Annotated in this window: 55 protein-coding genes and 1 riboswitch (2 of these 56 running past the window's edge); of the genes, 18 read left to right on the forward strand and 37 right to left on the reverse strand. The window is 70.9% G+C overall.

The features are described from left to right. Together ftsH and rlmE are read right to left on the reverse strand one after the other, a co-directional pair. A protein-coding gene (gene ftsH / locus AC3A57_RS11380) for an ATP-dependent zinc metalloprotease FtsH (RefSeq protein WP_487579031.1) crosses the window boundary here: on the reverse strand, positions 1-1,030 show its 5' portion. The gene continues 866 nt to the left of window position 1, outside the view; 1,030 of the gene's 1,896 nt are visible here — the first part of the coding sequence; its start codon is at positions 1,028-1,030; its stop codon lies off the left edge, out of view. Between the two features lie 113 nt (positions 1,031-1,143). Beyond that, positions 1,144-1,791, reverse strand: a complete 648-nt coding sequence (gene rlmE, locus AC3A57_RS11385) for a 23S rRNA (uridine(2552)-2'-O)-methyltransferase RlmE (protein WP_221671783.1) — start codon at positions 1,789-1,791, stop codon at positions 1,144-1,146. 78 nt (positions 1,792-1,869) lie between these two features. Here rlmE and yhbY point away from each other — a divergent pair, with 78 nt between their 5' ends. The 4 genes from yhbY to AC3A57_RS11405 all read left to right on the forward strand — a co-directional run bounded on the left by yhbY (position 1,870) and on the right by AC3A57_RS11405 (position 4,076). Further along, positions 1,870-2,175 carry a ribosome assembly RNA-binding protein YhbY gene (gene yhbY / locus AC3A57_RS11390; RefSeq protein ID WP_221671782.1) on the forward strand — a complete coding sequence of 102 codons (306 nt, stop codon included), beginning with the start codon at positions 1,870-1,872 and terminating at the stop codon, positions 2,173-2,175. Between the two features lie 127 nt (positions 2,176-2,302). After that, positions 2,303-2,677: an Mth938-like domain-containing protein gene (locus AC3A57_RS11395; RefSeq protein WP_336131374.1), complete on the forward strand. Its 375-nt coding sequence runs from the start codon at positions 2,303-2,305 to the stop codon at positions 2,675-2,677. 118 nt (positions 2,678-2,795) lie between these two features. After that, the gene (locus tag AC3A57_RS11400) at positions 2,796-3,395 is read left to right on the forward strand and encodes a D-Ala-D-Ala carboxypeptidase family metallohydrolase (RefSeq protein WP_487579032.1); all 600 of its coding nucleotides are present in this window, start codon (positions 2,796-2,798) and stop codon (positions 3,393-3,395) included. A 45-nt stretch (positions 3,396-3,440) separates the two neighbouring features. Next, the gene (locus AC3A57_RS11405; protein ID WP_487579033.1) at positions 3,441-4,076 is read left to right on the forward strand and encodes a hypothetical protein; all 636 of its coding nucleotides are present in this window, start codon (positions 3,441-3,443) and stop codon (positions 4,074-4,076) included. Between the two features lie 42 nt (positions 4,077-4,118). Here AC3A57_RS11405 and AC3A57_RS11410 read toward each other — a convergent pair whose 3' ends face one another. The 4 genes from AC3A57_RS11410 to surE form a co-directional block, all read right to left on the reverse strand. Then, complete coding sequence (locus AC3A57_RS11410) at positions 4,119-4,919, reverse strand: peptidoglycan DD-metalloendopeptidase family protein (RefSeq protein ID WP_487579034.1); 801 nt, start codon at positions 4,917-4,919, stop codon at positions 4,119-4,121. 82 nt (positions 4,920-5,001) lie between these two features. Then, on the reverse strand, positions 5,002-5,613 hold the full coding sequence (locus AC3A57_RS11415; protein WP_221673628.1) for a YqaA family protein: 612 nt from the start codon (positions 5,611-5,613) through the stop codon (positions 5,002-5,004). A gap of 25 nt (positions 5,614-5,638) precedes the next feature. Next, on the reverse strand, positions 5,639-6,319 hold the full coding sequence (locus AC3A57_RS11420) for a protein-L-isoaspartate(D-aspartate) O-methyltransferase (RefSeq protein WP_487579035.1): 681 nt from the start codon (positions 6,317-6,319) through the stop codon (positions 5,639-5,641). After that, positions 6,316-7,119 (reverse strand): 5'/3'-nucleotidase SurE, encoded by an 804-nt coding sequence (gene surE / locus AC3A57_RS11425; protein WP_221671775.1) that lies wholly within the window; start codon positions 7,117-7,119, stop codon positions 6,316-6,318. The genes AC3A57_RS11420 and surE overlap by 4 nt, the downstream gene beginning before the upstream one ends. Before the next feature lie 106 nt (positions 7,120-7,225). Between surE and AC3A57_RS11430 the strand changes: the two genes are divergently transcribed. Both AC3A57_RS11430 and AC3A57_RS11435 read left to right on the forward strand, forming a co-directional pair. Next, a complete protein-coding gene (locus tag AC3A57_RS11430) occupies positions 7,226-7,993 on the forward strand; it encodes a helix-turn-helix transcriptional regulator (RefSeq protein ID WP_487579036.1) in 768 nt (255 codons plus the stop codon). Between the two features lie 258 nt (positions 7,994-8,251). Continuing rightward, positions 8,252-8,830 carry a Smr/MutS family protein gene (locus AC3A57_RS11435; RefSeq protein WP_487579037.1) on the forward strand — a complete coding sequence of 193 codons (579 nt, stop codon included), beginning with the start codon at positions 8,252-8,254 and terminating at the stop codon, positions 8,828-8,830. A 50-nt stretch (positions 8,831-8,880) separates the two neighbouring features. Here the strand turns inward: AC3A57_RS11435 and AC3A57_RS11440 are convergent, their stop codons facing one another. The 12 genes from AC3A57_RS11440 to AC3A57_RS11495 form a co-directional block, all read right to left on the reverse strand. Then, positions 8,881-9,114: a hypothetical protein gene (locus tag AC3A57_RS11440; RefSeq protein ID WP_487579038.1), complete on the reverse strand. Its 234-nt coding sequence runs from the start codon at positions 9,112-9,114 to the stop codon at positions 8,881-8,883. 173 nt (positions 9,115-9,287) lie between these two features. After that, the gene (gene truD / locus AC3A57_RS11445; RefSeq protein ID WP_487579039.1) at positions 9,288-10,373 is read right to left on the reverse strand and encodes a tRNA pseudouridine(13) synthase TruD; all 1,086 of its coding nucleotides are present in this window, start codon (positions 10,371-10,373) and stop codon (positions 9,288-9,290) included. Beyond that, positions 10,370-10,855 carry a 2-C-methyl-D-erythritol 2,4-cyclodiphosphate synthase gene (gene ispF / locus AC3A57_RS11450; protein ID WP_487579235.1) on the reverse strand — a complete coding sequence of 162 codons (486 nt, stop codon included), beginning with the start codon at positions 10,853-10,855 and terminating at the stop codon, positions 10,370-10,372. The genes truD and ispF overlap by 4 nt, the downstream gene beginning before the upstream one ends. Before the next feature lie 120 nt (positions 10,856-10,975). Continuing rightward, positions 10,976-11,656, reverse strand: a complete 681-nt coding sequence (ispD, locus tag AC3A57_RS11455) for a 2-C-methyl-D-erythritol 4-phosphate cytidylyltransferase (RefSeq protein ID WP_487579040.1) — start codon at positions 11,654-11,656, stop codon at positions 10,976-10,978. A 48-nt stretch (positions 11,657-11,704) separates the two neighbouring features. After that, on the reverse strand, positions 11,705-12,154 hold the full coding sequence (ftsB, locus tag AC3A57_RS11460) for a cell division protein FtsB (protein WP_487579041.1): 450 nt from the start codon (positions 12,152-12,154) through the stop codon (positions 11,705-11,707). 20 nt (positions 12,155-12,174) lie between these two features. After that, complete coding sequence (gene eno, locus AC3A57_RS11465) at positions 12,175-13,461, reverse strand: phosphopyruvate hydratase (RefSeq protein WP_487579042.1); 1,287 nt, start codon at positions 13,459-13,461, stop codon at positions 12,175-12,177. A 4-nt stretch (positions 13,462-13,465) separates the two neighbouring features. Further along, on the reverse strand, positions 13,466-13,858 hold the full coding sequence (locus AC3A57_RS11470; RefSeq protein WP_487579043.1) for a hypothetical protein: 393 nt from the start codon (positions 13,856-13,858) through the stop codon (positions 13,466-13,468). Between the two features lie 408 nt (positions 13,859-14,266). After that, entirely contained in the window at positions 14,267-15,100 is an 834-nt protein-coding gene (kdsA, locus tag AC3A57_RS11475; protein ID WP_064748616.1) for a 3-deoxy-8-phosphooctulonate synthase, read from the reverse strand. A gap of 101 nt (positions 15,101-15,201) precedes the next feature. Further along, positions 15,202-16,860, reverse strand: a complete 1,659-nt coding sequence (gene pyrG, locus AC3A57_RS11480; protein WP_487579044.1) for a CTP synthase — start codon at positions 16,858-16,860, stop codon at positions 15,202-15,204. Between the two features lie 157 nt (positions 16,861-17,017). Beyond that, positions 17,018-17,404 (reverse strand): DUF488 domain-containing protein, encoded by a 387-nt coding sequence (locus tag AC3A57_RS11485; protein ID WP_487579045.1) that lies wholly within the window; start codon positions 17,402-17,404, stop codon positions 17,018-17,020. 238 nt (positions 17,405-17,642) lie between these two features. After that, positions 17,643-17,870: a hypothetical protein gene (locus tag AC3A57_RS11490; RefSeq protein WP_221671764.1), complete on the reverse strand. Its 228-nt coding sequence runs from the start codon at positions 17,868-17,870 to the stop codon at positions 17,643-17,645. 325 nt (positions 17,871-18,195) lie between these two features. Then, positions 18,196-18,606 carry a globin gene (locus AC3A57_RS11495; RefSeq protein WP_221671763.1) on the reverse strand — a complete coding sequence of 137 codons (411 nt, stop codon included), beginning with the start codon at positions 18,604-18,606 and terminating at the stop codon, positions 18,196-18,198. Positions 18,607-18,962: 356 nt separating this feature from the next. Between AC3A57_RS11495 and parE the strand changes: the two genes are divergently transcribed. Together parE and AC3A57_RS11505 are read left to right on the forward strand one after the other, a co-directional pair. Beyond that, positions 18,963-20,882, forward strand: a complete 1,920-nt coding sequence (gene parE, locus AC3A57_RS11500) for a DNA topoisomerase IV subunit B (RefSeq protein ID WP_487579046.1) — start codon at positions 18,963-18,965, stop codon at positions 20,880-20,882. 216 nt (positions 20,883-21,098) lie between these two features. Continuing rightward, a complete protein-coding gene (locus AC3A57_RS11505) occupies positions 21,099-21,458 on the forward strand; it encodes a hypothetical protein (RefSeq protein ID WP_487579047.1) in 360 nt (119 codons plus the stop codon). 42 nt (positions 21,459-21,500) lie between these two features. On the opposite strand, the gene AC3A57_RS11510 is transcribed toward AC3A57_RS11505, so the two are convergent. From AC3A57_RS11510 to AC3A57_RS11520, 3 genes are read right to left on the reverse strand one after another with little or no spacing between them, the layout of a single operon-like run. Beyond that, positions 21,501-22,748 carry a winged helix-turn-helix domain-containing protein gene (locus tag AC3A57_RS11510; RefSeq protein WP_487579048.1) on the reverse strand — a complete coding sequence of 416 codons (1,248 nt, stop codon included), beginning with the start codon at positions 22,746-22,748 and terminating at the stop codon, positions 21,501-21,503. Between the two features lie 37 nt (positions 22,749-22,785). Continuing rightward, complete coding sequence (gene hutG / locus AC3A57_RS11515) at positions 22,786-23,604, reverse strand: N-formylglutamate deformylase (protein WP_487579049.1); 819 nt, start codon at positions 23,602-23,604, stop codon at positions 22,786-22,788. A gap of 10 nt (positions 23,605-23,614) precedes the next feature. Further along, positions 23,615-25,642 (reverse strand): S9 family peptidase, encoded by a 2,028-nt coding sequence (locus AC3A57_RS11520; protein WP_487579050.1) that lies wholly within the window; start codon positions 25,640-25,642, stop codon positions 23,615-23,617. On the opposite strand from AC3A57_RS11520, the gene AC3A57_RS11525 reads away from it, so the two are divergent. Then, on the forward strand, positions 25,635-25,763 hold the full coding sequence (locus tag AC3A57_RS11525; RefSeq protein WP_487579051.1) for a hypothetical protein: 129 nt from the start codon (positions 25,635-25,637) through the stop codon (positions 25,761-25,763). The two genes, AC3A57_RS11520 and AC3A57_RS11525, sit on opposite strands and share 8 nt — an antisense overlap. 75 nt (positions 25,764-25,838) lie before the next feature. On the opposite strand, the gene gorA is transcribed toward AC3A57_RS11525, so the two are convergent. Continuing rightward, complete coding sequence (gene gorA, locus AC3A57_RS11530; RefSeq protein WP_487579052.1) at positions 25,839-27,233, reverse strand: glutathione-disulfide reductase; 1,395 nt, start codon at positions 27,231-27,233, stop codon at positions 25,839-25,841. Beyond that, a complete protein-coding gene (locus tag AC3A57_RS11535; protein ID WP_487579053.1) occupies positions 27,230-28,525 on the reverse strand; it encodes an NAD(P)/FAD-dependent oxidoreductase in 1,296 nt (431 codons plus the stop codon). The genes gorA and AC3A57_RS11535 overlap by 4 nt, the downstream gene beginning before the upstream one ends. 613 nt (positions 28,526-29,138) lie before the next feature. On the opposite strand from AC3A57_RS11535, the gene AC3A57_RS11540 reads away from it, so the two are divergent. Next, positions 29,139-30,737: a M4 family metallopeptidase gene (locus AC3A57_RS11540; protein ID WP_487579236.1), complete on the forward strand. Its 1,599-nt coding sequence runs from the start codon at positions 29,139-29,141 to the stop codon at positions 30,735-30,737. A gap of 94 nt (positions 30,738-30,831) precedes the next feature. On the opposite strand, the gene AC3A57_RS11545 is transcribed toward AC3A57_RS11540, so the two are convergent. Together AC3A57_RS11545 and AC3A57_RS11550 are read right to left on the reverse strand one after the other, a co-directional pair. Continuing rightward, entirely contained in the window at positions 30,832-32,091 is a 1,260-nt protein-coding gene (locus tag AC3A57_RS11545; protein ID WP_487579054.1) for a DUF418 domain-containing protein, read from the reverse strand. Positions 32,092-32,241: 150 nt separating this feature from the next. Next, a complete protein-coding gene (locus AC3A57_RS11550; protein ID WP_487579055.1) occupies positions 32,242-32,721 on the reverse strand; it encodes an FKBP-type peptidyl-prolyl cis-trans isomerase in 480 nt (159 codons plus the stop codon). Between the two features lie 189 nt (positions 32,722-32,910). On the opposite strand from AC3A57_RS11550, the gene AC3A57_RS11555 reads away from it, so the two are divergent. Both AC3A57_RS11555 and AC3A57_RS11560 read left to right on the forward strand, forming a co-directional pair. Next, entirely contained in the window at positions 32,911-33,432 is a 522-nt protein-coding gene (locus AC3A57_RS11555) for a C40 family peptidase (protein ID WP_487579237.1), read from the forward strand. 321 nt (positions 33,433-33,753) lie between these two features. Beyond that, positions 33,754-34,320, forward strand: coding sequence for a C40 family peptidase (locus AC3A57_RS11560; protein WP_487579056.1), 567 nt, complete (start codon positions 33,754-33,756; stop codon positions 34,318-34,320). A 215-nt stretch (positions 34,321-34,535) separates the two neighbouring features. Here the strand turns inward: AC3A57_RS11560 and AC3A57_RS11565 are convergent, their stop codons facing one another. The 5 genes from AC3A57_RS11565 to AC3A57_RS11585 form a co-directional block, all read right to left on the reverse strand. Further along, a complete protein-coding gene (locus AC3A57_RS11565) occupies positions 34,536-34,832 on the reverse strand; it encodes a DUF2149 domain-containing protein (RefSeq protein ID WP_487579057.1) in 297 nt (98 codons plus the stop codon). Next, positions 34,829-35,272 carry a MotA/TolQ/ExbB proton channel family protein gene (locus AC3A57_RS11570; RefSeq protein ID WP_487579058.1) on the reverse strand — a complete coding sequence of 148 codons (444 nt, stop codon included), beginning with the start codon at positions 35,270-35,272 and terminating at the stop codon, positions 34,829-34,831. Before AC3A57_RS11570 ends, AC3A57_RS11565 begins: the two co-directional genes overlap by 4 nt. Before the next feature lie 303 nt (positions 35,273-35,575). Next, the gene (locus tag AC3A57_RS11575) at positions 35,576-39,964 is read right to left on the reverse strand and encodes a cobaltochelatase subunit CobN (protein ID WP_487579059.1); all 4,389 of its coding nucleotides are present in this window, start codon (positions 39,962-39,964) and stop codon (positions 35,576-35,578) included. A 197-nt stretch (positions 39,965-40,161) separates the two neighbouring features. Beyond that, a riboswitch (cobalamin riboswitch) is annotated at positions 40,162-40,441 on the reverse strand. A 389-nt stretch (positions 40,442-40,830) separates the two neighbouring features. After that, positions 40,831-41,325 carry an acyl-CoA thioesterase gene (locus AC3A57_RS11580; RefSeq protein ID WP_487579060.1) on the reverse strand — a complete coding sequence of 165 codons (495 nt, stop codon included), beginning with the start codon at positions 41,323-41,325 and terminating at the stop codon, positions 40,831-40,833. 2 nt (positions 41,326-41,327) lie between these two features. Continuing rightward, the gene (locus AC3A57_RS11585) at positions 41,328-41,927 is read right to left on the reverse strand and encodes an NADPH-dependent FMN reductase (protein ID WP_487579061.1); all 600 of its coding nucleotides are present in this window, start codon (positions 41,925-41,927) and stop codon (positions 41,328-41,330) included. 115 nt (positions 41,928-42,042) lie between these two features. Here AC3A57_RS11585 and AC3A57_RS11590 point away from each other — a divergent pair, with 115 nt between their 5' ends. Continuing rightward, on the forward strand, positions 42,043-42,456 hold the full coding sequence (locus AC3A57_RS11590; RefSeq protein WP_487579062.1) for a hypothetical protein: 414 nt from the start codon (positions 42,043-42,045) through the stop codon (positions 42,454-42,456). Next, positions 42,453-42,899, forward strand: a complete 447-nt coding sequence (locus AC3A57_RS11595) for a hypothetical protein (protein ID WP_487579063.1) — start codon at positions 42,453-42,455, stop codon at positions 42,897-42,899. The genes AC3A57_RS11590 and AC3A57_RS11595 overlap by 4 nt, the downstream gene beginning before the upstream one ends. A gap of 81 nt (positions 42,900-42,980) precedes the next feature. On the opposite strand, the gene AC3A57_RS11600 is transcribed toward AC3A57_RS11595, so the two are convergent. Both AC3A57_RS11600 and AC3A57_RS11605 read right to left on the reverse strand, forming a co-directional pair. Continuing rightward, entirely contained in the window at positions 42,981-44,402 is a 1,422-nt protein-coding gene (locus AC3A57_RS11600) for a M16 family metallopeptidase (RefSeq protein WP_487579064.1), read from the reverse strand. 10 nt (positions 44,403-44,412) lie between these two features. Beyond that, positions 44,413-45,822: a M16 family metallopeptidase gene (locus tag AC3A57_RS11605; RefSeq protein ID WP_487579065.1), complete on the reverse strand. Its 1,410-nt coding sequence runs from the start codon at positions 45,820-45,822 to the stop codon at positions 44,413-44,415. Positions 45,823-46,130: 308 nt separating this feature from the next. Here AC3A57_RS11605 and AC3A57_RS11610 point away from each other — a divergent pair, with 308 nt between their 5' ends. Beyond that, positions 46,131-46,619, forward strand: a complete 489-nt coding sequence (locus AC3A57_RS11610) for an NUDIX hydrolase (RefSeq protein ID WP_487579066.1) — start codon at positions 46,131-46,133, stop codon at positions 46,617-46,619. 22 nt (positions 46,620-46,641) lie between these two features. On the opposite strand, the gene AC3A57_RS11615 is transcribed toward AC3A57_RS11610, so the two are convergent. From AC3A57_RS11615 to AC3A57_RS11630, 4 genes are all read right to left on the reverse strand, one after another. Beyond that, a complete protein-coding gene (locus AC3A57_RS11615; RefSeq protein ID WP_487579067.1) occupies positions 46,642-47,364 on the reverse strand; it encodes a hypothetical protein in 723 nt (240 codons plus the stop codon). Then, positions 47,364-47,882 (reverse strand): hypothetical protein, encoded by a 519-nt coding sequence (locus AC3A57_RS11620; protein ID WP_487579068.1) that lies wholly within the window; start codon positions 47,880-47,882, stop codon positions 47,364-47,366. The genes AC3A57_RS11615 and AC3A57_RS11620 overlap by 1 nt, the downstream gene beginning before the upstream one ends. Before the next feature lie 210 nt (positions 47,883-48,092). Further along, positions 48,093-49,427 (reverse strand): dicarboxylate/amino acid:cation symporter, encoded by a 1,335-nt coding sequence (locus AC3A57_RS11625; protein ID WP_487579069.1) that lies wholly within the window; start codon positions 49,425-49,427, stop codon positions 48,093-48,095. Between the two features lie 178 nt (positions 49,428-49,605). Then, on the reverse strand, positions 49,606-50,019 hold the full coding sequence (locus AC3A57_RS11630; RefSeq protein ID WP_221671740.1) for an ArsR/SmtB family transcription factor: 414 nt from the start codon (positions 50,017-50,019) through the stop codon (positions 49,606-49,608). 336 nt (positions 50,020-50,355) lie between these two features. Between AC3A57_RS11630 and AC3A57_RS11635 the strand changes: the two genes are divergently transcribed. Beyond that, positions 50,356-52,077 (forward strand): alkaline phosphatase, encoded by a 1,722-nt coding sequence (locus AC3A57_RS11635; protein ID WP_487579070.1) that lies wholly within the window; start codon positions 50,356-50,358, stop codon positions 52,075-52,077. 307 nt (positions 52,078-52,384) lie between these two features. On the opposite strand, the gene AC3A57_RS11640 is transcribed toward AC3A57_RS11635, so the two are convergent. Next, positions 52,385-52,807 (reverse strand): CopD family protein, encoded by a 423-nt coding sequence (locus AC3A57_RS11640; RefSeq protein ID WP_221671738.1) that lies wholly within the window; start codon positions 52,805-52,807, stop codon positions 52,385-52,387. Positions 52,808-52,975: 168 nt separating this feature from the next. Here AC3A57_RS11640 and AC3A57_RS11645 point away from each other — a divergent pair, with 168 nt between their 5' ends. Continuing rightward, positions 52,976-53,584 (forward strand): methyltransferase, encoded by a 609-nt coding sequence (locus AC3A57_RS11645; protein ID WP_487579071.1) that lies wholly within the window; start codon positions 52,976-52,978, stop codon positions 53,582-53,584. Between the two features lie 201 nt (positions 53,585-53,785). Further along, positions 53,786-54,373, forward strand: partial view of a polyhydroxyalkanoate depolymerase gene (locus AC3A57_RS11650; RefSeq protein ID WP_221673624.1) — the 5' portion only. Its footprint extends 657 nt past the window's final position; 588 of the gene's 1,245 nt are visible here — the first part of the coding sequence; it begins with the start codon at positions 53,786-53,788; the stop codon falls past the right edge of the window.

The following is a 54,373-nucleotide window of genomic DNA, read 5'->3' on the forward strand; positions in this document are numbered from 1 at the left end:
GCGGCAGCTTGCGCATGTGCACGCGCAGGATCTGTTCGCGGCCCTTCACGTCCGGCAGGCCGACCACCACCTGGCGGTCGAAACGGCCCGGGCGCAGCAGCGCCGGGTCGAGCACGTCGGGGCGGTTGGTCGCGGCGATCACGATCACGCCTTCGCCGCCTTCGAAGCCGTCCATCTCCACCAGCAGCTGGTTGAGGGTCTGCTCGCGCTCGTCGTGGCCGCCGCCCAGGCCGGCGCCGCGATGGCGGCCGACCGCGTCGATTTCGTCGATGAAGATGATGCAGGGCGCGTGCTTCTTGGCCTGCTCGAACATGTCGCGCACGCGGCTGGCGCCGACGCCGACGAACATCTCGACGAAGTCGGAACCGGAGATCGAGAAGAACGGCACCTTGGCCTCGCCGGCGATGGCGCGGGCGAGCAGGGTCTTGCCGGTGCCCGGCGGGCCGACCATCAGCACGCCGCGCGGAATCTTGCCGCCGAGCTTCTGGAACTTGGACGGGTCGCGCAGGAACTCAACCAGTTCGCCGACTTCTTCCTTGGCCTCGTCGCAGCCGGCGACGTCGGCCAGGGTCACCTTGACCTGGTCCTCGCCCTGCAGCTTGGCCCGCGAACGGCCGAAGCTCATCGCGCCCTTGCTGCCGCCCTGCTGCATCTGGCGCATGAAGTACACCCAGATGCCGATGAACAGCAGCCACGGCAGCACGTTGACCAGGATCATGATCAGCGAGGGGCTGCTCGACGGCGGGGTCTGCTCGGTGACGACCTTGTGGTTGATCAGGTCGTTGATCAGGTAGGGGTCGCGCGTGCTGTAGGTGGTGAACTTGGTGTCGTCCTTGCGCGTGCCGGTGATCGTGGTGCCGTCGTCGGAGATCTTCACTTCCTTGATCTTGTCCGACTGGACCTGGGCGATGAACTGGTCGTAGGCCAGCACATCGGCGCCGGGGGTGCGCGGGCCGAACGCCTGGAACACCACCATCAGCACGACGGCGACGATCACCCAAAGCAGCAGATTCTTGGCCAAATCGTTCATTTATTTCCTACCCTGCGGCCCCGCGGGGCCTCGTGTCCTCCGACGCCTCGTGCGCCGGCGGGTACCGCCAGATTGCCCAGATTGTCACACCGGCGCGCGTCAGGCACCTGCCGTCATGCGGCCGTTGCGCGCTTGCCCTGCGCCAGTGCGTACACCTCCGGCGACCGCTTGCGCGAGGCCGCCGGCTTGCGGATCGAGACCTTGGCGTAGCGCCGGCGCAGTTCGCGCACGTAATCGTCGAAGCCGACGCCCTGGAACAGCTTGATCAGGAACGTGCCGTCGACCTTCAGGTGCCGGTCGGCGAAGTCCATCGCCAGCTCCGAAAGGTGCATCGCCCGCGGCAGGTCCACCGCATCCACACCGCTCATATTGGGGGCCATGTCCGACAGCACAAGGTCCACCGCCTGCCCGCCCAGGGTGGCTTCCAACTGCGATAACACCGCATCCTCCCTGAAATCGCCATGAAGGAATTCGACCCCGGCCAGGCCGGGCATGTCGAGGATGTCCAGGGCGATGATCCGGCCGGGCTGCTTCGGATTCAGCCGGTCCAGCTCCTGCCGGACCCACTGCGACCAGCCGCCCGGGGCGGCGCCCAGGTCGACCACCACCATGCCCGGCCGCAGCAGGCGGTCGCGCTCGACCAGTTCCTCCAGCTTGTAGGCTGCGCGCGAGCGCAGGCCCTCGGCCTTGGCCTTCTTCACGAAGGGGTCGGAGAAGTGCTCTTTGAGCCAGCGATGGCTGGATTTGCTGCGGGTCGCCATGGGCGGGCGGCCGTCCCGGTGGGGTTTGGGGGCGCCATGATACCCTGAGCGACCTTTCTACTCCGTTCGTGTGACCCGATGCCGACCCTGCTGACCTCCGCCCAGACCCGTTTCCTGCGCGGACAGGCCCACGATCTCAAGGCCATGCTCCAGGTCGGCGGCAAGGGCGTGACGGATGCCTTGGTCGCCGAAATCGACCTGGCCCTGGAGCACCACGAGCTGATCAAGGTCAAGGTCGGCGCCGAGGACCGCGAGGCCCGCGACTCACTCATCGCTGAGATCGCCGAACGCACCGGCTCGGCCCTGGTCCAGCGCATCGGCCACACCGCCGTGCTGTACCGCCCGAGCAAGGAACGGCGCCAGATCGTGTTGCCGCGGGCCTGAAGGCCGGGAATCGGGAATGGGGTGAGGGAATCGGCAGAAGCCGGTTCTGCCCCCCCGTGTCGCCTCACGCCCTACCCGGCTTTGGTTTTGACGATTCCCCATTCCCGACTCCCCGTTCCCGACGCTCATGCTCCTCTCACTCGAAACCCCCGACCACGAGTTCTTCCTGCGCGGGGCCGACGGCCGGGTCGCGCTGGTCAACGACCGCCGGATCGAGCGCAGCTTCGTGCTGGCGCCGAACCGGCTGATCGAGGATTGGGCGGTCGGCGACGTGCGCACGCTGAGCATCGACGACCTCGCCCCCCTGCTCGAGCTGCAGCCGGAGCTGATCGTGCTCGGCTGCGGCGCCAGCCAGGCATTCCCGCCGCCGGCCACCCTGGCCGCCTGCCTGGGCCGCGGGATCGGCCTGGAAAGCATGACCAACGCCGCCGCCGCGCGGACCTTCAACGTGCTCGCCGGCGAAGGCCGACGGGTGGTCGCGGGCTTCGTCCTGGGCGCATAGGCCGGGCATGGCCCAGGGAAGGGAATCGGGCGCGCTCGGTCTTTCGCGCCGCCCGCTTGCGCCCTCCGGTCGCGCGCGCCTGGTCGTCTTGCTGCTCGCGCTGATGGCGGCGGTCGCCATGTCCCTGTCGCTGCGCCGCGACGGCAGCGACACGCCAGAGCAGCGCTACCAGGCCTGGCTGGCGCGCGGCCATCGCGCGCAGGCCGAGGCCTACCGCGCCTTTCTACGCACCCACGGCGTGGCCGACGTGCTGCCGCTGCGCCAGTTGCTGCGCAGCGGCCGGCACTGGCGCCGCTGCGGGGTCGACGAGTTCGTCGTGCCGCCGCGGACGCTGTGGGCGGCGACCGTGCCCAGCCTGCGCCTGATCCGCGAACTGCGTGCGCAGGGCTGGCTGAACGGAGCCACCGTGCAATCGGCCTATCGCGACGAGCGCTTCAACCGCTGCGAGGGCGGCAGCCGGCTGAGCCGCCATCGCCACGGCGGCGCCTACGACTTCGATCTCGCCGCCGACGCGCCGGTGCGGGCGTTGTGCGCGTTCTGGCGCCGGCGCGGCGCGGCGGCCGGCTTCGGCCTGGGCTTCTACGACCGCCGCCATATCCACCTCGACACCGCCGGCTTCCGCACCTGGGGCGGCGATTTCACGCGCGGGACCTCGCTCTGCCAGAGGCCGCCCCAGGGGGCGCCCCCGGATGGCGCCCCTGCGGCGCGCAGGCTATAACCGATCGCACTCGGCCGCCCCCCCGGCCGCGCATGGAGGCGCACGATGGACCCGTCCCCCGCCGCTGGCGACGAACGCGCGCCCCTGGACCGGCGCGAACGCGAATACCTGCGCGCCAAGCAGATCCTGCGTTGGCCGGCCTCGGTGTTCTTTTCGATGCCGTTGGCGTCCCTGGCCTGCTTCGTGCCGGGCTTCGTGTTCGAGCCGGAGATGCGCCAGTGGTGGGTGTTCGCGATGGTCGGCGCGGCGACGCTGTTCCTGTTCGTGTTCGCGCTGTCGATCTACTGCGACGAGATGGCCTTGCGCGAAGACGTCGCGGCCGGGGTCAAGCTGTGGCGCGACGGCCGCATCGACGGGGTGATGATCCGCGAGGACGGCGAAACCTGGCCGCCGATCTACCGCCTTTACATCGCCATTGACGGCAGCGCCATAGACGGCAGCGCCATTGACGGCAGCGCCCCTGACGGCAGTTCCATCGACGCCAATGCCGGCGATGGCGAAGGTGCGCAGCCGTTGCTCGGTTTTTCGGTGCCGGCGGGCTGTTACGACGCGGTCGGGCCCGGCGACCGCGTCCGCATCGCTTATTCGCCCAAGTCGCTGCGGCTGTTGAACCTGATCGCCGGCGATTACCGCTACGTCGCGGTGGACCGTCAGTACGATCCGCCTCCGCCGCGGCCGTGAGCGGCATGGCGTTCCTGCCAGCAAGCCCCTGTCGGCGGGACGTCACTTCGCCGGCAGATACAGCAACGGATCGACCGGCTTGGCGTTGTAGCGGACCTCGAAGTGCAGCATGTCGCGCGCGGCGCCGCTGCGGCCCATCTCGGCGATCTGGTCGCCGGCCTTGACCAGTTGGCCCTCGTTGACCAGGCGCTTGCGGTTGTGGCCGTAGGCCGACAGCCATTGTTCGTTGTGCTTGACGATGATCAGCTCGCCGTAGCCGACCAGGCCGGTGCCGGAATAGACCACGACGCCGTCGGCGGCCGCGCGCACCGGCGCGCCGCTGGCGCCGCCGATGTCGACGCCCTGCTTGGTCGGCTCGTTGGCGACGTAGCGGCCCAGCAGCGGACCGTCGGCCGGCCAGCGCCAGCGGATGCCGCTGCTGACCGGGGCCGCGGGCGTGGGCGCCGGCGCGCTGCGCGGCGGCGCGGCGCCGGCCGATGCGGAGGACGAGCCCGAGCCGCTGGTCGGCGCGCGGCCGCCCGGCGGATACAGGCGCAGGCGCTGGCCCGGATACAGGTTGTACGGCGCCGACAGGCCGTTCCAGGCCGCCAGGTCGCTCATCGCGATGCCGTGGTTGGTGGCGATGCGGTACAGGCCTTCGCCGCGCTGCACGGTGACGGTGGCGCCGTATTTCGGCGTCGACGGACGCGGCGACGGACGCGAGGCCGGCGGGCGCGCGCCGGGACGGCTGGAGCCGCCGCGCGAGGGTTCGCGGACGACCGTGCTCGAACAACCGATCAGGGCAAGCGTAGCCAACAAGCAGGCGGCCATCGCCAGGGTCGGGGTTCGGGTCGTCTCGCTCATGCTCGTCCTCTTGCTGCGCCTGGGTTCGCGCGCATTCGTTCCTGATTGCGGCCGCCGGCGACAGTGTCGCGTCCGGCGCGGCTTAGTGTTGTGAACGCCAGACCAGCCAGGCCACCGCCGCGGCCAGGAGCACCGTGGCGATCCAGCCGATCGGCTCGATGTAGCGCCGCAGCGTCGCCTCGGCGCGCTCACCGCCGAGGCGGATCGCCAGCGCCAGCAGGTACACGCGCTTGCCGCGGCCGATCAGCATGCTCAGCACGTATTGCAGCATAGGCACGCCGACGATGCCCGACGCCCAGGTGAACACCTTCATCGGGATCGGCATGAAGCCGCCCAGCACCAGGAAGAAGAACACCGCCCACGGCGACTCGGCCATCTTGGCCTGGACCGTGGCGATGCCCGACTCGATCGCCGGCAGCATGCCCAGCGCGGCGAACATCGGCTTGAGCGCCTCGAAAGCGTAGTGGCCGAGGAAATAGCCGACCAGGGCGCCGGCCATCGAGCCGACGATGCTCAAGGTGGCGAACCAGAACGCCCGCTTGGGCTGGGCCACCGACATCGGCGCCAGCATGACCTCGGGCATGATCGGGAAAATGATCGCCTCGACGAAGCTCAGGCCGGTCAGGTAGGCCGGCGCATGGCGGTGGCGGGCCCAGGTGATGGCGCGCTCGTAGAGCGGCCCGAAAATCTTCAGTGCCATAGTGGGTCGGCTGCGGGGGTCAGTCGATCATGCCCGACAACAGCGGCACGAACACCACCGGCGCGAGCGAGGTTTGGCTGAGGTTGCCGTCGGCGTCCTTGCGCAATTGCAGCAGCGATTGCGACGAGGCCGCGCCGACCGGCGCGATCAGGGTGCCGCCGGGGGCGAGCTGTTCGGTCAGCGCCTCGACCAGGGCCGGCGCCGCGGCGGTGACGATGATCGCGTCGAAGGGGCCGTTCTCGGGCCAGCCGATGCGGCCGTCGTCGTGCTTGCTGCGCACGTTCAGGCCGAGCTGGCGAAAACGCTTGCGCGCGGTGCGCAGCAGCTCGCCGATGCGCTCGACGGTATGCACTTCCAGCCCCAGCGCGGCCAGGATCGCGGCCTGGTAGCCCGAGCCGGTGCCGATCTCCAGCACTTTGGCCGGGACGCGTTCGGCCAGCAGGGCCTCGGTCATCCTCGCCACCACCCAGGGCTGGGAGATGGTCTGGCCGTGGCCGATCGGCAGCGCGGTGTCCTCGTAGGCGCGCATCGCCAGGGCTTCGTCGACGAACAGATGGCGCGGCACGGTGCGGATCGCGTTGAGTACGCGCTCGTCGCGGATCCCGGCCTCGCGCAGGCGCTCGACCAGGCGGTCGCGCACGCGCTGCGAGGTCAGGCCGCTGCCGATCGCCTCGGGCTGCAGGCGCATGCGCTGGATCATGCGCCGGGCTCCGCGGCGACGCCGGCCTCGGGCTCGAGCGCGGCGGCCAGGCCGCCGACCCAACTGGCGACCTGTTCCAGCGCCTGATAGCGGGTCAGGTCGACATGAATCGGGGTGATCGAGATGTTGCCGGTACGCACGGCGTGGAAATCGGTGCCGGCGCCGGCGTCGGCCTCGGGGCCGGCGGCGCCGATCCACCACCACTGGCGGCCGCGCGGATCCTGCTGCGGGATGCAGGCCTCGGCGCGATGGCGGTTGCCGAGCCGGGTGACCTCGAAGCCGGCGACCTCGCTCCAGGGCAGGTCCGGCACGTTGACGTTGAGGATGGTGTCGGCCGGCAGCGGGTCGGTGCGCAGGCGGGCGATGATCTCGACCGCGGCGCGGGCGGCGGTTTCGTAGTGACGGCCGACGTGGTCGGCGGTGGCCAGCGACATCGCCACCGCCGGCAGGCCGAGGAAGCGCCCTTCCATCGCCGCGGCGACGGTGCCGGAATAGATCACGTCGTCGCCCAGGTTGGCGGTGTTGTTGATCCCGGAGACGACGATGTCCGGCTCGACCTCGAGCATGCCGGTGATCGCCACGTGCACGCAGTCGGTGGGCGTGCCGTAGACGCGCCAGGTCGAATCGTCGATCTTGTTCACCCGCACCGGCATGTCCAGGGTCAGCGAATTGCTGGCGCCGGAACGGTCGCGGTCGGGGGCGACCACCAGCACTTCGTGACCGGCGTCGCGCAAGCCCTGGGCCAGGATGCGGATGCCCGGGGCGTCGACGCCGTCATCGTTGCTGACCAATACGCGCATGGGGATTCCGCGGTGAAAGGCTGAATCATACCCGATCCGGCACGGCGGTTCGGCCGGCCATTGGGCGGTAAGATGGCCGCCGTACGGTCTGAATGCAGGGCAAGGCATGCAGTACTGGGAACATATCGAGCGCGTGTTCCGCGCCCGATCGCTGGACGAAGTGAAATCGGCGACGACCGCCTATACCAAGGCGCTCGGGTTTCAGCATCATGGCTATGCGATGAAACTGCAGGAGCCCTCGCTCCTGCCCGGCCATGCCGCGGCCCCGGGCAACGACTTCTTCTTTTTCGAGGACTTCGCCAGCGACTGGTCCAAGACCTATCCGGCGCTGGCCGGGGCGCATGCCGAACGCACCGACCCGCGCATCATCCAGGCCCGCGAGGGCCTGCCGGCGGCGTCGTGGAACGCGCGCGGCGAAACCAGCTACGAGTTGCGCCCGCGCGTGTACCTGATGCAACGCACCCGCCGCACCCTGGAGATGGCCGGCGAACACGGCCTGCGCGGCGGCATCACCGTGCCGAGCTGGTCGCCGGGCATGCGCTGGTCGTTCATGACCTTCACCCACAACGCCCTGTTCGACCCGCGCGAGATGCTGCCGACCGTGGCCTCGGCGGTGTACTTCGTCAATTGCATGCAGGCCGCGATCGACCGCCTGCTGCGCCAGCGCCAGCCGTTGCCGACCGTGAGCGAACGCGAGCGCGAGGTGCTGCGCTGGTCGGCGATCGGCAAGACCTCGTGGGAGATCTCGATGATCCTGCGGATCAGCGAGCGCACGGTGAACTTCCACCTGCAGCAGGCCTCGCGCAAGCTCGGAGTCAAGGGCCGCCGCGCCGCCTGCGCGCGCGCCGTCGCGCTGGGCCTGATCACGCTGTGAAACCAGGGACGCAGGGGGGTTGAGTCCTCTTAACCCCCTCGGTCCGTGTTTTTTTCGGACCTGTCTGTTCTGACAGGCGCGGCGCCGGCGCCGCTGCGACGCATGCTGAACTGTGCCGATGCGGTGTCGCAGACGCAGCGGCGCTCAGGCGCGCCTGGGGGCTGTCCGGCGCGCGCCGCGCGCGGTTTTCCCCGGTGACGGCCCGATACCGACGGGTCGCAGGTCCCAAGGAAGGGCCGGGGCTTTTATCCTGTGGCCATGAGCCCGCCCCCCGACCGCCCCGACGACGACTCCGACGACGACGCCGCCCTGTTCCGGGCCGCGATCGGCGAGGTACGGCGCCTGCCCGACGCGCCGCCGCCGCCGGCCGCGCCCAAGCCGCGACCGCGCGCGCGCATGGCCGAGCGCGACGAAGCGCAGGCGCGCGAGGAGTTCCGCCACGCCCTGGAAGACAGCCTGCTGGAAGCCGGCGATGCGCTCAGCTATCGCCGCGACGAAGTGCCGCCGCGGGTATTCGCGCGCCTGCGCCGCGGCGAGATCTCGGCCCAGGAAGAATTGGACCTGCACGGCAGCGACGTGCGCGAGGCCGAGCAGTTGCTGCGCGCCTTCCTCCACGACGCGCGCGAGCACGGCCTGGGCTGCGTGCGCCTGATCCACGGCAAGGGACGCAGCGGCAGCGGCGGCGACTACGTCGACAGCCGCGGCGTGCCGGTGCTGAAGAATCTGGTCGACCGGATGCTGCGCCAGCGCGCCGACGTGCTGGCGTTCCACTCCGCGCCGCCCGCGCAAGGCGGCACCGGCGCGGTGCTGGTGCTGCTGGCGCCGCGCCGGCGTTGACAGGGACGCAGGGGGTTAAACGCGTTTGACCCCCTGCGTCCCTGGCGCATTCATTCGTCCCCGACGGACTCGCGCTGCGGCGGATTGACCCACACCACATCGATGCCGCGATTGCGCGCGATGCGCTCGATCGTGGCGATGTAGCGCTCGTCGCGCGACATCGGCGACGGCTCGCGCGGCGCGCTGGCCGGCTCGGCGTAAGCGCTCTTGGTCTGGGTGCCGGCGCAGGCGGCCAGACCCAGGATCGACAACGACAGGACGGCGACACGCACGGTAGCGTTCATGACCAGGCTCCCTGACGCGGTGGAGTCCGGTCCCGGTACGCCCGGCGGCCGGACGGCAACCGGCCCCTGCCGGCTGTCACTTCCGGCTTATACGCCGGCCGGACCGGCGTTCCAGTGCCTTCGGCTGCAAGCCGACGAGCGGTAGGCGCAGGGGTTGCGGCGGCGCGGCGCGCTCAGCCCGCGGCGCCAGAATGCAGTTCGCCGAGCTCGGCCAGGACCACGGTGGCGTAAGCGCCTGCGGGCAAAGCGAAGCACACTTCCAGCGCGCCGTCCTCGCACCAGCGCCAGCTCAGCGCGTCGGGGCGCAGGCGCAAGGCGCGACGCTCCTGCTCCATCCCGGCCGCCTCCAGCCCGGCGCGCAAGGCCAGCGCCTGCGGGTTGCCGAGCGCGCCCCGCTCCAGCGCAGCCACCTCGTCGCGGCTGCGCAGTTCGCCGCGCCCCCACAACGGTCCGCTGGGATGGATGTCGAAGGCCGCCAGGCGCTGAGCCAGGTCTTCGCTCCAGGGCTCCGGGCCGAACACGCTGCGGCTGCCGGCCAGGGCCCAGACCTCGCCCGCCAACGGCGCGCCGTCGCGCAGGCCGCTCCAGCTGCGGTCCAGCACCCGCGCGGCGAGCACGCGGTTGAACAGTTCCGAACGCGCCGCCGACAGCAACAGGCTGCGCTGCTCGCGCCGCACCCGTCGTCCGGCGAACATCGCCAGCGCGTTGGCGACGTTGTCGCCGTCGCGGCCGAAGCGCTGCTCGCCGAAGTAATTCGGCACGCCCTGCTCGCCGATCCCGCGCAGCCGCGCCTCGATCGCCTCGCGCTCGCCGACCGGCTCGCGCAGGGTCAGCACGAAGCGGTTGCCGGCCAAGGCGCCGCGCGGCAGCTTCTTGGCGTGCCACTGGCTGTCGAGCACGCGCAGTTCGTCGCTCTGCAGCGCGTCGAGATCGGGCGCGACCCGCTTCGGCAGGTGCACGCTGAAGCGCTGCACGGTGACCGCGTGGCGGTCCTTGAGCCCGGCGTAGCCGATCGCGACCTCGCCGACACCGGCCCAGGCGGCCAGGCGCTTGGCGGCGAAGGCGGTGTTCATGCCGCGCTTTTCGATCGTCAGCAGCAGGTGCTCGCCGCTGCCGCTGGCGGCGAAGCCCGGCAGTTCCTCGACCCGGAAGTCCTCCGGCCGCGCGCGCAGGCGCGCGCGCAGCACCGCCGCGCCGTGGGCGCGGGGCAGCGCCGGCTCCTCGACCGCGCCGGCTGCGGCATCGTCGCGCTCGCTCATGCCGCGACCAGCAGGCACACCGCCATCGCCGCGATGCCTTCGCGGCGGCCGGTGAAGCCGAGTTGTTCGCTGGTGGTGGCCTTGACGCTGACCGCGTCGACCGCGATGCCCAGGTCGGCGGCGATCGCCTCGCGCATCGCCTGCGCGTGCGGGCCGACCTTGGGCCGTTCGCAGACCACGGTGACGTCGGCATTGCCGACCCGGTAGCCGCGCTCGCCGATCAGCGCATTGCAATGGCGCAGGAACTGCCGGCTGTCGGCGCCGCGCCAGCGTTCGTCGCTGGGCGGAAAATGGCGGCCGATGTCGCCCAACGCCAGCGCGCCGAGCATGGCGTCGCACAGCGCGTGCAGGACCACGTCGCCGTCGGAGTGGGCCAGCACGCCGCGGTCGTGCGCCACGCGCACTCCGCCGAGCATGACGTGGTCGCCGTCGCCGAAGGCGTGGACGTCGTAGCCTTGGCCGATGCGGATGTTCATGGAAATTCCTGAGTTCGAGGAGTGAGCGAAGAGGAGTGAGGAGCGAGCGAATGCAGAGGTCAATAGGTCGAGAGCCGGTTCGCGCTTGTGCTCACTCCTCGCTGCTCTGCGCTCACTCCTCGGCGGTCAAGCTTTGCCCAGCAGGTACTCCGCCAACGCCAGATCCGCGGGCGTGGTGACCTTGAGATTGTCCTCGCGTCCCTCGACCAGACGCGGGCGCAGGCCGATGCGTTCCATCGCGCTGGCCTCGTCGGTGACGATCGCGCCGTCCGCAGCGGCCTGAGCCAGGGCCGCGGTCAAGACGCCGCGGCGGAAGGCCTGCGGGGTGAAGGCGCGCCACAGGCCGTCGCGCGGCTCGGTGGCGAGGATGCGGCCGTCGCCGGCGCGCTTGAGGGTATCGCGCAGCGGCGCGCCGAGAATGGCGCCGGCAGGGTCGGCCTGCGCCGCGGCGATCAGCGCGTCGAGGTCGGCGCCGCGCAGGTTCGGCCGCGCCGCATCGTGGACCAGCACCAGGGTGTCGTCGCCGAGCTGCGCCGGCAAGGCGCGCAGGCCGGCCAGCACCGAGTCGGCGCGCTCGCCGCCGCCGAGGCAACGCAGCACCGGCTTGCCGAGCAGTTCGCTCCAGCCCGGCCACAGGGCGTCGTCGGCCGCCAACGCGACCATCGCCCCGGCGACCCGCGGATGCGCGAGCAATGCGCGCAAAGCGTGCTCGATCAGCGGCTTGCCGGCGGCGTGCAGGTATTGCTTCGGGGTCGGACCGCCGAAGCGCTGGCCGCGGCCGGCGGCGGGAAGGACGGCCCAGATCATGCGTGCTGACTCGAAAAGGATCGGTACGGAGGGACGCTGCCGCCGGCGTCACTGCGCCGGCGACGGCTGCGGTTCCGGCGCCGGCAGTTCGCCCGGCGGCTCGTCGACCTGCTCTTCCAGGCTCGGCTCGGCGGAGTCGGCCGAATCGGCCGGCGCCGCGCCGCCCTGCACCGCATTCACCGCCGCGGCCGCGTTCGGCCCCGGCGCTTGCGGCTTGGCCTCGACCACCCGGTAGAAGGTTTCGCCGGGCTTGATCATGCCCAATTCGCTGCGCGCGCGTTCCTCGACCGCCGCCTCGCCGGACTTGAGGTCCTCGACTTCGGCGGCAAGGGCGGCGTTGCGCTGTTGCAGGCCCTGGTTCTCGCGGCTCTGGCCGTCGACCTGGGCCTGCAGCGCGGCGACGCTGCCGCCGCGCCCGCCGCCGGCCCACCACAGCCGGTACTGCAGGAGGGCGAGCAGCGCCAGCAGCGCCACCACCGAGACCCGCACCCAGCGCATGCCCCCGCCTCCCGTCGCGATCAGCGGCGCAGCGACACGAACGCGTCGCGGCCGGCGTAGCGGGCGGCCGCGCCGAGCTGCTCTTCGATGCGCAGCAGCTGGTTGTACTTGGCGACGCGGTCGCTGCGGCACAGCGAGCCGGTCTTGATCTGGGTCGCGGTGGTGGCGACCGAGATGTCGGCGATGGTGGTGTCCTCGGTTTCGCCGGAACGGTGCGAGACCACGGCCGCGTACTGGGCGGCATCGGCCATCGCGATCGCTTCCAGGGTCTCGGTCAGGGTGCCGATCTGGTTGACCTTGATCAGGATGGCGTTGGCCACGCGCTGGTCGATGCCTTCCTTGAAGATCTTCGGGTTGGTCACGAACAGATCGTCGCCGACCAGCTGCACCTTGTTGCCGATCTTCTCGGTCAGCAGCTTCCAGCCGGCCCAGTCGTCCTCGGCCATGCCGTCTTCGATGGTCACGATCGGGTACTGCGCGGCCCAGTTGGCCAGGAAGTCGACGAACTGCTCGCTGGTCAGGCGCTTGCCCTCGCCCACCAGGTGGTACTTGCCGTTGTCGAAGAATTCGGTGGAGGCGACGTCGAGGCCGAGCAGGATGTCCTCGCCGGCCTTGTAGCCGGCCTTGCCGATCGCCTCGAGGATGGTTTCCAGCGCTTCCTCGTTGCTGCGCAGGTCGGGGGCGAAACCGCCCTCGTCGCCGACCGCGGTGCTGAGGCCGCGGCCCTTGAGCACCGACTTCAGCGCATGGAACACCTCGGCGCCGGCGCGCAGCGCCTCGGCGAAATTGCTCACGCCCACCGGCAGGATCATGAACTCCTGCAGGTCGACGTTGTTGTCGGCGTGGGCGCCGCCGTTGATGATGTTCATCATCGGCACCGGCAGCACCGGCGCGCGGTCGCCGGCCAGCGACTTCCATAGCGGCAGCTTCTTCGAAGCGGCCAGCGCATGCGCATTGGCCATCGACACACCGAGCAGCGCGTTGGCGCCGAGGCGGGCTTTGTTCTCGGTGCCGTCGAGGTCGATCATGCGCTTGTCCAGCGCGGCCTGATCGCCCGCGTCCATGCCCTTCAGGGCCTGGGCGATGACGGTGTTGACGTTCTCCACCGCCTTGCGCACGCCCTTGCCCAGGTAACGGGTCTTGTCGCCGTCGCGCAGCTCGATCGCCTCCTTGCTGCCGGTCGAGGCGCCGGACGGGACCATCGCGCGGCCGAAGCTGCCGTCGGCGAGGGTGACTTCGGCTTCCAGGGTCGGGTTGCCGCGGCTGTCGAGGATTTCGCGGGCGTGGATCGATTGGATGGAGGTCATGGGATCAGGGCGTCTGAGGAGAAAGATGGGCTTGAATTTGGCTGAGACGGGCTCGAGTCCCCGACTGGCCGTCCAGTTTGAACGAGCCGCGCAGAGGAAGGATGCTGTTGTCCGCGATCGCGGGAAGATCAGCGAAGATCAAGTAGTCGGCGCCCGCTTGCAGCTGCAGACCGCAGCTGTCTGCAGCGTCTCGCAGCAAGGCGGTCGGCGGCAGTTTGCCTTTTAGGTTGAGTAGCGGGGAAAAATCTGCGAACACGGCTCGCGAGCCGACCGGCGCGAAAAATTGAGCATCGCCGGGCACGCCAGGCACTGGCGTTTCAGCTTGATCTTGATCGGTTGAGGCGATCCCTTTCACCCGGGCGATGAACACCAGCGCGGAGGATTCGGCGAGCGCCATCGGCGTCGGCGCGTCGACATCACTAGGCAGTTTGCACGCTAGCGCCGGTTGGCTGCCCAAGGCAACGAGTGCCAGCAGCGATGCAACAGCTCGCCCGATCATGCCTCTGCCCCGGTCGGGCGAGTACCCGCGCTTCCCCGCTTACAGCCGATCACGACCGACCGATGCGACTGATCGATGCGAGCGTGGATACAGCTCAGGGAGAACGTACTCATATAGCGGGACGGACAGTCGCAAGAGGAACGGTTGGGACGAACGATAGCCGAGATGCGGGTGCACCGGGAGCGCGGTCGCGAAAACTGGGCCGCCGGTTCATAGCCTTGGCAGCCCCGGAAACGCAACGGCCCAGGCGACCGGACCAGCGTTCCGGGCAAAGACCAAGGAACCAGGGCCGCGACGCCACCATCGTCAGAAATCCTGCTCCAGGAACCCGTTCTTCTTGGTGATCCGGTCGAGCTCGACCAGGGTCTCCAGCAGGCCGCGCATCTTCGGCAGCGGCACCGCATTGGGGCCGTCGGACAAGGCTTCCGCCGGGCGCGGATGGGTTTCCATGAACACGCCGGAGACGCCGACCGCGATCGCCGCGCGCGCCAGCACCGGGACGAATTCGCGCTGGCCGCCGGACTTGCCGTCCATGCCGCCGGGCAACTGCACCGAATGGGTCGCGTCGAACACTACCGGGCAGCCGGTGTCGCGCATCACCGCCAGCGAGCGCATGTCGCTGACCAGGTTGTTGTAGCCGAAGCTGGCGCCGCGTTCGCAGGCCATGATCTGCTGGTTGCCGGTGGCCTGGGCCTTGGCGGTGACGTGCTTCATTTCCCACGGCGACAGGAACTGGCCCTTCTTGATGTTGACCGGCTTGCCGGCGCGGGCCACGTTCTGGATGAAATCGGTCTGCCGGCACAGGAAGGCCGGGGTCTGCAGCACGTCGACCACCGAGGCGACCTCGGCCATCGGCGTGTACTCGTGCACGTCGGTCAGCACCGGCACGCCGATCTGGCGCTTGACCTCGGCCAGCACCTTCAAGCCCTCTTCCAGGCCGGGGCCGCGGAAGCTGGTGGCCGAGGTGCGGTTGGCCTTGTCGAAGCTGGACTTGAAGATGAACGGAATGCCCAGCGCGGAGGTGATCTCCTTGAGCTGGCCGGCGACGTCGAGCTGCAACTGCATCGATTCGATCACGCAGGGACCGGCGATCAGGAAGAACGGCTGGTCCAGGCCTACGTCAAAACCGCAGAGTTTCATGCTTGAGTTCCGGTTGCGTTCGTGGGTCGATCAGATGGCGGCCGAAGCCGGCGCCGGCAAGGCCGGCGCATGCGTCGCGCCGGCCGTCGTTCACGGCGGACTTACTGCTTGACCTCGCGCAGCAGCTTGCCGCCGGCCTTGGCTTCGCGCGCGGCGCGGACGAAGCCGACGAACAGCGGGTGGCCGTCGCGCGGAGTGGAGAGGAACTCCGGGTGCGCCTGGCAGGCCAGGAACCACGGGTGCGCGCTGCGCGGCAGCTCGACCATCTCCACCAGCAGGTCGTCCATCGACTTGGCCGAAATGACCAGGCCGGCGTCCTCCAGCTGGGTGCGGTAGCGGTTGTTGAACTCGTAGCGGTGGCGGTGACGCTCGCCGACCACGTCCTTGCCGTACAGCTCGCGCGCCAGGGTGCCGGGCTTGATCCGCTGGTCCTGCAGGCCCAGGCGCATGGTGCCGCCGAGGTCGCTGGCTTCGCTGCGGCGTTCGATCTCGCCGGTGGCGGTGCGCCATTCGGTGATCAGGCCGATCACCGGATGCGGGCTATTCTTGTCGTTCTCGGTGCTGTTGGCGTGTTCCAGGCCGACCACGTGGCGGGCGTAGTCCACTACCGCCGCCTGCATGCCGTAGCAGATGCCGAAGTACGGCACCTTGTGCTCGCGCGCGTAACGGGCGGTGGCGACCTTGCCTTCGAAGCCGCGGTCGCCGAAGCCGCCGGGCACCAGGATGCCGTCGACGCCCTGCAGCGGCTCGACGCCGTCGCGCTCGATCTCGCTGGATTCCAGCCACTTCAGGTTGACCTTGGTGCGCTGGCGCAGGCCGCCGTGCTTGAGCGCCTCGGCCAGCGACTTGTACGCGTCCTGATGGTCGATGTACTTGCCGACCACCGCGATGGTGACCTCGTCGACCGGATGGGTGCTGGCGTCGACGACTTCGTTCCACTCGTTAAGGTCGGCCGGGCCGGCCTGGATGCGCAGGCGGTCGAGGACGATCGCGTCCAGGCCCTGCTCGTGGAACCACTGCGGCAGCTTGTAGATGTTGTCCAGGTCGACGGCCGAGATGACCGCCTTTTCCGGCACGTTGGTGAACAAGGCGATCTTGCGCCGCTCGCTGTCCGGCAGCGGCTGCTCGCTGCGGCACAGCAGCACGTCGGGCTGGATGCCGATCGAGCGCAGTTCCTTTACCGAGTGCTGGGTCGGCTTGGTCTTGAGTTCGCCGGCGGCGGCGATGAACGGCACCAGGGTCAGGTGCATGAACAACGCGTGCTCGGGGCCGCGCTCGGTGCGCAACTGGCGGATCGCCTCCAGGAACGGCAGCGACTCGATGTCGCCGACGGTGCCGCCGACCTCGACCAGGGCCACGTCGAAGCCTTCGGTGGCCTCGACGATGCAGCGCTTGATCTCGTCGGTGATGTGCGGGATCACCTGCACGGTGCCGCCGAGGTAGTCGCCGCGGCGCTCCTTGCGGATCACGTTCTCGTAGATCCGGCCGGTGGTGATCGAATTCTTGCGGCTGAGCCGGGTGCGCAGGTAGCGCTCGTAGTGCCCCAGGTCCAGGTCGGTCTCGGCGCCGTCGTCGGTGACGTAGACCTCACCGTGCTGGAACGGGCTCATCGTGCCCGGATCGACGTTGATGTAGGGGTCGAGCTTCATCATCGTCACGCGCAGCCCGCGCGCTTCGAGGATGGCCGCCAACGAGGCCGCCGCGATGCCCTTGCCAAGCGAGGACACCACGCCGCCGGTGACGAAAATCAGGGGAGTCATGGATTTTGCAGCCGCTGGAAAGCCGTAGTTTACCGACAGTCGGGTCGAGCCGCACGGCTTGACAGTGCGCACGGACCGTTCCAGACCCCGCAACCCCTTGCCGGACGGGGCATTTGCGGCCAGCCCGGCGCGTCCGTGCCGACGCCGGCGCGCGGGCTCAGGCCAGGCGGGCGCCGCGCGCGGCCAGCAGCTCGCGCAGGACCGAACGGTGGCAGCGCGATTCGTCCTGGCAATAGCAGCCTACGGAAAGATCGCTGTCGCGCGACATCGCCGCCAACAATGCCAGCGCATGCGCGGCGTCGGGCGCGGCCATCTCCGCCTTGTACCGGCGCACGAAGGCGTTCCACTGCGCCGGGGTGTCCGCCGTCTGGCCCTGCTTCATGGCCTCCAGGCTCGGCGCCAGGTTCGGGAACCAGACGTCGTACCAGTCGCCGGAGGCGAACTCGCTTTTGGGCACGCCGCGCGGCGGCCGCCGCACGGTGCCGATGCGCAGGCCCTCGCCGGGCTGGCGCGGACTGCCGAGTCTGACGATGCGCAGCGCCATCGGGCTCTCCTGGGACCGGGAGCGGGCGACGACCGGGCCTGGGCCGGCCGCGCGCCGCCTAGGCACGATAGCCGGGCGCGACGGCAGCGGTCACCGGTCCGGCCCGCTCCGGCGCCGGGAGCGCCGCGGCGCGCCCGGCGGCCGCGCAAACGAAAACGCCCCGGCCGGGCCGGGGCGTCGAAGGGGCGCCGGGAACGGGGCGCGACGGGACAGCGCGGCCCGCAGCCGGCCTGGCGCCTCAGCGGTCGCCTTCTTCCTCGGGCTCGACGCCGCGGTCGCCGGACTTCTGGCGCTTTTCGGCCTCGGCCTTTTTCTTGGCTTCCGCCTTCTTCGCGTCTTCGGCCTTCTTGGCTTCTTCGGCCTTCTTGTCGGCCTGCGGGTCCTGCTGCGCGAACGCGCTCGGCGCGACCAGGGCCAGCAATGCGGCGGCGATGACGGTGGGGAGCAGCAGCTTGCGGATCTTCATGGGGTGACTCCGTACGAATGGGGAGCGGCCGGTTCGGGAGCGGCGCCCGCGGCGCCCCGGCTCCCAGGCCGGCCGGTCTTCGCGCCGCGTCCGTGCAGCGTCGGGCGAACCCTAGTCGGGCCTGCCTCGCCAGGACCTGAACGCCCAGGACCTGAACGCCAGGACCTGAACGCCAGGACCTGAACGCCAGGACCTGAACGGCCCAGACCAGAACGGCCAGCGCCGGGACCCACGCCGGCGCGGCCGGGTCGCCCCTCACAATGGGGCCGCGAGCGGCCGCGTTCAAGCGGCCCGGCCCAGCCGCGGGCCGGGGCCGGACGGCGGCTCAATAGCGCGAGCTGAACATCGCCGTGACCGAATTCATCGCCTGGCGCCAGCGCGCCAGCAAGGCCTCGTCGGCGCGCTCGTCGTATTCGCGGATCGCCAGCAACAGGCTGTTGATCCAGTACGGATACAACTCCGGCGGCACCGGGGTGCGGCCTTGGCGCGAATGCACGTCGGCCATCTGCTCGCAGGTGCGCTTGACCACCGCGCTGCCGGCGGCATGGAAGATCGCCACGCTGATCCCGCGGCGCAGGGCCAGGCGCTGCTTCTGGAAGTCGGTGCGCTCGAACATCGGCGCCACCTCGGGGTGGCTGGCCATGAAGATCTCGTAGAACCGCTCGATGAAGCCTTTGCGGATGAGGCAGCGGCCGTAGCTCTGCTGCAGATCGAAGTATTGGTCCTGGGCGGACACCCTGCCCTCCTGTGGCGAGAAAGAAACGGCGCGCAGGATCGCAGCGCCGGCGCCGGCCCGGCTTGCGCCAGATCAACCTGCGGGCGCGCCGGCGCCGGCTCGGTCGCCGCGGCGTGGCGCCGGTCTCAACCGGCGAGACGGCGGCGGGCGTGAATGTCGCCCGCGGCCGGTGCGGCTTGACCCGGCTGGCGCCGGTCGCCATGCTCGCTGCGCCCCGCGCCGGGCCCCGCCGATGCGCGGCCGTCACCGGCCGATGGCAAGATGGCCGCGGCCGCCGCCCGACCCGCTCCGCCGGCGCCCGCGCGCCGTCCGCAGCGCCGGCCCGGACGCCACTCCTTACTACCGATGCAGGTTTCATGAGCAGTCGTTACAACGCCGCAGACATCGAAGTCCTTTCCGGCCTGGACCCGGTCAAGCGCCGGCCCGGCATGTACACCGACACCGCGCGCCCCAACCACCTGGCGCAGGAAGTCATCGACAACGCCGTCGACGAAGCGCTGGCCGGCCACGCCCGCAGCATCGAGGTGACCCTGTACGCCGACGGCAGCTGCGAGGTCGGCGACGACGGCCGCGGCATGCCGGTCGACATCCACCCGGAGGAGAAAGTCCCCGGCGTGGAGCTGATCCTGACCCGCCTGCACGCCGGCGGTAAGTTCAGCAACAAGAACTACACCTTCTCCGGCGGCCTGCACGGCGTCGGCGTCAGCGTGGTCAACGCCCTGTCCAAGCTGGTGGAAGTGCACATCAAGCGCGAGGGCAGCGAATACCGCATGACCTTCCGCGACGGCGACCGCGCCACGCCGCTGGAGGTGGTCGGCTCGGTCGGCAAGAAGAACACCGGCACCCGGGTACGCTTCTGGCCGGACCCGAAGTACTTCGACACGCCCAAGTTCAACCTGCGCGCGATCAAGCACGTGCTGCGCGCCAAGGCGGTGCTGTGCCCGGGCCTGAACGTCAAGCTGTTCGACGAGGCCAGCGGCGAGCGCCTGGAGTGGTACTACGAGGACGGCCTGCGCGATTACCTGTCCGGCGAACTGCGCGAAGGCCAGGCCCAGCGCGAACTGCTGCCGCCGGACCTGTTCGTCGGCCAGCTCAAGAAGGACACCGAAGTCGTCGACTGGGCGGTGGCCTGGGCGCCGGACGGCGAGCTGGTCCAGGAAAGCTACGTCAACCTGATCCCGACCGCCCAGCACGGCACCCACGTCAACGGCCTGCGTACCGGCTTCACCGACGCGCTGCGCGAGTTCTGCGACTTCCGCAACCTGCTGCCGCGCGGGGTCAAGCTGGCCCCGGAAGACGTCTGGGACCGGGTCGCCTTCGTGCTCAGCATCAAGATGACCGACCCGCAGTTCAGCGGCCAGACCAAGGAGCGGCTGTCCTCGCGTCAGGCCGCCGGCTTCGTCGAGGGCGCCGCCCACGACGCCTTCTCGCTGTGGCTGAACCAGCACACCGAACTGGGCGAGAAGATCGCCCAGCTGGCGATCGAGCGCGCCGCCGCGCGCCTGAAGACCGAAAAGCAGATCGTCCGCAAGAAGGTCACCCAGGGCCCCGCCCTGCCCGGCAAGCTGGCCGACTGCACCTCGCAGGACCTCTCGCGCACCGAGCTGTTCCTGGTCGAAGGCGACTCCGCCGGCGGCAGCGCGCGGCAGGCCCGCGACAAGGATTTCCAGGCGATCCTGCCGCTGCGCGGCAAGATCCTGAACACCTGGGAAGTCGCCTCCGGCAGCGTGCTCGGCTCGCAGGAAGTGCACGATCTGGCGGTCGCGATCGGCTGCGACCCGGGCAAGGAAGACATCTCCGGCCTGCGCTACGGCAAGGTGGTGATCCTGGCCGACGCCGACTCCGACGGCCTGCACATCGCCACCCTGCTCAGCGCCCTGTTCCTGCGCCACTTCCCGTCGCTGGTCGCGGCCGGCCACATCTTCGTGGCGATGCCGCCGCTGTTCCGCGTCGACGTGGGCAAGCAGGTGTTCTATGCGCTGGACGAAGAGGAAAAGCGGATCCTGCTGGAGAAGATCGAACGCGAAAAGGGCGACCGCAAGAAGGGCCTCAGCGGCGCGGTCAACGTCACCCGCTTCAAGGGCCTGGGCGAGATGAACGCGTCGCAGCTGCGCGAATCGACCATCCACCCCGACACCCGCCGGCTGGTCCAGCTGACCGTCGACGACAACTCGCAGACCCATTCGCTGATGGACATGCTGCTGGCCAAGAAGCGCGCCGGCGACCGCAAGCAATGGCTGGAGACCAAGGGCGACCTGGCCACGCTGGAGGTCTGAGGTCCGCCCGCGGGCTTCGGCCCGCCGCGAAGACGCAGGCGCCGCCTCCGGGCGGCGCTTCGTTTTTGCAACATCCCTGCGGTCCGACGCTCACGCCGCCGTGCCGGCGGATGCGGCATGCTGGACGCGTCGGTATCGGTCAGCAGATCGATATGGACGCAAGCTGCCGCATCGCCCGCCGCGCCGCGCGCGGGCCCCGCCGCGGAGGACCTCGTCATGGCCGTTGAGCGCCTGCACATCCCGTTGCGCATGCCCGCGCACATGCACCTGCCGCCCGCGGCGCAAACCCGGTTGTTCGGAATCCTGGCCTGGTGCGCGCTGCTGCTGGGCCCGTTGCTGTCGTGGATGCTGGTGTTCGCCTTCACCAGCGCCGAGCAGTGCGGCAGTTGGGACCTGCGCTGCACCGGCCAGGCCATCCTGTGCACCGCCGCCTGCTGGCTGTTCGGCAGCCTGTCGGCGATCGCGGCCTTGTTCCGCCACGAACCGCACGACACCGCGGTGCCGGCGCTGGGGCTGAATCTGGTCGCGCTGGCGGGGCTGATCGGCGCGATCGTGCTGATTTCGAAATTCAACTGACCGACTGGGGGCAGCCGGCCGGCGGCGCCGCGCCGCCGCGGCTCAAGCCGCCGCCGCGGCGCTGAGCGCGCGCCGCAGCAAGGGCGCGAACGCGGCCGGGCGGCAGCGGCCCAGCCTCGCCTTCGGCGTGCCGTGCCAGCGCGCGCATTCGTCGATCGCCGCAGCGATGTCGGCGGCCAGGCGTTCGCTGGGCTCGACGCCGTCTTCCAGGTACAAGGCCTTGACCTCGAACTCGCCGGCGGCGCGATGCGCCTTGGCGTCCAGGCGCCCGACCAGCCGCCCGCCGGCCAGGATCGGCAGGACGAAGTAACCGTAGCGGCGCTTGGGCTCGGGGACGTAGCACTCCAGGGTGTAGTCGAAGCCGAACAGCTCGCTGGCGCGCTCGCGGTCCCAGACCACCGGATCGAACGGCGACAGCAGCGTGGCTCGGGTCGCGCGCAGGCGCCCGGCCGCGGCCTGCGCCAGCAAGGGCGCGTGCGCCGGATGCACGTAGCCCGGCGCGCTCCAGCCCTGCACTTCGACCCGCAGCAACTCGCCTTGCGCGACCAGCGCGTCGAGATCGGCGTCGCGCAGGCGCGGCTTGATCCGGAAGTAGTCGGCGATCCAGCGCGCCTGGGCGACGCCCAGCGCCTGCACCGAGCGCAGCACGGTGTCGCGGCGCACCGCCTCGGGGGCGATCCGCGCGGTATCCCAGTCCGCCACGGCGGCGCCGGCCACGCGTTCGGCCAGGTCGTAGACGCGGTGGAAGTTCTCGCGCCGCGCGACCATCAGCTCGCCCAGGGCGAAACCGGCCTCGAGCCAGCGCTTCTCGTCTTTCCAGCCCCACCAGCCGCCGCCGGCGTCCTCGCGTTCGAAGTCGGAGGACTTGACCGGGCCGAGCTCGCGGATGTGCTGCAGCAGACGCTCGATTTGCGCGCCGTTTCTGTCGCGGTGGCTGCGCGCGTTGCGGATCGCCCAATGGTGCTCGCGCTGCGGCAGCGCGTTGCGGTGCAGGATGTAGTCGCGCATCGAGGCGAAGCAGGCCTCGTGAGCCCAGACCTCGAAGATCGCGCGCTCGGCCAGCAGTTCCTCCAGCCAGCGCTGCGGGTAATCGCCCAGGCGCGAGAACAGCACCAGGTAGGGGCTGCGCGCGACCACGTGGATGGTGTCGATCTGCAGCAACTGCATGCGTTCGATCGCCGCCACCAGGTCGGCCTTGCGCGCGCGCCGGCGCGGCCGCGCCAGCAGTCCCTGCGCGGCCAGGTGCAGCGCGCGCGCCTGCGCCGGGCGCAGCGGCGCCGTCGGCGTCATGTCCACCGGCCCGAGCCCGTGCGCCGCGCCGCGGCGGTCATGCCGCCTGGGAGTCCAGCGCGACGCGCAGCAGGGCCTCCAGCAGCGGCTGCAGACGCGCGGCCTTGGCTTGGTCGTAGGCGAAGCTGTCCTCGTCCATGTAGTTGCGCTGGCTCAGCTCCAACTGCACCGCCTGCACGCCGATCTCCGGATCGCCGTAATGGCGGGTGATGTAGCCGCCCTTGAAACGGCCGTTGGCGACCCAGTCGTAGTCGGTCTGCGCGCCCAGCGCGCGTTCCAGGCCGGCCTGCAGTTCGGGCAGGCAGCTCTTGCCGGCGGCGGTGCCGAGATTGAGGTCGGGCAAGCGGCCTTCGAACAGGAACGGCAGTTCGCCGCGGATCGAATGGCCTTCCCACAGCACCGCGCGGCCGTGCTCGCCGCGGATGCGGTCGAGTTCGGCGACCAGGGTGTCGTGGTAGGGGCGCCAGTACCGCTCGACCCGTTCGGCGACCTCCTCCGGCTGCGGCGCCTGGCCTTCCAGGTACACCGCCTCGCCGCTGAACTGCACCGCCGGGCACAGCCCGGTGGTGTTATGGCCCGGGTACAGCGAGGTGTCGTCCGGCGGCCGGTTCAGGTCGACCACGTAGCGCGAGTAGTGCGGCACCAGGATCGAGGCGCCGAGTCCGCGCGCGAACGCGTACAGGCGCGAGACGTGCCAGTCGGTGTCCGGCGCGCGGCGCGCGGACTCGACCATGCGCGCGGCGATCGGCTCGGGAATGCGCGAGCCGTCGTGCGGCAGGCTGATCAGCAGCGGCGCCGTGCCGCGGTGCAACTGGAACACAGGCTCGGTCGGCGGCGGTACGGGAACGGCGTTCATGCGATGGCGTTCAGTCTGCGGCGCCGGACTGCAGGTGCCGGCGGAAGAAGGCCATGGTACTGCGATGCACCTGCAGCCAGGTCGCATGGCGCAGGAAGAAGTGATCCTCGTCCGGCAGGACCAGGGTCTCGACCGGAGCGCCGCGCGCGCGCAGGCGTTCGACCAGTTCCACGCTCTGGCCGAACTTCACCGCCCGGTCGTCGTCGCCGTGGATCAGCAGCGCCGGGGAACGCCAGCTGTCCACGTGCGCCATCGGCGAGGACTGCCAGGCCAGTTCCAGTTCGTCCGGCCGCAGCCCCCACAGGCCGCTGTTGTCGCCGCCCTTGGCGCTTTCGCGCCAGTCGTGGACGCCGTGGCGGTCGGCTCCGGCCGCGAACAGGTCGGAATCGCGCGCCAGCGCCGAGGCGGTCAGGAAGCCGCCGTAGGAGCCGCCGTAGATGCCGATCCGGCGCGGGTCGACGTCGGCGCGCTTGGCCAGGTAGGCGTGCGCGGCCAGCACGTCCTGGTACTCGCTGGCGCCGCGCGGGCCCTGCTTGGCGGCGCGGCGGAAGGCCTGGCCGTAGTTGGTGCCGGCGCGGAAGTTCAGCGCCAATACGACGAACCCCTGGCTCGCCAGCCACTGATTGTTGGCGTAATCGGCGTAGTAGTAGCTGCCGTAGTGCCAGCCCGGCAGCATCTGCCGGATCGGCCCGCCGTGCACGTAGACCAGCGCCGCGCGCTTGCCCTTGAAGCTCGCCGGCGGCTCGAACACGGTCGCATGCGAGACCACGCCGTCGCTGGCGCGCAGGGTGATCGTGCTGGGCTCGACCAGGCGGTCGATCGGGAACCGCGCCGGCAACTGCGCGGGGAAGATCCGCCGCGGCTCGCCGCCTTGGCGCGGCACCAATGCGATCGCGGTCGGGCGGCGCGCGTCGGCGTGGCGGAACGCGAGCCATTGGCCGCCGGCGACCGCGACCGGCTCGGTGGCGATCTCGCGTTTGCCGGTCAACAACGTCTGCGCCTCGCCCTTGGCGTCGACCGCGAACAGTTGGCGGTAATCCAGGTCGGCGCAGTTGCCGCTGAAGAAGAACTTGCCGTCCTCGGCCAGGACGCTGGTTTCCACCTCGCATTCGCCGCGGCTCAGCGCGACCGGCTCGCCGCCGTCGGGCGACAGCGCGTACCAGTGCAGCCAGCCGCTCTGTTCGGAACTGAACACCAGGCGGTTGTCGCGGCTCCACTGCAGCGCATCGGGCTCGGCGAACTGGGCGTAGCCGCCGGCGGTGTCGTTGGAGCGGAACACGCGCCTGGCCTGGCCGGTGGCGACCTCGGCGACCCAGATCTCGAACGGATTGGCGCCGGTCAGGTCGAAGGTCTCGCCGTTGCGCGCCGCGGCGGTGCGCAGGAAGGCGATCCGGCGGCCGTCCGGCGACCAGGCCGGTTGGCTGTCGCGATTGAAGTCCGCGCCCATCCAGCGCACCGTGCGCGCGGCCAGGTCGAGCACGCCGACGAAGCTGTGGTCGCCGCGGCCGCTGACGAAGCTCAGCGACTTGCCGTCGGGCGAAAATCCGGCGCTGCCGTTGCCGCCGCGGGTCCTGATCAGGTCGCTCTTGCACCACGCCGGCGCCTGGATGCCGGGCAAGGCATGGCAGGCCAGCGCCGAGCCTTGCACCAGCAGCGCATCGCCCTGCGGCGCGAACTGCATGCCGCGGCCGGCAGCGATGCGTTGCGGCGGGCTCGAGCCGTCGCTGGCCACCACCCACACCGCCTGTTCCTGGCCGTCGGGGTCGCTGGTCGGGTTGCTGTTGTGGCCGGCCGCATCCGGGCCGCTGCCGCGCACGTAAGCCAGCCAGCGGCCGTCGGCGCTGAACTGCAAGGGGCCGATCGCCTGGCCGTCGTCTTCTGCATAGGAGGTCAGGCGCTTGGGCGCGAAAGCCGGCGCGCGCGCGGTCCACACGTTGCGCACGCCCTGCTCGTTCGATACCCAGGCCAGCACCGGCGCGTCGCTGGCGCCGACCAACTGGTCCGGCCGCGGCACGCTGAGCAAATCGGCGATGTCCATCGCCGGTGACGCCGCCGCGGCGCTCGCCGGTGACGCCGCCGCGGCGCTCGCCGGCGGCGCCGCCGCGGCGCTCGCCGCGATGCCCATCATGCCGGCTACCGCGCCGGCCAGAATCCAATGACGTTGCTTGTGCTTCATCGCTGCCCCGGTTCGGATCGCGCGCGTGGCCGGCGCCGGCGCGGCGGGCGTCGCCGGGCTAGCGCATCAACACCACTTCTTCGGCGCTGGTGGGATGGATGGCGACCGTGTCGCGCAGGTCGTCCAGGGTGATGCCGCGTTTGAGCGCTACCGCGAAGCCCTGCAGGATTTCGTCGGCCCCCTCGCCCAACAGATGGATGCCGACCACGCGGCGCTCCTGGCCGACGCAGATCAGCTTGAACAGGCTGCGCTGCGGCGACTCGGCCAGGGCGTACAGCATCGGCCGAAAGCCGGCGCGATAGATGTGCAGATTGTCACCATGTCGATGGTCACCGTAGCGTTCCCGCGCCTCGTCCTCGCTGAGTCCGACCTTGCCGATCGGCGGATGCGAGAACACCACGCTGGGAATGTCCTCGCGGCTCAGGCGTCCGTCGCGGCCGCCGAACACGCGGTCCATCAGCCGCCGCGCGGCGGCGATCGCGACCGGGGTCAGCTGCGGGTCGGCGGTGACGTCGCCGACCGCGTCGATGCCGGCGACGCTGGTGGCGTTGAGTTCGTCGATCGCGATGTAGCCGCGCGCGTCCAGCGCCACCCCGGCGCGCTCCAGGCCGAGGCCGGCGGTGTTGGGCCCGCGCCCGGTGGCGAACACCACCTGGTCGAAAGGCTCGCTGAGCGAACCGTCGGCGCCGCGCAGCCGCACCCGGCCGGGCTCGCCTTCCAGGGCGGCGACGGCGTGGCCGAAATGCAGGCGCACTCCGTTCTGGCGATAGTCCTCGGCCAATTGCGCGGTCAGCTCGGCGTCGAAACCCTCGAGCAGGCGCGCGCCGCGCGCGAACAGCTCGACCTGGCTGCCCAGCGCCTGCAGCACCCCGGCCAGCTCGACCGCGATGTAGCCGGCGCCGACGATCGCGACCCGCGCCGGCGCCGCGCACCATTGGAAGAAATCGTCGGACACCGCGCCGAGCCCGGCGCCGGGAATGTCCGGACGCAGCGGCCGGCCGCCGGTCGCCAGCAGCAGCCGCGTCGCGCTCAGGCGCGCGCCGTTCTCGCATTCGACCGTGTTGGCGTCGACCAGCCGCGCGCGCATCGGCAGCACCGCGATGCCGGACGCGTCGAGGCGGCGCCGGTAGCTGTCGTGGATGTTGGCGATGTAGCGCTGGCGATGGACGATGAAGGTCGGCCAGTCCAGCGCGCAGGACCGCTGCGGATCGGCCTGCAGGCCGAAGCCCAGGCTCTGGGCCATGCGCAGCCTGGCGGCGATGTCGGCGGCCAGCCACATCGCCTTCTTCGGCACGCAGCCGACGTTGACGCAGGTGCCGCCGAGCGCGCCGGGTTCGAGCAGGGCGACCCGCGCGCCGTATTCGGCGGCACGGAACGCGCCGGCCAGGCCGCCGGAACCGCCGCCGATCACGATCAGGTCGTAGCGGCCGTCGGCTTGCTCGGAAGAACTCATGCGAAACGCTCCGGTCGATAGGGATGCGGATCGATCGCCGGCGCGCGGCCGGCGACCAGGTCGGCGATCAGCTGGCCGGTGCCGGCGCTCATGCTCACGCCCATCATGCCGTGGCCGGTCGCCAGCCACAGGCCGTCGCGGCCGGGCACGGCGCCGACGATCGGCACGTCATCGACGCTCATCGGCCGCCAACCGAACCAGCGCTCGCGCACCACCGGTCCGACCGGCTGGTGCAGGTATTCGGCCGCGCCGCGCTCCAGCGCCGCCAGGCGGCGCGGATTGAGGCTCTCGTCGTAGCCGGAGAATTCCATCGTGCTGCCGAGCCGGAAACCGCTGTCCCACATGGTCACGCAGACCTTGCGCTCGCGCAGCACCACCGGCCGGCGCGGCACCAGGGCCGGGCGGTCGTAGGTGATCGAATAGCCCTTGCCGGGCTGCATCGCGCGCGGCAGCGTGCGCAGGCCGATCAATTCGGACAGCTTCGGCGACCAGGCGCCGGTCGCCACCACCACCTGGCCGGCGCGCAGCGCGCCGCACGAGGTCGCGGCGCGGTAGTCCGCGCCGTCGCGCTGCAGTTCCTGCAATCGGCACTGTTCGATCAGTTCGCCGCCGCGCTCGCGCACCGTGCGCGCCAGTTCGGCGACGTAGCGGTCGGGGCGCAGCACGGCGTCGTGCTCGAAGCGGATCGCGCCGGCCACGCCGGGCTTGAACGCCGGGTCCTGGGCCTCGTAGCGGGCGCCGTCGATCACCTCCACCTGGATCCCGAACTCGCGCAGCAGGTCGAGCTCGAACTGGCCGCCTTCGAACGACTTGCGCTCGCGGAACACGTAGTCGACGCCGGCGTTGTCGAACTCGCAGACCAGGCCGTAGCGGCCGACCCAGTCCTCCAGGCGCGCGCGCGAGTCGTTGAGCAGGGCCGATTTGGCCTGCGCGCTGGCGCGCCAGTCGCGCTCGTTGCAGCGTCCGGCGAAGCGCAGCAACCAACCCCACAGCTGCAGATCGAGCTTGGGATGCACGTACAGCGGCGCGTCCGGGGTCAGCATCCAGCGCAGGGCCTGGGCGATCACGCCGGGCGCCGCCAGCGGCGTCGCATGGCTCGGGGTGATGGTGCCGCAATTGCCGTGCGAGCTGCCGCCGCCGATCCGGCCGGCGTCGATCACCCGCACGCTGCGTCCGGTTTCCAGCAGGGCCAGGGCGCAGGTCAGGCCGATCACGCCCGCGCCGACCACGATCACATCGCTGCGGCCGCGGTCCGCCCGCGCTTCCGCCTCAGCCACTTCTGCTTCGCCCATCTGCCCTTTCAGCCGTCCGGAGTCTGGTCGTGCGGCCGCGCGGCGTGCGCCGGCGGCCCCAGTGCCGTCGGGGAGCCGTGCGGCACACGCCCCATAGTACTAAGACTGGACCGGCCCGGCCGAGCCCGGCTTTGCGCCATGGGGCGGGCCGCCGATCGCGCCGCCGCGGCGGGCCGCCCGCGGTTCTGTGATCGGCAACAGAAAAGCCCGCGGCATTGTGTGACCGCGAACGCGGGTTTCGCGTTCAAGCACATCGCCGGCTCCGCCTAAGGTCGCACTCGTCCATCGACACGCGCGCCGCGATCTCCACCCCCACGGCCGCGCTGGAGCGCCGGACCCGACGCCACTGCCCGCACCGACCGCCGCCGCCGCGGCCGGCAGGGACGGCTGCGGCCTATGAAAACCACTCAGGGATCCATCCATGCACGCCAAGACCGCTCTGCTCAGCGCTGCCGTCGTCGCCGGCATCGCCCTCCTCGCCGTGTCGTCCCGTTCCGGCTCCGAAGCCGCTCCCGCCGCCGCGGCCGCCGGCTTCGCCGCGGGCGCCGCCCAGGCTGCGCCCGCGCCGCAGGCCGATACGACCGTCGCACACGAACGCCGCGCCGCCCAGTCGATGCGATTGGCGGTCGGCAGCCGCCGCGAAAGCGACCTGCTCGCCGCCTCGACCTCGCCCGAGCAGGCCGCGGCCTCGCCCGCCGCGCAGCGCGCGCGCCGCCTGCTCGAAACCGTCGCCGCCGACGAAGTGCACCGCACCCAGGCCGACGGCTTCGTCGCCCGCGACGTGATGATCGACCGCGACGGCACCGAGCACGTGCGCATGGAGCGCAGCTACCGCGGCCTGGCGGTGGTCGGCGGCGACCTGGTCGTGCATTCGCGCAACGGCGAACTGCTCTCGGTCACCCAGGGCGACAACATGCGCAGCTTCGGCCGCCCGGCGATCGAACCGAAGATCGGCGCCGAGCAGGCCGGCATCGACGCCGGCGCCGCGTTCGACGGCCGGGTCACCGCGATCGCCCCGGCCCGCCTGGTGATCTTCGCCCGCGGCACCGAACCGACCCTGGCCTGGCAGGTCGACGTCGAAGGCGACCGCCGCAACGACCCCGCACCGGGCCTGATCAGCTACTACCTGGACGCGCGCAACGGCAAGCTGCTGCAGGAAGACGACCGGGTGCACTCGGCCGCCGCCAACGGCACCGGCCGCACCCTGACCCTGGGCAACGTCGGCCTGGTCAGCAACTCGATCAGCGGCGGCTACACCCTGACCGACCCGACCCGCGGCAACGGCCAGACCCTGGACGCGCGCAACCAGACCGGCACCAGCGCGGCCACCGCGTTCAACGACGCCGACAACGTCTGGGGCAACAACGCCACCTCCGACCGCGCCTCGGCCGCCGCCGACGCGCATTACGGCGTCGCCGCGACTTTCGACTATTTCAAGAACGTGCACGGCCGCAACGGCATCTTCAACGACGGCCGCGGGGTCAAGAGCTACGTCCACTACGGCCCGACCAACCTGGTCAACGCTTACTGGACCGGCTCGGCGATGGTCTACGGCGACGGCGACGGGGTGACCTATCGTCCGCTGGTCGCGCTGGACGTGGCCGGCCACGAGATGGCCCACGGCGTCACCGGCGCCACCGCGCGCCTGGGCTACTACAACATCAAGGACAGCGGCGGCCTCAACGAGTCCACCTCGGACATCTTCGGCACCCTGGTCGAATTCAGCGTCGGCAACGCCAACGATCCGGGCGACTACCTGCTCGGCGAGGAGGTCTACATCAACAACCCCGGCGACACCAAGGCGCTGCGGCTCATGTTCAAGCAGGACGCCGACGGCCGCTCGTTCTCGTGCTATCCGGTCGGCGGCTTCACCGCCTCGCAGACCGGCCAGGGTGGCAAGTACGACCCGCACCTGAGCTCGGGCGTGGGCAACCGCTTCTTCTACCTGCTGGCCGAGGGCGCGGTCACGCCGAAGGGCTTCAGCTACACCCCGGCGCAGTTGGTCTGCAACGGCGACAGCGCCATCGCCGGCATCGGCCGGGCCAAGGCCGGGGCGATCTGGTACCGCGCGCTGACCCGCTACTTCGTCTCCAGCACCACCTACCCGCAGGCGCGCACCGGCACCCTGCAGGCGGCGGCCGACCTGTACGGCAGCAACTCGGCCGAGTACAAGGCGGTGGCCCGCGCCTGGAGCGCGGTCTCGGTCAACTGAGCCCGACGCGCCGGGCTCCACCGGCCGGGCGAGACGCAATGGCCCGCGCATGCGGGCCATTGCGCTGCCGGCGCCAGGCGGACGGCAGCGGCGATCAGGCGCGCGCCTTGCGCCACGGCGGCAGGCGCCAATAGGTGAAGGCGCGCCACAGCCATTCCGCCGGGCCGAAGCGGAACCGGCGCAGCCACCATTGCGCCAGCAACAGCTGCAGCACGAACAAGCCGACGGCTGCCGCGAACAACGGCGCCGGCGCGATCCGCCCCCACAGCCCCAGGCCGTAGCCGTAGAACACCCAGGTGCCGACCAGGGACTGCATCAGGTACAGGCTCAGCGCGACCCGGCCGGGGGCGATGAACGGCCGCGGCCAGCGCCAGCCGCGCGCCAGCGACAGCACCACCGCCGCGACCAGCGACAGGGCCAAGGGCAAGGCGCCGATCATGTGCAGGGTGCTGGCGAGGAAGGTGCGCGCGCTCAGGCGCGCGCCGTAGGCGGCGGGATCGATCGCCAGGCTAGCCGCGGTCAGCGCCGCGCCGGTCGCCAGCCCGCCCCACAGCAGGCGGCGCCACAGTCCGCGGTGCGCCGCCGGATCGGCCAGCACGCCGCTGCGCGCCAGGCCGGCGCCGATCAGGAACAGGCCCAAGGCCAACGGCACCATGATCGAGGCGCTGGACAGGGTCAGCCCGACGAACTCGCGCAGGCGTTGCGCGGTCGCCTCGGCATAGCTGCCGTGCGCGTAGGCCGCCACCGCCTGCGCGCGTTCGGCGGCGCCGCGCGCCTGCGCCTGCGGATCGCCGTCGGCCACTCCGGGCAGCGTCAGCAGGCCGGCCAATAGCAGCAAGAACACGCACGGCACCGCGTACAGCGACAGGCCGAGCCGCCACTGCGCCGCGGCGCCGAGCCCGCGCAGCGCGTACAGCAGGAACGCGCACGCCGCATAGGTGACCAGGATGTCGCCGGACCAGAACAGCCAGGCATGCGCCAGGCCGATCGCCAGCAAGCCGAAGCTGCGGCGCAGGTACAAGGGACGGAAATCGCGCCCGGCCGCCCCGGCGCGCTCGCCCATCACCGCGAAGCCCATCCCGAACAGCAGCGAGAACACGGTCCAGAACTTGTGCCGGACCGCTACATGCACCGCCATCGTCGCCCAGCGGTCGAGCCCGCGCAGGGCCGGATCGACGCCGTCGCCGAGGTCGGCCAGCGGCGCGCTGAAGAACGGCGCGTTGCTCAACAAGATGCCGAGCAAGGCGATGCCGCGCAGCGCGTCCAGCGCCTGCAGGCGTTCGCCGGCGGCGACCGGCGCCAGCGGCAAGGCCGGCGGCGGGGGCTGCGCAACGGGGCCGGGGTCGGTGGGCATCGCGGTTCCTATCTAGCCGGCTCCTGTCTAGCCGGTTCCTGTGTAGCCGGCTGTTATCTAGCCCGTCCCGGCCGCACAAGACAGGACCGACCCGCAAAAACGCGAACGGCCCGCGCGAGCGGGCCGTCCGGAACGCCGACCGCTACGCGGTCAGTGCTGGTGGCCGCCGTCGCCGTGGACGTGGCCGTGGTCGATCTCTTCCTTGCTGGCTTCGCGCACTTCGACGATCTCGATCGCGAAATGCAGGTCCTTGCCGGCCATCGGGTGGTTCAGGTCGACGTCGACCACGCTCATTCCGACCTTCTGGATGGTGACCGCGCGCGGGCCGAAACTGGTCGGCAGCACCGCCTGCATGCCCGGGCTCAGCTTGGCGTCCTTGAAGTACTTCTTCGGCACGCGCTGGGTCAGGCCTTCCTGGCGGGCGCCGTAGGCGTCGACCGCGGCCACGTCGACCTCGAACTTCTCGCCGGCTTCGCGACCGTCCATGGCCTTCTCCAGGCCCGGGATGATGTTGTTGTGGCCGATCAGGATCGCCAGCGGATCGCGGCCTTCCGAGCTCTCCAGCGGCTCGCTGCCCTGCTCGGAGACGGTGTAGTGGAAACGGACGACGCGATCTTTCTCGATTTTCATTGCTGGATCCGGATGAAGACCGCGCGGCGGCGGTCGGAAAGGGACACGGCGGCGCGCAGGAATGCGCGGACCGCCACAAAACGACAGGGACGCTGTCTTGTCGCCGCTGCCTTTAGCCGCCAAGCTAGCGACGTGACGAAGGCCGCGCATTATCCCGGCAACACCGCTCCCGCGCCAGCGCGCGGCCCGCTGCCGTTGCCGGCGCTGGTCCTGGCGGCCGTGCTGAGCGCGCTGCTGGCGGCCTGCGGCGGCGGCCGCGAACTGGTCCGCAAGCCGGCCCCGCCCAGCGCCCCGGCCCGGCACTGGCCGCACGTCCAGCCCGACGATCCGGATTCGGCCAATGCGGTGCTGATGCGCGCGATCAGCCTGGTCGGCACCCCCTATCGCTACGGCGGCAACACCCCCGACAGCGGCTTCGACTGCAGCGGCCTGGTCAACTACGTCTACCGCGACATGCTGGCGCTGAGCCTGCCGCGCACGTCGCGCGACCTGGCCGCCTTCCAGGGGCCGCGGATCGAGCCGACCCGCCTGGCCGCCGGCGACCTGGTGTTCTTCGGCAGCCGCGGCAACGTCAGCCACGTCGGCATCTACGTCGGCGAAGGCCGCTTCGTCCATGCCCCCAGCAGCGGCGGCACGGTGCGGCTGGACCGGCTCGACGGCCCCTACTGGGTCGATCACTACAGCGGCGCCAAGCGGGTGCTGATGAAGTGAGCCCTCGCTTCCTGAACAGGGAACGATGTCCGGCCTGGGTGAAAAATGTGAATCAAATCACGCGCTTGTTAACGCGCAGCTAACGAAATTTGAACCTATGTCTCGCACGCGCCGGGCATCATCTTTCCCCGGTGACGACTTCGTGATGACTGCGTGACGCCTCAATTCACTCGCCAAGGCCGCCAGGCTGCTACCCCCGAAGCCCCCCTGGCCCAGAGCACCCGCACCGCTCGGGCTAGCCAACGTCTCCTGCTCACCGCCGCGCTGGCGGTTTGCGCCCTCCCCGCTTTCGCCGATACCGCCACCGGTACCGGCCTGTCGATGGGCGCCCTGCCGGGCGGCCCGTCGCTGCGCAACGATTCGGCCGATGCGCCGGAGTCCAGCGCCGGCAGCATGCTGCCGGAGGCGATGACCCTGTCCGACCGCGCCCTGCTGCTGGCGACCGACCTGAACCGCCTGCTGGGCCCGAACGCCAACCTGGGCAAGGCCGATCTGCCGGTCGCCGAACAGAGCCGGATCAAGAACCTGCTGCAGCGCGCCCTGGGCCTGCTCGGCACCCCGTACCGCTGGGGCGGCAGCAGCCCGGACCAGGGCTTCGACTGCAGCGGCCTGGTCGGCTACGTGTTCCGCAACGCCCTGGGCATCGAACTGCCGCGCGTCTCGCGCGAGATGGCCAAGACCGGCGCGGTGATCGACCGCGCCTCGATGACCGAAGGCGACCTGGTGTTCTTCGGCCGCCGCGGCCGGGTCGACCACGTCGGCATCTACCTCGGCGACGGCCGCTTCGTCCACGCCCCGCGCACCGGCAAGGACGTCACCGTCTCCAGCCTGGACACCGGCTACTGGAGCGGCAAGTTCATGGAAGCCCGCCGCGTCGACGGCATCTGAGGTTTCCTGCTTCGCGCATCCCAACAAGCCGCCTTCGGGCGGCTTGTTCGTTTTTGGGGGGCGCGATTTCGCTCAGGGCGCGCCGGCGCCAGCTCGGGCAAGAGCGGAGCTTCGATCGCTGACGACGGTCTTGGATTCTCTGCGCGTCCCGGGGTCGCGGCTTACGCCGCTCCTACAGGGGCATAGGGCAAAGCGCGGCGAGATTGCGCGATGGCTCAGCGCTCGATCAGGATCAGCTTGCCGGTCTTGGGGTCGCGGTAGACCTGGCCGACCTCCTGATAGCCCGGCCCGGCGCCCTGCTGGCCCCGGTGCGGGCGTTCGATCGCCTTGCCGCGGGCGACTTCGACCGGCGCGCGTTGCGAGGTGGTCGCGCTGATCGCGGCGAGCAGGCCGCAGGCGAACACCAGCATCACGTCGACCAGGTTGACCAGGCTGGCGCGCGGGTCTTCGTCGTCGTGGTCGAAGCGGGTACGCAGCCGGCGCCGCGCCGCGCGGGTGGCGCGCAGGCTCATGCCGCGGCCTCCATGCGTTCGAGCAGTTCCTCGTACCAGCGCCGGCGCAGGCGGCCGATCCACAGCCCGGCGATGCCGGCGATCAGGCCGAGCACGGTAGCGTCGAAGGCCACCGTCACCGCGCTGGCCAACTGGGCCGGATCGCCCTGCCCCAGCGCGGCCAGGCCCGGGCCGAGCGGGATGATGGTCGCCATCAGCCCCAGCATCGGCGGCACCCGCGCCAACAGGTCGCAGCGCTCGATGCGGCGCCGCGCCAGACGTTCGACCAGGGCCGGATCGCCGGCGCGTTCGAGCCGGCGCAGGCCCAGCCAACGCTCGCCGATCGCCAACCCGGCTTCGATCAGGGCCGCGCCGCAGGCCACCAGCAGCACCGCCATCGCCACCGGCAGCAGGCGTGCGATCAGGTGGTGCAGCCAGTCGAAATGGGTCATCCATTCCATCGTCGTGTTACCTCATGTTCGTTGATCGGATAGATCCCGCGGCCGCCGCGATCGCAATGCCGGCGCGGTGGGATCGGCATCGGCGCGCGCTCGGGAGGCCGTTGCTGCGCGAAGAGCAAATCCCCCCTGCTCGTCCGGCCAGCAGACACAGCCTGCTGGCGTTCGATCGTGCGCGAACCTGGCGGTTCGCAAGCGCACGCTCTCACCCTTTTCCAAAGGGGGGAACAGCAACGGATGAGCAGCGGTGGCGCGGCCCTGTGCCAGCGCGCAGTTGTGCATACGCAAACCCGAGCAGCCCCCCCCTCACACCGCCCGCGTCTTGGGCACCGCCAGGCCGCGGCGCAGGCCGAAGCCGAGCAGCAGCGCGATCGCCAGCGCGACCAGCGCCGACGGCAGCGGATGGCGCTGGACCAGCGCCACCGGCGCCAAGGTCGACAGTTCGCTGACCCGTTCATCGCGTGCCGGCCCGGCCGGCTTCGGCGTCGATCCGGCCGGCTTGGCCGCGGGCTGCGGTTTGCGCGGCGGCAGCGACGGCGACGGGCGGTTCGCTGCGACGTCTGCGGCCTGGCTCGACGCATCCGTCGCGGCTTCCCGAACCGCCGCCTGCCGCGCCCGCGCCTCCTCGCCGCGGGCGAAGGTCGACACCGCGCCGCGCTCGCCGCGCGCGCGCGCCAACACCTCGGCGACCTGCGCCCGTGCCGCCGGCGACAGGCGCGGCTGCAGCCAGCCCCACAGCGGATGGTCCGGCGCGGCGTGGCCGCTGCCGGGCAAGCCGTTGCGCGCGATCAGCGCGGCCAATTGCTCGCCCAGGCGCGCGACGTTGGCGTCGGGCGTCTTCCAGTAGCCCTTCTGCGCCGCCACCAGCATCAGCGCCAGCATGTGCGCCTTGGCCTGCTGGGCGTGGCCGCGATCGAGGAAGTCGGCGACGCCGAGGCGGTGGCGATCGTCGAGGTAGACGCTCTGCACTTCGTCCCAGGCCCAGCCGCGGATCACGTCCGGCCGGGTCACCTGCCAACCCCACAGGTTTTCCAGGAATTCCTGGCTGACCGTGCGCGCGCCGGCGTAGCCGTGCTTCATCAGCGGCCGGATCCAGGCCGGGTTGAGGTAGCGGCCGCGGAACTCGCGCAACAGCGCCGCTTCCAGCGGCTCGACGTCGGCGCGCTCGGCGTCGGCGTTGTACAGCACCTGCGCCTGCGGCACGCGTCCGGTCAGGGTTTCGACCGCCAGCGACAGGCCGCCGAAATAATCGAAGGCATCGTTGTTGTCGAGCAGTCCGTACAGGTGCGAGGCGCGGCCGTGGTAGCTGCGCTCGATCCGGCCCAGGCCGATCTCGAACGCGCGATGCGCGGCGCTGCCGTCGGCGTCGAGACCGTAGGCATGGCCCATGCGATTGAGATAAGCGCGGCCGATCTGGCGCCGCTCGCTCCAGGCGCCGGAGCGTTCGGTCAGTCGATTGACCCCGGCGCCGTACGCGCCCGGCGCGTCGCCGAAGATGCGCCAGGCCGCCTCGCGGCCGGCGTCGGCCAAGGCCACGCCCTGGGTCCGCAAACTATCGGTGCGCTGCAGCCATTCGCGGGCGACGCCGTTGCCGGCCACCGCTTCGTCGCCGTACTCGACCTGTTCGCCCAGCGGCGCCAGCGCCGCCGCCAAGGCCGGCGCCAGTTCCGGGCGCTGCGCGCGCAGGGTCTTGGCGCTGGCGGCCAAGGCCAGGCGGCCGCCGCGGTCGAGCAGCAGCACCAGGTTCGGGTACAGATCGCGGAACAGGCCCGAGGTGGTGACGATGACGTCGCGGCGCGGCTGGCCTTGCGGCATCGGCTTGAGCTCCAGGCCCTGGACGATGCCGCGCGCGTTCCAGCGCGGCTGCACGCCCATCAGCGCCAGCGAGAAGCCGACCATGACGCCCTCGTCGCGCACCGCGTCGGAGGCCCACAGCACCACGCCTTCGCTGCCGCTGCGGCCGTCGCTGCGCGCCAGCACCCGCGCCGCCTGTTCGGCGCCCAGGCGCTGGGCCAGCGGCGAGGGCAGCACGTCGCCGTCCAGGCCGTGGAAATTGCGCCCGGTCGGCAGCGATTCGGGCGCGCGCAACGGGTCGTTGCCCTTGCCCGGTTGGACGAAACCGCCGTCCAGGCCATGCAGCCAGGCGGCCATTTCCGCCGGCGGCGATTGCAGCAGCTTGCCGCGCAGCGCGTCGCGCTCGCCGAGGCCGCGCATCGAGTCGAGCATGGTGTCGAGCTGGCCCGCATCCCAGGCCTGGCCGAACACGTGCAGACCGTGCGGCATGAATTTTTCCTGCAGCTTGGTCAGGTAATGGCCGATCTCGTGCGCGAGCAGGTCGTCGTCGGCCTGCTCGAAGCCGATCCCGCGCACCTTGAGCACGTCGGCCATGCTCGCTTCCAGTTCGGCGCGCAGTTGCAGCGCCTCGACCTGGGCGCGCATCTCGCTCGCGGCCTGGGCGCGCAGCGGTTCGCTGCTGCTGCTCTCGAAACTTTCGACCAACTGGCGCAGGGTCAGCAGGCGGTCGTACAGCGGCGTCGCCGCCAGCGGCGGGGTCAGGTGGTCGACCATCACCGCCAGGCCGCGGCGCTTGGCCTGGGTGCCTTCGCCGACGCCGTCGACGATGTAGGGATAGATCCCCGGCACGTCGCCGGCGATCAGCCGCGAGTAATCGTCTTCGGCCAGCCCGACCGCCTTGCCGGGCAGGAATTCGTAGGTCGAATGGCGGCCGATGTGGACGATCGCATCGGCGCGGAACACGTCGCGCAGCCAGTGGTAGTAGGCCAGGTACTGGTGCGGCGGCGGAATCTGGGTGTTGGCGTGCAGCAGTTCCTCGTCGACTTCCCAACCGCGCGGCGGCTGCGGGCCGAGGAACACGTTGCCCAGGCGCAGGCCCGGCAGCACCACGGTGTCGTCGTGCACCATCACCTTGCCCGGCGCGCGGCCCCAGCCGCGCAGGCCCGGCACCTGCAGCGCCAGCAGCCGGCGCTGCGAAGCCTCGGCTTCGGCGCAGGGCGCGTCGGCGGCCGCGCCCTCGGCCTGGAGGCAGCGCAGATGCGCCTGGATCAGGCTGCGGAACTCGCTCAGCGCCGCGTCGCGCGCGGGGTGGTCGATGCCTTCGAGCAGATGCAGCAGTTCGCGCTCGGCGTCGCGCACCCGGCGCTCGCCGAGCTCGGTCTCGTGCCCGGCGCGCGCCAGCGCGACCTGGGCCTGCAGGCGCGCCAGCGGGCCGTCGCTGACCTCGCCCTGCACCGCTATCGGCAGGGTCGCGAACCAGCGCCGGTAATCCTCGCCCGACAGCGTGGTCGTCTGGCTCGCCATCGCCGCCAGTTCGCCGCCGTCCTCGGGCGTGTTGACGCCGGTCTGCATCATCCGGTCGAGCAGGGCCTCCGGCGTGGCCGGCAAGTCGTCGACGCGATAGCCGCCGGCGCGCATCGCCCGCAGCATGCCGTGCAGCGAGGCCGGCACGTCGAGATTGTCGGCGCCGATGTTCTGCCGGCCCGGCGGGTGGTTGTAGTAGATCAGGGCGATGCGCCGTTCGCTCGCCGGCTTGGCGCGCAGCGCGCGCCAGCGCTGGGCGCGCTCGACCAGGGCGCGGATCTCGCCGCCGAGCGGTTCGGGCCGTTGCAGGCGCACTCCGGTCAGGGGGTCGATGCGCGGCGCGCCGGCCGCGGCCAGCACCATCGGCTGGCTGCTGCCCTGCAGCTCCGACATCGCCACCCGGTACTGCACGCTGGAAGCCGGCAGGCCGTCGCCGGACAAGCGCCATTGCGCTTCGCTGCGGTCGAGCAGACGGATCGCCTTGAACACCGGCACGTCGAGCGCGGCGATCGCGCGGGTCGCCGCATCGCGGCCTTCGGCGGCGCCGACCACGAAGTCCTGCAGCACCACCAGCCCGGCCAGCGGCTGCGCGCCGAGCATCGCGCGCAGGTTCTGCACCGCCTGCAGCGAGGCCTCGCCCCAGCGCGCGTACAGGCCCAGGCAGGCCAGGCCCTGCGCCTGCGCCTGCGCGCACAGCGCGTCGCCGGTGGCGACGTCGGCGTTGTTGAGGTCCAGCACCGCCAGCAGCGGCCGGGTATCGGCGGCCGGCGCGGCGACCACCGCGCCGTTCTGGCGCAGCACCAGATCCGGCTGCGGCTGCGCCGCCGGCACCGCGCCGCCGTCGAGCAGGAAGGCATAGCTGCGCTGCAGATTGCGGCTGCCGCCCTCGCGCCACAGCGCGCGCAGGTCCAGCCATTCGCCGGCGAAGGCGTCGGCGCGGGCGCGCTGGACCAGTTCGGCGGGCGGCGTTTCGGCGCTGACGCGGATCAGTTCGGCGGCGCTGAACGCGCCCAGGCCGTGGCGCTCGCGATGGCTGGCCTGGGTCAGGCCGGCCTCGCCATGGAAAGCGTACAGGCGCTGCGGGCCGCGGCCGCGCTGGCGCAGCCAGGCCGCCGCTTCGCGCAGGCGCACGCCTTGCTCGCCGAACAACGCCACCGCGACGACGGCGTCGCTGGCGCCGACCAGCGCGCGCAGTTGCTCGCGGTCGAGCGCTTCGAGCTGTTGCGGCGTGCGCAGCACGATGCGGTCGTCGGGGCGGGTCGCCAGCAGTTCGCGCGCGGCCTCGGCCGCTTCCGGCGCGGCGCGCTCGGAGACCACGCCGAGCACGGTCTTGGCCGGCGCGGCGGCGGCGAACAGCAACAAGGCCGCCGCACCCAAGGCGCGCCACAGTCCTTCGAATCCGTGCCCACCAAACCCACGCTCACGGAACCCACGCCCGACAAAACCACGCGCAACACGCATCGACGGCCTCGCTCGCCGCACGCCCTGTGCGGAGCTGGTGAAGGAGGCGAACGAAACCGCGGAGGCAGGCCACGGACCCGGTGCACGGGCGCGCGACGCCGCCCTCCGCGACGTCCACCGCATACGCACCGGCCGGTCTCCGGGCTTGCGGGGGCCGGGACGAACCCGGCGCATCGGCGCCTTCCCGGAGCGGACGCTCCAGTGGCTGCGGCGGGCGCGCGGAACCGGCGCTGGATCGCGCCCCCGCGGCCGTCGCCGACGTGCCGATGCTTTAACCCGCCTACCGTTGCAGGGGCAGCGCCGGACTGGTCCGCGGCATCGCGGACGCACCGGCTTCCCGTTTAACCGCGTCGCCGGGAGGGCGAGGCGGCACCAGATGCAAAGCGCGCGCAATCTAGCACAGCGCGCCGGCGCGGGGCGGACGCGGGGGTATGGAGGCGGTCGGTGTGTCGGGCCGACGGAGATCGTGGCGGACGCTGAAAGCAAATCCCCCCGCGCTGCGGACATCGCTCAGCAACCCGCTTGCGCCGGGCGCTGGCCCCCTTTTTCAAAGGGGGCGATCGATGACGCGCTCGGTTCTCGGTTCTCGGTGGCTCGGTGGCTCGGTGGCTCGGTGGCTCGGTGGAATGCTTTTGCAGCTCCCCCTTTGGAAAAGGGTGAGAGCGTGCGCTTGCGAACCGCCAGGTTCGCGCACGATCGAACGCCAGCAGGCTGTGCCTGCTGGCCGGACGGGCCAGGGGGATTTGCTTTAGCGCCGGTCCACGGCGAACGCCGCTTCCCGATCAGCCCTCGTGCACGTAACGCTCGACCGTCGCCTCGATGCCCTTGCTGAGTTCCATGATCTTCAGCGCGTACTCGGCCAGGCGCTTGTCGTCCTCGGTCAGCGGGGTCCACGTCGGCACCGGGGTCGGCTTGCCGTCGGCGTCCATCGCCACGAACACGATCACGCAGTGGGTGCACAGGCGCTCTTCGGCCACGCCGTCGTCCAGGCCCGGGTCGCGCGCCTTCACGTCGACCGCGAAATGCATGCTGCTGGTGCCGGTGTGGATCAGCTTGGTGTGCACGGTGACCAGGTCGCTGATCCGGATCGGAGCGACGAAGCGGATCCCGCCGACCGCGACGGTGACGCTGTACTTGCCGCTCCAGCCGACCGCGGCCGCGTAACCGGCCTGGTCGATCCACTTCATGACCATGCCGCCGTGGACCTTGCCGCCGTAGTTGACGTCGGTCGGCTGGGCCAGGAAGCGCAGGTTCAATTCGCGTTGCTGCCCTTTCATGCTCAGCCCTCCCGCACGACCTTGATATGCCGCACCACCGCCGCGCCGACCCGCTGCACGGCCTCGCGCTGGCGTTGGTCGCTCAGTTGGCCGTAATCGGCGAGCTTGTCGCCGGCCTGGCCGACCGCGACCTGCTGCGGCACCACCAGCAGGCCGAGCTTGGCCAGCGCGTCGCGCAGCACCAGCAGCGAGCGCAGCCCGCCGAGCGGGCCCGGCGAGGCCGAGACGATGCCGGCGACCTTGTCGGCGAACAGGCTGGTGCCGGAGGCGCCGTCCGGCAGCGGCCGCGAGATCCAGTCCAGGGTGTTCTTGACCAGCGCCGGCATCGAACCGTTGTATTCCGGGGTGCTGATCAGCAGGCCGTCGTGCTCGGCCATCAGCGCCTGCAGCCGGCGCGCGTTGTCGGGCATGCCCTCGGCCTCGATGTCGCCGTCGTACACCGGCAGCGCATAGTCGCGCAGCTCGATCAGGGTCACCTGCGCGCCGGCGGCGCGCGCGCCTTCGGCCAGGACCGGGATCAGGCGGCGGTTGAAGGATCCCTGGCGCAGGCTGCCGGCGAAAGCCAGCAGGCGCGGGGCGGCGGACGGGATGGCGGCGGACATGGCGGGCTCCGTGGCGAAGCGGGGATTATGCGCGAGCCCTTCCGGCAGCGGGAGCTTGCGCGGCGACGACGGCGGCGCGATGCTCGCGGCCACCCACCCTGGGGAGGCGCGGACCATGGCACGTACGATCCTGGCGGTGCTCGTCGGCATGCTGGCGGCGATGGCGACGATGCAGCTGTTCGAATTCGGCTCGGCCCGCCTGCACCCGTTCGCGCCCGGCGCCGACCCGAACGACATGGCGGCCTGGGCCGCGCACGTGGCCGGCGCGCCGTTCGCGGCCTTGGCCCTGGTGGTCGCCGGCTGGACCGTCGGCGGCTACGCCGGCGGTCTGGTCGCGGCGCTGATCTCGCGCCGGCACCGGCGCGGCGCGGCGCTGACCGTCGGCGCGCTGATCGTCTGCGCAGTGATCGCGGTCAACGCGATGTTCGCCCACCCGCTGTGGATGCTGATCGCCGGCCTGCTGCTGCCCCTGCCGGCCAGCTGGCTCGGCGCCCGCACGATCGCGCGCCGCGCGAAGGAGACCGCATGAAGCAAGTGTTGTACGGATTCGGCGTGTTCGTCGCCGCGTTCGCCCTCGGCGCGGGCCTGGCCCGCTTTGGCGCGCCCGGCGACGACACCGCGATGTGGATCGGCGGCGGCATGCTCGCGGTCGGCCTGGTGGTCGGCTACAAGGCGTTGGAAGCGCTGGCGATGCTGATCGCGCCGTTCGTACTGGCGCGTATGGCGCTGCGCTGGGCCGCCACCGGCCGGCCGCTGCAACCCGCGCCCGAGCGCGGCGAACGCGGCCAATGGCTGGCGCGGCTGGTGTTCGTTCCGGTCTACGCCGTCTACGCCGCGCTGACCGGGACGATCGTCGGCGCTTTTCCCGGCGGCCACGGATTCTTTATCAACGGCCTGATCTACGGCGCCGCCGGCCTGCTGTTCGCCGCGCTCGCGGTCGGCGTGGTGCTGAAGTGGTTCGGCGAGAACTGAGCCCGCGCTCGGCCTCAAGGCGCTGGAAACGAAAACCCCGGCTTCGCAGCCGGGGCTTTCTTGTTGCCTAAACCGGCTCGGTCAGGGGCTGGCGCCGAACTCGCCGTAAGGCTTGAGCTGGTTGCCCAGGGCCTTGGCGTCGCCGACCACGATGATCGACAAGTCCTTCGGCGCGTAGTACTTGCGCGCCATCGCCTGCAGTTGCTCGGCGCCGACCGCGCGCACCTTCGGCACGTACTCGCCGAGGAACTCCGGGGCCAGCCCGGCCAGCCAGTTGCCGGCCAGGGTCGCGGCGACCGCGCCCTGCATCTGGTTGTTGATCAGATAACCGCCGGCGACGTAGCGCTTGGTGTCCTCCAGCTCGGGCGCATCGACCTTGTAGTCGTTGAGCTTGCCGAACTCGTACAGGAACTCCTTGATCGCCTCGCCGGTGACCTCGTTGCGCACGTCGGCCGAGGCCTGGACCAGGCCGCCGGCGCGCATCGCGCTGAGGCCGCCGCGGGCGCCGTAGGTATAGCCCTTGTCCTCGCGCAGGTTCTGCATCAGCCGGCTGCTGAAACCGCCGCCCAGCACGATCCCGGCCAGCTGCGCCGGCACGTAGTCGGCGTCGGTCGCGGCGATCGCCGGATGGCCCAGCCGGACCGCCGACTGCACGCTGCCGTCGCGCTGCACGAACACCCGCTTCGCCGGCGCCTCGCGCCGCGCCGGCGCGGCGTCGGCGATCGCTTCGCCCTCGGCCTTCCAGCCGCCGAACGCGGCCTCGGCGAGCTTGAAGCCCTGCTCCGGCGCGATCCGGCCGGTGATGACCAGCAGGCCGCGGTCGGGACGGAAGCGGCGCAGGTGTTCGGCGCGCACCTTTTCGGCGGTGACCGCGTTGATCGCCGCCTCGGTCGGCTGCACCCGCGCGTACGGATGGTCGCCGAAGGTGGTGGCGAGCAGGGCCTGGGTGGCCTTGAAGCCCGGTTGCGACTGGGCGACCTTCAAACCCTGCAGGGCGTTGGCCTGGGCCAGCTTGACCTCGCCGTCGGGGAAGGTCGGCTGCTGGGCGACTTCGGCCAGCAAGCGCAGCATCGGCTCGGCCTGGGTCGGCAGCGCGTTGGCGCTGAGCTGGATGCCGTCGTTGCCGGCGCTGGCGCCGATGCCGCCGCCGTAGCCCTGCGCCGCCTCGGCGATCGCCTTGGCGTCGCGCTTGGCGGTGCCCTGGGTCAGCAGGCCGGCGTACAGCGAAGCGAAGCCCGGCGCGTCGGCCGCATCGGCGGCCAGGCCGGCGTTGCGCACCGCCAGCACGTAGTCCACCCGCGGCACGCCCTGGCGCGGCACCACCCACACCTGCAGGCCGTTGGCCAGGGTCTTCTGGGCGATCTGCGGCACCGGCAGGGCCTTGTCGGCGGCCAGCGGCGGCAGTTGCGCGGGCAGCTTGACTCCGGGGCCGGCCACGGCGGCGCCGCTGCCGAACAGGACCAGCGCGGTGGCGAGCGCGAGCACAGTCTTATGGATCGTCATGGTCGTCTCCTCAGTGCTGGCCGGACGGCGCGGCGGCGGGCTTGGCCGCGCCGGGCATCATCGCCGCCGGACGGCGGTCGATCACGGTGCGGTTGGCGCGGGTCAGATAGGTCTTGGCGACGCGCTGCAGGTCGGCCGAGGTCACGCCCTCGATCCAGCCCGGCACCTTGTTCACCACCTGCGCATCGCCCCACAGGGTCTGCATGCGCGCGACCGTGTCGGCGCGTTCGATGAAGCTTTCCAGGCCGTTGTACCAGTCGGCCAGCATGCGGGTCTTGACCCGCTTGAGGGTGGCCGCGTCGACGCCTTCGCGGGCGATCTTCGCCACTTCCTCGTCGATCGCCGCCAGCACCGCGTCGGCGCTGCTGTCGGGGCGATACAGCGCGAACAGGGTGAACAGGGTCGGGCCGTTGTAGCTCCACGGGTCGGTCAGGCCGTACAGCGGATCGACGTTGATCGCGATCTGGCGCTGTTTGACCAGGCCCTGGTACAGGCGCGAGGCCTCGTCGCCGGCCAGCAGGTTGCCCAGCACCGCCATCGGCGCCTGGTCGCGGCTGCCGCGCGCGGGCATCTTCCAGGCCGCGGCCAGCGCCGGCACCTGGGCCAGCGCGTCGCTCTGGGTGATGCGCTTTTCCTGGGTGTTGAGGCCTTCGGAGAAATCCGGCGCCTGCGGCGTCGGCCGGCCCGGGATCGCGCCGAAGTACTTGTCGGCGAGCTTGAACGCCTCTTCGGGGCTGATGTCGCCGGCGATGCCGAGCACCGCGTTGTTGGGGCCGTAGTAGTCGCGGTGGAACGAACGCACATCGTCGAGGCTGGCGTTCTCCAGGTCTTCGAAGCTGCCGTAGCCGTCGTGGTTGTTCTCCCACTTCTGGAACGCCTGCTGGGCGATGTCGATCCACATGAAGCCGCCGTAGGGCTTGTTCTTCACGTTGACCCGGATCTCCTCCTTGACCACGTCCTGCTGGTTCTTGAGCGTGGTCGGATTGAAGTCCAGGGTCTTCATCCGATCCGCTTCCAGCCACAGGATGCGGTCCAGCGCCGACACCGGCGCGACCTCGATGTAGTTGGTGAAGTCGGCCCGGGTCGAGCCGTTGTTGCGTCCGCCGCCGCCGCTGATGACGTTGTCGAACACGCCCTTGGGCGCGACCGGCGTGCCCTGGAACATCAGGTGCTCGAACAGGTGGGCGAAGCCGGTGCGGTTGCGCGGTTCCAGGCGCATGCCGACGCGGTAGACCACGCTGACGCCGACGGTCGGCGACGTGCGGTCCTGGGATACGACCACGGTCAGTCCGTTGTCGAGTTTCTTCACCGCGACCGGCACCTGCCAACGATCGCTCTCGGCGGCGTGCGCGGTGGCGGACGCGGCGCTGGCGATCGTGGCCAGGCCGGCCAGCAACACGCTCAGATGACGCTTGCGCATGGATGTCTCCTTACAGGTCGAATGGTCCGCCGGCAACCGCGGCGGGCCCCCGATGCTACGTGACGGAGGCTGCCGCACGCCAACCGGGCACGGCGCCACGAGCGAACGGAGCGAAAACATGGGGCGGAAGTCACGTGGGGCGGAAGTCACGTGGGACGTTCGCCGCGGCTTGCGTAGGCGACGGTCCTGGCCAGGACGTCCTGGCCTCGACGCGACGGATCGCCGACACTGTGCGGCCCGCGTCCGCCGCCGCGCACTCTGCCCGCTCGCCGTCGGCCGCGTCCGCACGCTCCCGCCAGGAATCCCCGATGCCGTATACGCCCATCGTCGCCACCCTCGGTTATGTCCTGTCGCCCGACGGCCGCCAGGTGCTGATGGTGCATCGCAACGCGCGCCCGGACGATCACCAGCTCGGCAAGTACAACGGCCTGGGCGGCAAGCTCGAGCGCGACGAAGACGTGGTCGCCGGCATGCGCCGCGAAATCCGCGAAGAGGCCGGGATCGAGTGCCTGGCGATGAACCTGCGCGGCACGATCAGCTGGCCGGGCTTCGGCAAGCACGGCGAGGACTGGCTGGGCTTCGTATTCGTGATCACCGCCTTCGCCGGCGCTCCGCCGGCCAGCAACGCGGAAGGCGCGCTGGAGTGGGTGGCGATCGATCGCCTGCACGAGTTGCCGATGTGGGAAGGCGACCGCGAATTCCTGCCGCTGGTGTTCGACGCCGATCCGCGCCCGTTCCACGGCGTCATGCCGTATCGCGACGGGCGCATGCAGTCGTGGAATTTTTCGCGCATCTGAGCATCCGGCCGGCGCGCGCCGCTCAGGCCGCCATCAGCCGCAGTTCGATCTCGTCCCACGGCACCCGCCAGACCTGCCGGTTCGGCGGCCAACGATCGCTGTACGGCCCGTCCTCGACCACGGTGGCGAAGGCGTCGTCGTCGAAGCGCAGCGACAGCGCCAGCCTCGATACCGGCGCACGCCGCAACACCGCGCGCCGCGCCGGACGCAACAGACGCCGCGGCGCTTCGCCGGCCAGGAAGTCGGCATAGTCCTGGTCGCGATAATCGTGCACGGCCAGGCAGTGCTCGGCGTCGATGCGCAGCAGGTGCAGCACCGCGCCGCGTTCGGGCTCGCGCCAGGACTTGCAGGCGTCGAAGGCGTAACGCTCTTCCTCGACGTCGCCGCGGTCCAGATCGGCCAGGTACGGCCCAAGCACGCGCCGCCGCCACTGCACGCGACGACGGCGCAGCCACAGCCCGTAGCCGAGCAGGCCGAGCCCGCTCGCGCTCAGGTACGCCGCCAGCGCCGCGCCCAACCGGCCCTCCAGCCATACCGGCAGCAGCGCCGCGCGCTGCGCCAGCCACGCCAACAGCAGGCTCGCCGGGATCAAACTCAACCAGGGCCGCAGCGCGCGCCGCCACAGGCCGGCATCGGAGGCCGGCCGATCCAGGCCGGCGAAGCGCGACAGACACCGGCGCTCTTCGTCCTGCATCGGCGCCGCGGCGACGCCGAACGACGGCCCGCTTTCGCGCAAAGTCGCCATCAGCCGCCGATCCGGACCAGGCCGCGGCCGTCGTGCTGCTCGAACACGAAGACGAACGCCAGGCTGACCGCGACCGGCTCCTCGCGGCCGCTGACGCAGCCCTGCTCGTCGGCGGGCTTGGCGCCGGGGTAGACGCAGCGGAACGCCGGGTCGAACCGCCAATCCGCGACCGTTCGCCTAGCCGCGGCGAAGAAGCGCGGGTCGACCGTGTCAGGCGCCGGACAGCCCTCGGCGCGCTCGACCGGACGACTGCCGGCGACCGCGCCGTCCGCGCCGATGGCCAGATTCAGGCAGACCGTCTGCGGCCCCAGCCGCTGCGCGAGCAGATCCTCGGGATAGGCCGGCGCGGCGTTGCCGGCCTCGGCCAGCGGCATCTGGAAGGTTTCGTTGGCCGCCAGCGACAAACGATCGGCGTCGAGCAACTGCTTGTCGATCGAGCGCACGCCGACCGCGCCGGAGCGCGCATCGGCCTCGGCCGCCGGCGGCGCGCTGGCGCAGGCGGCCAGGCCCAAGGCCATCGCGGCGCCGGCCAGGCGAATCGCTGCGCGCGCCGTCCTGGCGCTGTTTCCTGTCGACGTCCCTGCCGTCATCCCAGCACTCCGTGTCGGTCGCGAGGGCTGGATGATGCCGCAAACCGGCGCGAATGTGCCACGGCCTTTGGGCGCAGCGCCGTCCCGCCTAAGGACGCGGACGGCGCGCGGCGGACGGCCTCGGGCCGTCCGGTTCGATCAGGTGCGGCCCTGCTCCGGACCGTCTTCGATGCCGACGTTGGTCGGCGCCGCCTCGTAGACCGCGCGGTCGAGCAGGCCGGTCTCCTTGGCCACCAGCACCGGCACCAGCATCTGGCCGGTGACGTTGGTCATGGTGCGCATCATGTCGAGGATGCGGTCGATCGCGTACAGATAGCCGATGGTCTCCAGCGGCAGGCCGGCCGCGCTGAGCACCACCGTGGCCATGATCACCGCCGTGCCCGGCACGCCGGCGGTGCCGAAGCTGCCCAGCACCGAGGCGATCAGGACGATGAAGTACTGATCGGCGCTCAACGGCGTGCCGGTGTATTGCGAGATGAACACCGCGCACAGCGCCGGGTAGATCGCGCCGCAGCCGTCCATCTTGATGCTGGCGCCCAACGGCGAGGCGAACGCGGCGTAATCCTTGTTGACGCCGAGATTGTGGGTGATCGAGCGCATCGCCACCGGCATCGCGGCGAAGCTCGACGAACTGACGAACGCGACCTGCATGCCCGGCGCGGCGCCGCGGAAGAACTTCAGCGGGTTGAGTCCGTGGGCCAGCAGCAGCGCGCTGTAGACCACGACGATGTGCAGGGCGCAGGCCAGGTACAGGGCGAGGACGAAGTTTCCCAACGGCAGCAGCTTTTCGAAACCGTAGGCGCCGACCAGGCCGGCGATCAGGCCGAAGGTGCCGATCGGGGTCACTTCGAGCACGAAGCGGGTGACCTGGATCATCAGGTCGCTGGCTTCGCCGACCAGCTTGCGCACGCCGGCGACCTTCTCGCCGAGCTTGACCATCGCAAAGCCGAGCAGGCCGGCGAAGAAGATCACCGGCAGGATCGAACCCTTGCCCGCGGCCAGCACGGTTTCGCCTGCGGCGTTCTTGGTCGTGCCGATGCCGGTCAGGGCATAGAACGGGTTGCTTGGCACCACGTCGAGCAGCACCCGGGTCACGCTGGGCACGTCGCGCGGCTTGTAGGCCGAGTCCACCGCCAGCCCGATCACCCCGGTGCCCGGCTGCAGGATCGTACCGACCGCCAGCCCGACCGCGACCGCCAGCACCGCGGTGATCGCGAACCAGAGGAAGGTGCGGCCGCCGAGCGCGGCGATCGACTTCTGCCCGTGCAGCGAGGCCACCGCGTTGATCACCGCGAAGAACACCAAGGGCACCGCGATCATCTTGATCAGGGTGACGTAGAGATCGCCGAGCGGACCGAACCAGGTTTCGGCCGCGGGCCCGAACGCCCAGCCGGCGAGCGCGCCGAGCACGAAGCCGGCGACCACGCGCTGCCAGAACGGAATGCGGAACCAGGCCTGGAACACTGCGGTCATGGCGTATCGTCCAGTGAAGTCGAGAGAGGCGCCGCGCCGCGCGAGGCGGCCCGGCGATGGCGGGACGCCACGATAAACAGCTTAGCGGCGGCCCCGGCGAATCCGGCGGCATAAGCCGGCAACCAAACGTCATGAACAGCGACCGCTTCGGCAAATCGCCGCGCGCGCCGGTGCATCGTCAGCCCCGCGCCTTGGCCGCGGGCGAGCGCGCCGCGCCGCGGCGGCGGGTCGCCGCAGAGGCTTTCGCCGCGGGCTTCGGCGCCGGTCCGGCGGCGGCCGCGGCGGCGCCGCACCCGGCCAGCACCGCACGCAACAGGCCAGGGAAGCGCAGTTCCAGATCGTCGCAGCGCAGGGTGTTGAGATACTGCGTTCCGGATTTGACCGTGCGCACCAGGCCCGCCGAACGCAGCACGTCGAAGTGCCGAGACAGGGTCGCGCGCGGCAGCTCGTCCTCGACGCAGGCGCCGACGCAGGACACCGGCTTGTCGCGGCTCAGCCCGCGGATCAGCCGCAGCCGCACCGGGTCGGCCAGCGCGTACAGCACGGCGGTCAGCTCGATGTCTTCGGTGGCGGGATGGTGCAGCGGGCGCATCGGGCAAGCTTGCTACAAGCGGGGGCGCGTCGCCATAGCTTCCGAAGTTCCGGATTTCGGGATTTCGGGATTTCGGGACTCGGGACTCGGGACTCGGGACTAGGGCTAGGGCTAGGGCTAGGGCTAGGGATTGGGATTGGGATTGGGATTGGGATTGGGATTGGGATTGGGGATTGGGGTTCGCAATAGCGTTCGGCCCTGTCGTCTCCGGCGCGTCGTTGTGCCGGCGCTGGCGTTCTCGCCTCGCGCCGCAAACCCACTCGCCCGCCGTGCGCTCGCGCCGTCACACGCCCGGGGCATAATCGGCCGCTTGTCCGTCCCAAGTCCGGCCATCCGATGCCTAAGCTGCGTTCCCTGGTTACCCTTGCGCCCGCCCTCCTCGTGCCCGCGCTGCTGACCGCCTGCGCGGCGGCCGCGCCGACCACCCGCGCCGATGCGCCCTCGGCCGGCGTTGTGGTCGATGTGCCGACGATCCAGCATCCGCAGGACGAGACCCCGGCCTGGTGGTATCGCGACGGCGCCGCCCAGGCCGCGCAGCGCGGCGCCGGCGCAGCCAAGGCCAAGAACGTGATCCTGTTCGTCGGCGACGGCATGAGCCTGACCACGGTCGCCGCCGCACGCATCCTCGCCGGCCAGCAGCGCGGCGCGCCGGGCGAGGAGAACCGCCTGAGTTGGGAACGCTTCCCGGCCACCGCGCTCAGCAAGACCTACAACACCGACTCGCAGACTCCCGACTCGGCCGGCACCATGAGCGCGATGGCGACCGGAGTGAAGACCCGCGCCGGCGTGCTCAGCATCGGCCAGAAGGGTCTGCGCGGCGACTGCGCGCAAGCGCTGAAGGCGCCGATGCTGACCCTGTGGGAACTGGCCGCGGGCCAAGGCCTGGCCACCGGCGTGGTCACCACCACCCGCGTCACCCACGCCACCCCGGGCGCGACCTTCAGCCATTCGGCCGACCGCAACTGGGAAAACGACATGGACCTGCCGGAGAAGGCCAAGGCCGAGGGTTGCGTCGACATCGCCCGGCAGATGATCGAGTCGCCGTTCGGCACCGGCCCGGACGTGCTGCTCGGCGGCGGGCGCGGCAACTTCATGACCGTCGAACAGCGCGATCCGGAGTACGACGACAAGGTCGGCCAGCGCCTGGACGGCCGCGACTTGATCGCGGCCTGGAAGCAGCGTCATCCCGGCGGCGCCTATGTCTGGAACGCCAAGCAGTTCGCCGCGGCGCCCAAGGACCGGCCGCTGTTCGGCCTGTTCGAACCCGACCACATGCAGTTCAGCCACGACCGTCCGCAGGACCGCGCCGGCGAGCCTTCGCTGGCCGAGATGACCGTCGCCGCGATCGAGCGCTTGAAGGCGATCAAGGGCGACCGGGGCTTCGTGCTGCTGGTCGAAGGCGGCCGCATCGACCACGCCCACCACATGGGCAACGCCTACCGCGCCCTGACCGACACCATCGCCCTGAGCGAGGCGGTCGCCGCCGCCGACCGCGCCACTTCGGCCGACGACACCCTGATCCTGGTCACCGCCGATCACTCGCACACCCTGAGCTTCGTCGGCTACCCGACCCGCGGCAACCCGATGCTGGGCAAGGTGCGCGGCACCAGCGGCGAGGACGGCGACGCCAACGAATACGCCCGCGACGCGCTCGGCCGGCCCTACACCACGCTCAGCTACAGCAACGGCCCAGGCTACACCGGCGCCAGCGCGCAGCAGCCGGAGGGCCCGCACACCTTCCCGCACACCGCCAGCGGCTTCGAAGAGATCGCCAAGGGCCGGCCGGACCTGAGCCGGGTCGACACCGAGCATCCGGATTTCATGCAGGAAGCGCTGGTGCCGACCAACGCCGAGACCCACGGCGGCGACGACGTCGGCATCTGGGCGCGCGGCCCCGGCAGCGCCGCGGTGCGCGGCAGCGTCGAGCAGAACGCGATCTATCACTTCCTGCTGCAGTCGATGCCGAGCCTGCGCGCGGCGCTGTGCGCCAAGGGCGGTTGCGACGCCAACCGGGTGCCGGTGGTGTTGCCGAACCCGGACGATTTCAAGACGCCTTGAGGCGAAGCGGCAGCGACAACGACGACAACGACGGCAGCGGCAGCGGCAGCGGCAGCGGCAGCGGCAGAAGCAAATCCCCCCTGCCCCCCTTTTTCAAAGGGGGGAACAGCAGAGGCAACGGCAACAACCCGAAAGGGAACGGCAAAACGGCGACCTGGCGGTCGCCGTTTTCGTTTTGCCGGACGTTCGCTTTCGGCTTTTGGCCATTCCCGAGACCCGAGTCCCGAGTCCCGAGTTCCGAGTTCCGAGTCCCGAGTCCCGAGTCCCGAGTCCCGAGTCCCGAGACCCGATCCCCAAGTCCCAAGGCTCAAAACGGCTTGGCCAACACCAGCCAGACGACCGCGATCAGGGCGAACACCGGAATCTCGTTGAATACCCGCAGGGCGCGCGAGGACGGCAGCGGACGCCCTTGGTCGACGCCTTTGAGCCAGCGGCCGCTGACGATGTAGAAGGCGAACATGGCCGCGACCACGGTCAGCTTGGCGTGCAGCCAGCCGCCGCTCATGTGGAACACGAACCACAACACGCCACCGAGGATCGCGGCCAGGCCGAACATGATGTGGCCGAAGCGATACAACCGCCGCCCCATCAGCACCAGGCGCGCGCGCACCGCGGGTTCGTCGCCGGCTTCGGCGATGTTGACCAGGATCCGCGGCAGGTAGAACACCCCGCCCATCCAGGCCATCACGAACACCAGATGGAAGGTCTTGGTCAACAGATAGGCATTCATGGCGGTTTCCTGGGCGGGCGGGCGAGGCTGGCACGGCGAAGGGGAGAACGAGCGATGCCGTCGCCGCGGCCCGCTGCGGGCCCGCGCACGACGGTCGCGGCCGGGGCGCCCTGCGCACGGGCGCGGCGCGCGTTAGGATGCCACGCCCGCCGCCGAGCCACGCCCCGCATGAGCAAACAGTACGACGCCGACTACTTCCAGCGCTGGTACCGCGACCCGGCGCTCAAGGCCCAGGCCATCGGCGGCGCCGCGCGCCTGGCGCGCAAAGTCGCCCTGGCCGTGGCCACCGCCGAGTACCACCTCGAGCGTCCGCTGCGCAGCGTGCTCGACATCGGCTGCGGCGAGGGCGTGTGGCGCGCGCCTTTGCTGAAGCTGCGGCCGCGCGCGCAGTATCTGGGATTCGACGCCAGCCGGTACGCCACTGCGCGCTTCGGCCGCAGCCGCAACCTGCACCTGGCCAGCTTCGGCGACTTCCAGTACCTGCGTCCCTGCGCGCCGGTCGATCTGCTGATCTGCAGCGACGTCATGCACTACCTGGACACGCGCGAGCTCGACCGCGGCCTGCCCGGCCTGGCCGAGCTGTGCGGCGGGGTGGCCTTCCTGGAAACCTTCGCCCGCGAGGACGGCATCGAAGGCGACACCGACGGCTTCAAGCGCCGCCCGGCGCGCTTCTATCGCGAGCGCTTCGCCGCCCACGGCTTCGCCGCGCTGGGCTCGCACCTGTGGCTGGGCCCGGCCCTGCGCGGCGACACCGCGGCGCTGGAAACCGCCGACTGAGCGAGCAGCGGCGGCGTCCCGCTCCTACCCCGGCACGCGGCCGGGCGGCGTCTCATCACATTCTGGAACGGCGATCGCCGCCACCGCGCCATTCACGCGACCGTCGTCGCAATCCGCTATGCTGCGCCGCAGCAAACCGCCCGCGCCGGAACCGCTACGCTCCGGCGCCAGTTCGTCCGCCACTGAGAGTCCGACCCGATGCTGCTTTATCAAATGCACGAACTCGGCCGCGCCTGGATGGCCCCGATGACCTACTGGGCCGACGCCGGCGCGAAGATGTTCGCCGCGCCCGGCAGTTGGCTGTCGTCGTTGCCCGGCGCCTCGCGCCTGGCCGCCGGCTACGAACTGCTGTACCGGGTCGGCAAGGACTACGAGAAGCCGGAGTTCGGCATCCACTCGGTGCAGATCGACGGCAACGCTTATCCGGTGATCGAGCGCGAGATGCAGCGCAAGCCGTTCTGCCGGCTGCTGCGCTTCAAGCGCTACGCCGACGACGCCGGCAACATCGCCGAGCTCAAGGACGATCCGCCGGTGCTGGTGGTCGCGCCGCTGTCGGGCCACCACAGCACCCTGCTGCGCGACACGGTCAAGACCCTGCTGCGCGACCACAAGGTCTACATCACCGACTGGGTCGACGCGCGCATGGTGCCGATCGAGGACGGCGCTTTCACCCTCGACGACTACGTCGCCTACATCCAGGACTTCATCCGCCTGATCGGCGCCGAGCGCCTGCACGTGATCAGCGTCTGCCAGCCGACCGTGCCGGTGCTGGCGGCGGTGTCGCTGATG

It is taken from the genome of Lysobacter sp. Soil_C_15, from assembly GCF_057657315.1.

Excerpts from the sequence above, each read along its gene's own strand:
- rlmE (WP_221671783.1), bottom strand. The coding sequence starts at position 1,791 with ATGGCGACCCGCAGCAAATCCAGCCATCGCTGGCTCAAAGAGCACTTC.
- yhbY (WP_221671782.1), top strand. The coding sequence starts at position 1,870 with ATGCCGACCCTGCTGACCTCCGCCCAGACCCGTTTCCTGCGCGGACAG.
- AC3A57_RS11395 (WP_336131374.1), top strand. The coding sequence starts at position 2,303 with ATGCTCCTCTCACTCGAAACCCCCGACCACGAGTTCTTCCTGCGCGGG.
- AC3A57_RS11400 (WP_487579032.1), top strand. The coding sequence starts at position 2,796 with ATGTCCCTGTCGCTGCGCCGCGACGGCAGCGACACGCCAGAGCAGCGC.
- AC3A57_RS11405 (WP_487579033.1), top strand. The coding sequence starts at position 3,441 with ATGGACCCGTCCCCCGCCGCTGGCGACGAACGCGCGCCCCTGGACCGG.
- AC3A57_RS11410 (WP_487579034.1), bottom strand. The coding sequence starts at position 4,919 with ATGAGCGAGACGACCCGAACCCCGACCCTGGCGATGGCCGCCTGCTTG.
- AC3A57_RS11420 (WP_487579035.1), bottom strand. The coding sequence starts at position 6,319 with ATGATCCAGCGCATGCGCCTGCAGCCCGAGGCGATCGGCAGCGGCCTG.
- surE (WP_221671775.1), bottom strand. The coding sequence starts at position 7,119 with ATGCGCGTATTGGTCAGCAACGATGACGGCGTCGACGCCCCGGGCATC.
- AC3A57_RS11430 (WP_487579036.1), top strand. The coding sequence starts at position 7,226 with ATGCAGTACTGGGAACATATCGAGCGCGTGTTCCGCGCCCGATCGCTG.
- AC3A57_RS11435 (WP_487579037.1), top strand. The coding sequence starts at position 8,252 with ATGAGCCCGCCCCCCGACCGCCCCGACGACGACTCCGACGACGACGCC.
- AC3A57_RS11440 (WP_487579038.1), bottom strand. The coding sequence starts at position 9,114 with ATGAACGCTACCGTGCGTGTCGCCGTCCTGTCGTTGTCGATCCTGGGT.
- truD (WP_487579039.1), bottom strand. The coding sequence starts at position 10,373 with ATGAGCGAGCGCGACGATGCCGCAGCCGGCGCGGTCGAGGAGCCGGCG.
- ispD (WP_487579040.1), bottom strand. The coding sequence starts at position 11,656 with ATGATCTGGGCCGTCCTTCCCGCCGCCGGCCGCGGCCAGCGCTTCGGC.
- ftsB (WP_487579041.1), bottom strand. The coding sequence starts at position 12,154 with ATGCGCTGGGTGCGGGTCTCGGTGGTGGCGCTGCTGGCGCTGCTCGCC.
- eno (WP_487579042.1), bottom strand. The coding sequence starts at position 13,461 with ATGACCTCCATCCAATCGATCCACGCCCGCGAAATCCTCGACAGCCGC.
- AC3A57_RS11470 (WP_487579043.1), bottom strand. The coding sequence starts at position 13,858 with ATGGCGCTCGCCGAATCCTCCGCGCTGGTGTTCATCGCCCGGGTGAAA.
- kdsA (WP_064748616.1), bottom strand. The coding sequence starts at position 15,100 with ATGAAACTCTGCGGTTTTGACGTAGGCCTGGACCAGCCGTTCTTCCTG.
- pyrG (WP_487579044.1), bottom strand. The coding sequence starts at position 16,860 with ATGACTCCCCTGATTTTCGTCACCGGCGGCGTGGTGTCCTCGCTTGGC.
- AC3A57_RS11485 (WP_487579045.1), bottom strand. The coding sequence starts at position 17,404 with ATGGCGCTGCGCATCGTCAGACTCGGCAGTCCGCGCCAGCCCGGCGAG.
- AC3A57_RS11490 (WP_221671764.1), bottom strand. The coding sequence starts at position 17,870 with ATGAAGATCCGCAAGCTGCTGCTCCCCACCGTCATCGCCGCCGCATTG.
- parE (WP_487579046.1), top strand. The coding sequence starts at position 18,963 with ATGAGCAGTCGTTACAACGCCGCAGACATCGAAGTCCTTTCCGGCCTG.
- AC3A57_RS11505 (WP_487579047.1), top strand. The coding sequence starts at position 21,099 with ATGGCCGTTGAGCGCCTGCACATCCCGTTGCGCATGCCCGCGCACATG.
- AC3A57_RS11510 (WP_487579048.1), bottom strand. The coding sequence starts at position 22,748 with ATGACGCCGACGGCGCCGCTGCGCCCGGCGCAGGCGCGCGCGCTGCAC.
- hutG (WP_487579049.1), bottom strand. The coding sequence starts at position 23,604 with ATGAACGCCGTTCCCGTACCGCCGCCGACCGAGCCTGTGTTCCAGTTG.
- AC3A57_RS11525 (WP_487579051.1), top strand. The coding sequence starts at position 25,635 with ATGTCCATCGCCGGTGACGCCGCCGCGGCGCTCGCCGGTGACGCCGCC.
- AC3A57_RS11520 (WP_487579050.1), bottom strand. The coding sequence starts at position 25,642 with ATGGACATCGCCGATTTGCTCAGCGTGCCGCGGCCGGACCAGTTGGTC.
- gorA (WP_487579052.1), bottom strand. The coding sequence starts at position 27,233 with ATGAGTTCTTCCGAGCAAGCCGACGGCCGCTACGACCTGATCGTGATC.
- AC3A57_RS11535 (WP_487579053.1), bottom strand. The coding sequence starts at position 28,525 with ATGGGCGAAGCAGAAGTGGCTGAGGCGGAAGCGCGGGCGGACCGCGGC.
- AC3A57_RS11540 (WP_487579236.1), top strand. The coding sequence starts at position 29,139 with ATGCGATTGGCGGTCGGCAGCCGCCGCGAAAGCGACCTGCTCGCCGCC.
- AC3A57_RS11545 (WP_487579054.1), bottom strand. The coding sequence starts at position 32,091 with ATGCCCACCGACCCCGGCCCCGTTGCGCAGCCCCCGCCGCCGGCCTTG.
- AC3A57_RS11550 (WP_487579055.1), bottom strand. The coding sequence starts at position 32,721 with ATGAAAATCGAGAAAGATCGCGTCGTCCGTTTCCACTACACCGTCTCC.
- AC3A57_RS11560 (WP_487579056.1), top strand. The coding sequence starts at position 33,754 with ATGGGCGCCCTGCCGGGCGGCCCGTCGCTGCGCAACGATTCGGCCGAT.
- AC3A57_RS11565 (WP_487579057.1), bottom strand. The coding sequence starts at position 34,832 with ATGAGCCTGCGCGCCACCCGCGCGGCGCGGCGCCGGCTGCGTACCCGC.
- AC3A57_RS11570 (WP_487579058.1), bottom strand. The coding sequence starts at position 35,272 with ATGGAATGGATGACCCATTTCGACTGGCTGCACCACCTGATCGCACGC.
- AC3A57_RS11580 (WP_487579060.1), bottom strand. The coding sequence starts at position 41,325 with ATGAAAGGGCAGCAACGCGAATTGAACCTGCGCTTCCTGGCCCAGCCG.
- AC3A57_RS11585 (WP_487579061.1), bottom strand. The coding sequence starts at position 41,927 with ATGTCCGCCGCCATCCCGTCCGCCGCCCCGCGCCTGCTGGCTTTCGCC.
- AC3A57_RS11590 (WP_487579062.1), top strand. The coding sequence starts at position 42,043 with ATGGCACGTACGATCCTGGCGGTGCTCGTCGGCATGCTGGCGGCGATG.
- AC3A57_RS11595 (WP_487579063.1), top strand. The coding sequence starts at position 42,453 with ATGAAGCAAGTGTTGTACGGATTCGGCGTGTTCGTCGCCGCGTTCGCC.
- AC3A57_RS11600 (WP_487579064.1), bottom strand. The coding sequence starts at position 44,402 with ATGACGATCCATAAGACTGTGCTCGCGCTCGCCACCGCGCTGGTCCTG.
- AC3A57_RS11605 (WP_487579065.1), bottom strand. The coding sequence starts at position 45,822 with ATGCGCAAGCGTCATCTGAGCGTGTTGCTGGCCGGCCTGGCCACGATC.
- AC3A57_RS11610 (WP_487579066.1), top strand. The coding sequence starts at position 46,131 with ATGCCGTATACGCCCATCGTCGCCACCCTCGGTTATGTCCTGTCGCCC.
- AC3A57_RS11615 (WP_487579067.1), bottom strand. The coding sequence starts at position 47,364 with ATGGCGACTTTGCGCGAAAGCGGGCCGTCGTTCGGCGTCGCCGCGGCG.
- AC3A57_RS11620 (WP_487579068.1), bottom strand. The coding sequence starts at position 47,882 with ATGGCCTTGGGCCTGGCCGCCTGCGCCAGCGCGCCGCCGGCGGCCGAG.
- AC3A57_RS11625 (WP_487579069.1), bottom strand. The coding sequence starts at position 49,427 with ATGACCGCAGTGTTCCAGGCCTGGTTCCGCATTCCGTTCTGGCAGCGC.
- AC3A57_RS11630 (WP_221671740.1), bottom strand. The coding sequence starts at position 50,019 with ATGCGCCCGCTGCACCATCCCGCCACCGAAGACATCGAGCTGACCGCC.
- AC3A57_RS11635 (WP_487579070.1), top strand. The coding sequence starts at position 50,356 with ATGCCTAAGCTGCGTTCCCTGGTTACCCTTGCGCCCGCCCTCCTCGTG.
- AC3A57_RS11640 (WP_221671738.1), bottom strand. The coding sequence starts at position 52,807 with ATGAATGCCTATCTGTTGACCAAGACCTTCCATCTGGTGTTCGTGATG.
- AC3A57_RS11645 (WP_487579071.1), top strand. The coding sequence starts at position 52,976 with ATGAGCAAACAGTACGACGCCGACTACTTCCAGCGCTGGTACCGCGAC.